Source organism: Streptomyces sp. HUAS TT7 (assembly GCF_051550175.1).
Classification (GTDB): domain Bacteria; phylum Actinomycetota; class Actinomycetes; order Streptomycetales; family Streptomycetaceae; genus Streptomyces.
In genome coordinates, this window is record NZ_CP196175.1 from 6970348 (window position 1) to 7024696 (window position 54349).

General features: G+C 70.9%; 57 protein-coding genes, 7 tRNA genes and 1 pseudogene (2 of these 65 running past the window's edge). 43 read left to right on the forward strand and 22 right to left on the reverse strand.

Features of this window, described 5'->3' with window-relative positions; translation table 11 throughout:
• The 3 genes from ACSHXC_RS31375 to ACSHXC_RS31385 form a co-directional block, all read right to left on the reverse strand.
• Positions 1-444: the beginning of an NAD(P)/FAD-dependent oxidoreductase gene (locus tag ACSHXC_RS31375; protein WP_438294771.1), read on the reverse strand. 759 nt of this gene lie to the left of the window's left edge; only the first 444 of its 1203 coding nucleotides appear in the window; it begins with the start codon at positions 442-444; the stop codon falls past the left edge of the window.
• A gap of 94 nt (positions 445-538) precedes the next feature.
• A complete protein-coding gene (locus ACSHXC_RS31380) occupies positions 539-1483 on the reverse strand; it encodes an RNA polymerase sigma-70 factor (RefSeq protein ID WP_438294772.1) in 945 nt (314 codons plus the stop codon).
• Between the two features lie 93 nt (positions 1484-1576).
• Positions 1577-1933, reverse strand: coding sequence for a nuclear transport factor 2 family protein (locus ACSHXC_RS31385; protein ID WP_438294773.1), 357 nt, complete (start codon positions 1931-1933; stop codon positions 1577-1579).
• A gap of 711 nt (positions 1934-2644) precedes the next feature.
• Between ACSHXC_RS31385 and ACSHXC_RS31390 the strand changes: the two genes are divergently transcribed.
• Positions 2645-3775, forward strand: coding sequence for a methyltransferase domain-containing protein (locus ACSHXC_RS31390; RefSeq protein ID WP_438296931.1), 1131 nt, complete (start codon positions 2645-2647; stop codon positions 3773-3775).
• A gap of 105 nt (positions 3776-3880) precedes the next feature.
• Here ACSHXC_RS31390 and ACSHXC_RS31395 read toward each other — a convergent pair whose 3' ends face one another.
• A complete protein-coding gene (locus ACSHXC_RS31395) occupies positions 3881-4093 on the reverse strand; it encodes a GntR family transcriptional regulator (RefSeq protein WP_438294774.1) in 213 nt (70 codons plus the stop codon).
• Between the two features lie 102 nt (positions 4094-4195).
• On the opposite strand from ACSHXC_RS31395, the gene ACSHXC_RS31400 reads away from it, so the two are divergent.
• The 3 genes from ACSHXC_RS31400 to ACSHXC_RS31410 all read left to right on the forward strand — a co-directional run bounded on the left by ACSHXC_RS31400 (position 4196) and on the right by ACSHXC_RS31410 (position 5101).
• A complete protein-coding gene (locus ACSHXC_RS31400; protein ID WP_438294775.1) occupies positions 4196-4390 on the forward strand; it encodes a hypothetical protein in 195 nt (64 codons plus the stop codon).
• A gap of 283 nt (positions 4391-4673) precedes the next feature.
• Entirely contained in the window at positions 4674-4940 is a 267-nt protein-coding gene (locus tag ACSHXC_RS31405; protein WP_438294776.1) for a hypothetical protein, read from the forward strand.
• Complete coding sequence (locus tag ACSHXC_RS31410) at positions 4937-5101, forward strand: hypothetical protein (RefSeq protein WP_438294777.1); 165 nt, start codon at positions 4937-4939, stop codon at positions 5099-5101. Before ACSHXC_RS31405 ends, ACSHXC_RS31410 begins: the two co-directional genes overlap by 4 nt.
• A gap of 103 nt (positions 5102-5204) precedes the next feature.
• Here ACSHXC_RS31410 and ACSHXC_RS31415 read toward each other — a convergent pair.
• Positions 5205-5444: pseudogene (locus ACSHXC_RS31415) on the reverse strand (VOC family protein); the annotation flags it as partial.
• A gap of 166 nt (positions 5445-5610) precedes the next feature.
• On the opposite strand from ACSHXC_RS31415, the gene ACSHXC_RS31420 reads away from it, so the two are divergent.
• The 8 genes from ACSHXC_RS31420 (at position 5611) to ACSHXC_RS31455 (ending at position 13229) form a co-directional block, all read left to right on the forward strand.
• The gene (locus tag ACSHXC_RS31420; protein WP_438294778.1) at positions 5611-6426 is read left to right on the forward strand and encodes a S1 family peptidase; all 816 of its coding nucleotides are present in this window, start codon (positions 5611-5613) and stop codon (positions 6424-6426) included.
• A gap of 141 nt (positions 6427-6567) precedes the next feature.
• A complete protein-coding gene (locus ACSHXC_RS31425; RefSeq protein ID WP_438294779.1) occupies positions 6568-7239 on the forward strand; it encodes a HEAT repeat domain-containing protein in 672 nt (223 codons plus the stop codon).
• Between the two features lie 3 nt (positions 7240-7242).
• Positions 7243-8241, forward strand: coding sequence for a MerR family transcriptional regulator (locus ACSHXC_RS31430; RefSeq protein WP_438294780.1), 999 nt, complete (start codon positions 7243-7245; stop codon positions 8239-8241).
• A 142-nt stretch (positions 8242-8383) separates the two neighbouring features.
• Positions 8384-9415: an N-acetyl-gamma-glutamyl-phosphate reductase gene (gene argC / locus ACSHXC_RS31435; RefSeq protein WP_438294781.1), complete on the forward strand. Its 1032-nt coding sequence runs from the start codon at positions 8384-8386 to the stop codon at positions 9413-9415.
• On the forward strand, positions 9412-10569 hold the full coding sequence (gene argJ / locus ACSHXC_RS31440; RefSeq protein ID WP_438294782.1) for a bifunctional glutamate N-acetyltransferase/amino-acid acetyltransferase ArgJ: 1158 nt from the start codon (positions 9412-9414) through the stop codon (positions 10567-10569). The genes argC and argJ overlap by 4 nt, the downstream gene beginning before the upstream one ends.
• Complete coding sequence (gene argB, locus ACSHXC_RS31445) at positions 10566-11486, forward strand: acetylglutamate kinase (RefSeq protein WP_438294783.1); 921 nt, start codon at positions 10566-10568, stop codon at positions 11484-11486. The genes argJ and argB overlap by 4 nt, the downstream gene beginning before the upstream one ends.
• Before the next feature lie 35 nt (positions 11487-11521).
• Positions 11522-12679 (forward strand): acetylornithine transaminase, encoded by a 1158-nt coding sequence (locus ACSHXC_RS31450; RefSeq protein ID WP_438296932.1) that lies wholly within the window; start codon positions 11522-11524, stop codon positions 12677-12679.
• Positions 12680-12686: 7 nt separating this feature from the next.
• On the forward strand, positions 12687-13229 hold the full coding sequence (locus tag ACSHXC_RS31455; RefSeq protein WP_053723584.1) for an arginine repressor: 543 nt from the start codon (positions 12687-12689) through the stop codon (positions 13227-13229).
• A gap of 48 nt (positions 13230-13277) precedes the next feature.
• Here the strand turns inward: ACSHXC_RS31455 and ACSHXC_RS31460 are convergent, their stop codons facing one another.
• A complete protein-coding gene (locus ACSHXC_RS31460) occupies positions 13278-13970 on the reverse strand; it encodes a L,D-transpeptidase family protein (RefSeq protein ID WP_438294784.1) in 693 nt (230 codons plus the stop codon).
• A gap of 257 nt (positions 13971-14227) precedes the next feature.
• Between ACSHXC_RS31460 and argH the strand changes: the two genes are divergently transcribed.
• The 3 genes from argH to ACSHXC_RS31475 all read left to right on the forward strand — a co-directional run bounded on the left by argH (position 14228) and on the right by ACSHXC_RS31475 (position 17808).
• Entirely contained in the window at positions 14228-15655 is a 1428-nt protein-coding gene (argH, locus tag ACSHXC_RS31465; protein ID WP_438294785.1) for an argininosuccinate lyase, read from the forward strand.
• 69 nt (positions 15656-15724) lie between these two features.
• The gene (locus ACSHXC_RS31470) at positions 15725-16276 is read left to right on the forward strand and encodes a TetR/AcrR family transcriptional regulator (protein WP_438294786.1); all 552 of its coding nucleotides are present in this window, start codon (positions 15725-15727) and stop codon (positions 16274-16276) included.
• 38 nt (positions 16277-16314) lie between these two features.
• The gene (locus ACSHXC_RS31475) at positions 16315-17808 is read left to right on the forward strand and encodes an MFS transporter (RefSeq protein WP_438296933.1); all 1494 of its coding nucleotides are present in this window, start codon (positions 16315-16317) and stop codon (positions 17806-17808) included.
• A gap of 169 nt (positions 17809-17977) precedes the next feature.
• Here the strand turns inward: ACSHXC_RS31475 and ACSHXC_RS31480 are convergent, their stop codons facing one another.
• A complete protein-coding gene (locus ACSHXC_RS31480; protein WP_381226118.1) occupies positions 17978-18598 on the reverse strand; it encodes a lysophospholipid acyltransferase family protein in 621 nt (206 codons plus the stop codon).
• Positions 18599-18915: 317 nt separating this feature from the next.
• Here ACSHXC_RS31480 and ACSHXC_RS31485 point away from each other — a divergent pair, with 317 nt between their 5' ends.
• The 3 genes from ACSHXC_RS31485 (at position 18916) to ACSHXC_RS31495 (ending at position 21191) form a co-directional block, all read left to right on the forward strand.
• Positions 18916-20073: a glycerophosphodiester phosphodiesterase gene (locus ACSHXC_RS31485; protein WP_438294787.1), complete on the forward strand. Its 1158-nt coding sequence runs from the start codon at positions 18916-18918 to the stop codon at positions 20071-20073.
• 83 nt (positions 20074-20156) lie between these two features.
• A complete protein-coding gene (locus ACSHXC_RS31490; protein WP_438294788.1) occupies positions 20157-20651 on the forward strand; it encodes a sigma-70 family RNA polymerase sigma factor in 495 nt (164 codons plus the stop codon).
• A 36-nt stretch (positions 20652-20687) separates the two neighbouring features.
• Positions 20688-21191: a GNAT family N-acetyltransferase gene (locus ACSHXC_RS31495; protein ID WP_438296935.1), complete on the forward strand. Its 504-nt coding sequence runs from the start codon at positions 20688-20690 to the stop codon at positions 21189-21191.
• Here ACSHXC_RS31495 and ACSHXC_RS31500 read toward each other — a convergent pair.
• The 3 genes from ACSHXC_RS31500 to ACSHXC_RS31510 form a co-directional block, all read right to left on the reverse strand.
• Complete coding sequence (locus tag ACSHXC_RS31500; RefSeq protein WP_438294789.1) at positions 21188-22144, reverse strand: IS481 family transposase; 957 nt, start codon at positions 22142-22144, stop codon at positions 21188-21190. The genes ACSHXC_RS31495 and ACSHXC_RS31500 overlap by 4 nt on opposite strands.
• Positions 22145-22248: 104 nt before the next feature.
• Positions 22249-22665, reverse strand: coding sequence for a hypothetical protein (locus ACSHXC_RS31505; RefSeq protein ID WP_438294790.1), 417 nt, complete (start codon positions 22663-22665; stop codon positions 22249-22251).
• 2 nt (positions 22666-22667) lie between these two features.
• Positions 22668-23027, reverse strand: coding sequence for a hypothetical protein (locus ACSHXC_RS31510; protein WP_386104910.1), 360 nt, complete (start codon positions 23025-23027; stop codon positions 22668-22670).
• Between the two features lie 126 nt (positions 23028-23153).
• On the opposite strand from ACSHXC_RS31510, the gene ACSHXC_RS31515 reads away from it, so the two are divergent.
• From ACSHXC_RS31515 to ACSHXC_RS31555, 9 genes are all read left to right on the forward strand, one after another.
• On the forward strand, positions 23154-23801 hold the full coding sequence (locus ACSHXC_RS31515) for an HAD-IA family hydrolase (protein WP_438294791.1): 648 nt from the start codon (positions 23154-23156) through the stop codon (positions 23799-23801).
• A 369-nt stretch (positions 23802-24170) separates the two neighbouring features.
• Positions 24171-25211, forward strand: coding sequence for a methionine ABC transporter ATP-binding protein (locus tag ACSHXC_RS31520; RefSeq protein WP_438294792.1), 1041 nt, complete (start codon positions 24171-24173; stop codon positions 25209-25211).
• Positions 25208-25876 carry a methionine ABC transporter permease gene (locus tag ACSHXC_RS31525; RefSeq protein WP_344376002.1) on the forward strand — a complete coding sequence of 223 codons (669 nt, stop codon included), beginning with the start codon at positions 25208-25210 and terminating at the stop codon, positions 25874-25876. The genes ACSHXC_RS31520 and ACSHXC_RS31525 overlap by 4 nt, the downstream gene beginning before the upstream one ends.
• Before the next feature lie 69 nt (positions 25877-25945).
• Positions 25946-26797, forward strand: coding sequence for a MetQ/NlpA family ABC transporter substrate-binding protein (locus tag ACSHXC_RS31530; RefSeq protein ID WP_438294793.1), 852 nt, complete (start codon positions 25946-25948; stop codon positions 26795-26797).
• 185 nt (positions 26798-26982) lie between these two features.
• The gene (locus tag ACSHXC_RS31535) at positions 26983-27639 is read left to right on the forward strand and encodes a GNAT family N-acetyltransferase (RefSeq protein ID WP_438296937.1); all 657 of its coding nucleotides are present in this window, start codon (positions 26983-26985) and stop codon (positions 27637-27639) included.
• Between the two features lie 102 nt (positions 27640-27741).
• Positions 27742-28956 carry a precorrin-6y C5,15-methyltransferase (decarboxylating) subunit CbiE gene (cbiE, locus tag ACSHXC_RS31540; protein ID WP_438294794.1) on the forward strand — a complete coding sequence of 405 codons (1215 nt, stop codon included), beginning with the start codon at positions 27742-27744 and terminating at the stop codon, positions 28954-28956.
• A 340-nt stretch (positions 28957-29296) separates the two neighbouring features.
• Positions 29297-32689 (forward strand): nicotinate-nucleotide--dimethylbenzimidazole phosphoribosyltransferase, encoded by a 3393-nt coding sequence (gene cobT, locus ACSHXC_RS31545; RefSeq protein WP_438294795.1) that lies wholly within the window; start codon positions 29297-29299, stop codon positions 32687-32689.
• Between the two features lie 166 nt (positions 32690-32855).
• Entirely contained in the window at positions 32856-34076 is a 1221-nt protein-coding gene (gene cobA / locus ACSHXC_RS31550; RefSeq protein ID WP_438294796.1) for a uroporphyrinogen-III C-methyltransferase, read from the forward strand.
• Positions 34077-34186: 110 nt separating this feature from the next.
• Positions 34187-35005 carry a TrmH family RNA methyltransferase gene (locus tag ACSHXC_RS31555; protein ID WP_438294797.1) on the forward strand — a complete coding sequence of 273 codons (819 nt, stop codon included), beginning with the start codon at positions 34187-34189 and terminating at the stop codon, positions 35003-35005.
• Between the two features lie 144 nt (positions 35006-35149).
• Here ACSHXC_RS31555 and ACSHXC_RS31560 read toward each other — a convergent pair whose 3' ends face one another.
• Positions 35150-36343, reverse strand: coding sequence for a serine/threonine-protein kinase (locus ACSHXC_RS31560; RefSeq protein ID WP_438296938.1), 1194 nt, complete (start codon positions 36341-36343; stop codon positions 35150-35152).
• A 200-nt stretch (positions 36344-36543) separates the two neighbouring features.
• Between ACSHXC_RS31560 and ACSHXC_RS31565 the strand changes: the two genes are divergently transcribed.
• From ACSHXC_RS31565 to ACSHXC_RS31575, 3 genes are all read left to right on the forward strand, one after another.
• A complete protein-coding gene (locus ACSHXC_RS31565) occupies positions 36544-36822 on the forward strand; it encodes a hypothetical protein (protein ID WP_438294798.1) in 279 nt (92 codons plus the stop codon).
• 199 nt (positions 36823-37021) lie between these two features.
• Positions 37022-37231: a hypothetical protein gene (locus tag ACSHXC_RS31570; RefSeq protein WP_438294799.1), complete on the forward strand. Its 210-nt coding sequence runs from the start codon at positions 37022-37024 to the stop codon at positions 37229-37231.
• Between the two features lie 188 nt (positions 37232-37419).
• Entirely contained in the window at positions 37420-38016 is a 597-nt protein-coding gene (locus ACSHXC_RS31575; RefSeq protein ID WP_438294800.1) for a hypothetical protein, read from the forward strand.
• Here the strand turns inward: ACSHXC_RS31575 and ACSHXC_RS31580 are convergent.
• The 5 genes from ACSHXC_RS31580 to ACSHXC_RS31600 form a co-directional block, all read right to left on the reverse strand.
• Positions 37995-38069 (reverse strand) — tRNA-Val (locus ACSHXC_RS31580). The two genes, ACSHXC_RS31575 and ACSHXC_RS31580, sit on opposite strands and share 22 nt — an antisense overlap.
• A 46-nt stretch (positions 38070-38115) precedes the next feature.
• Positions 38116-38187, reverse strand: a tRNA-Val gene (locus tag ACSHXC_RS31585).
• Positions 38188-38232: 45 nt separating this feature from the next.
• Positions 38233-38304 (reverse strand) — tRNA-Val (locus ACSHXC_RS31590).
• Position 38305: 1 nt separating this feature from the next.
• Positions 38306-38379 (reverse strand) — tRNA-Cys (locus tag ACSHXC_RS31595).
• A 39-nt stretch (positions 38380-38418) separates the two neighbouring features.
• Positions 38419-38491, reverse strand: a tRNA-Gly gene (locus ACSHXC_RS31600).
• A gap of 191 nt (positions 38492-38682) precedes the next feature.
• Between ACSHXC_RS31600 and ACSHXC_RS31605 the strand changes: the two genes are divergently transcribed.
• Genes ACSHXC_RS31605 through ACSHXC_RS31615 form a run of 3 tightly spaced genes read left to right on the forward strand, consistent with a single transcriptional unit; the run spans position 38683 to position 41435 of the window.
• Entirely contained in the window at positions 38683-39738 is a 1056-nt protein-coding gene (locus ACSHXC_RS31605; RefSeq protein ID WP_438294801.1) for a chorismate-binding protein, read from the forward strand.
• On the forward strand, positions 39739-40560 hold the full coding sequence (locus ACSHXC_RS31610) for an aminotransferase class IV (RefSeq protein WP_438294802.1): 822 nt from the start codon (positions 39739-39741) through the stop codon (positions 40558-40560).
• A 41-nt stretch (positions 40561-40601) separates the two neighbouring features.
• The gene (locus ACSHXC_RS31615) at positions 40602-41435 is read left to right on the forward strand and encodes a GNAT family N-acetyltransferase (RefSeq protein WP_438294803.1); all 834 of its coding nucleotides are present in this window, start codon (positions 40602-40604) and stop codon (positions 41433-41435) included.
• Positions 41436-41444: 9 nt separating this feature from the next.
• Here the strand turns inward: ACSHXC_RS31615 and ACSHXC_RS31620 are convergent, their stop codons facing one another.
• Complete coding sequence (locus ACSHXC_RS31620) at positions 41445-41963, reverse strand: DsbA family protein (RefSeq protein ID WP_344376023.1); 519 nt, start codon at positions 41961-41963, stop codon at positions 41445-41447.
• Positions 41964-42104: 141 nt separating this feature from the next.
• Here ACSHXC_RS31620 and ACSHXC_RS31625 point away from each other — a divergent pair, with 141 nt between their 5' ends.
• Both ACSHXC_RS31625 and ACSHXC_RS31630 read left to right on the forward strand, forming a co-directional pair.
• Positions 42105-42554 (forward strand): hypothetical protein, encoded by a 450-nt coding sequence (locus tag ACSHXC_RS31625; protein ID WP_438294804.1) that lies wholly within the window; start codon positions 42105-42107, stop codon positions 42552-42554.
• Between the two features lie 155 nt (positions 42555-42709).
• Positions 42710-42883, forward strand: a complete 174-nt coding sequence (locus ACSHXC_RS31630) for a hypothetical protein (protein ID WP_438294805.1) — start codon at positions 42710-42712, stop codon at positions 42881-42883.
• A 31-nt stretch (positions 42884-42914) separates the two neighbouring features.
• Here ACSHXC_RS31630 and ACSHXC_RS31635 read toward each other — a convergent pair whose 3' ends face one another.
• Positions 42915-43472 carry a CGNR zinc finger domain-containing protein gene (locus tag ACSHXC_RS31635; protein WP_386009697.1) on the reverse strand — a complete coding sequence of 186 codons (558 nt, stop codon included), beginning with the start codon at positions 43470-43472 and terminating at the stop codon, positions 42915-42917.
• A gap of 195 nt (positions 43473-43667) precedes the next feature.
• A complete protein-coding gene (locus ACSHXC_RS31640; protein WP_053723613.1) occupies positions 43668-44084 on the reverse strand; it encodes an SsgA family sporulation/cell division regulator in 417 nt (138 codons plus the stop codon).
• 199 nt (positions 44085-44283) lie between these two features.
• Between ACSHXC_RS31640 and ACSHXC_RS31645 the strand changes: the two genes are divergently transcribed.
• From ACSHXC_RS31645 to ACSHXC_RS31660, 4 genes are all read left to right on the forward strand, one after another.
• Complete coding sequence (locus tag ACSHXC_RS31645) at positions 44284-44685, forward strand: TIGR02611 family protein (RefSeq protein WP_438294806.1); 402 nt, start codon at positions 44284-44286, stop codon at positions 44683-44685.
• A gap of 52 nt (positions 44686-44737) precedes the next feature.
• A tRNA-Val gene (locus tag ACSHXC_RS31650) sits at positions 44738-44809 on the forward strand.
• 81 nt (positions 44810-44890) lie between these two features.
• Positions 44891-45358 (forward strand): SRPBCC family protein, encoded by a 468-nt coding sequence (locus tag ACSHXC_RS31655; protein WP_438294807.1) that lies wholly within the window; start codon positions 44891-44893, stop codon positions 45356-45358.
• 73 nt (positions 45359-45431) lie between these two features.
• Positions 45432-45503, forward strand: a tRNA-Val gene (locus tag ACSHXC_RS31660).
• A 51-nt stretch (positions 45504-45554) separates the two neighbouring features.
• Here the strand turns inward: ACSHXC_RS31660 and ACSHXC_RS31665 are convergent.
• Positions 45555-46280, reverse strand: a complete 726-nt coding sequence (locus ACSHXC_RS31665) for a 3'-5' exonuclease (protein WP_438294808.1) — start codon at positions 46278-46280, stop codon at positions 45555-45557.
• 191 nt (positions 46281-46471) lie between these two features.
• On the opposite strand from ACSHXC_RS31665, the gene ACSHXC_RS31670 reads away from it, so the two are divergent.
• From ACSHXC_RS31670 to ACSHXC_RS31685, 4 genes are all read left to right on the forward strand, one after another.
• Positions 46472-47050 (forward strand): DUF4365 domain-containing protein, encoded by a 579-nt coding sequence (locus ACSHXC_RS31670; RefSeq protein ID WP_053723617.1) that lies wholly within the window; start codon positions 46472-46474, stop codon positions 47048-47050.
• Entirely contained in the window at positions 47050-48243 is a 1194-nt protein-coding gene (locus ACSHXC_RS31675) for a hypothetical protein (RefSeq protein WP_438294809.1), read from the forward strand. The genes ACSHXC_RS31670 and ACSHXC_RS31675 overlap by 1 nt, the downstream gene beginning before the upstream one ends.
• 96 nt (positions 48244-48339) lie before the next feature.
• Positions 48340-50322 carry a threonine--tRNA ligase gene (gene thrS / locus ACSHXC_RS31680; RefSeq protein ID WP_438294810.1) on the forward strand — a complete coding sequence of 661 codons (1983 nt, stop codon included), beginning with the start codon at positions 48340-48342 and terminating at the stop codon, positions 50320-50322.
• Positions 50323-50404: 82 nt separating this feature from the next.
• On the forward strand, positions 50405-50962 hold the full coding sequence (locus tag ACSHXC_RS31685; protein ID WP_438294811.1) for an HIT family protein: 558 nt from the start codon (positions 50405-50407) through the stop codon (positions 50960-50962).
• 3 nt (positions 50963-50965) lie between these two features.
• Here ACSHXC_RS31685 and ACSHXC_RS31690 read toward each other — a convergent pair whose 3' ends face one another.
• Both ACSHXC_RS31690 and ACSHXC_RS31695 read right to left on the reverse strand, forming a co-directional pair.
• Complete coding sequence (locus tag ACSHXC_RS31690; protein ID WP_438294812.1) at positions 50966-52639, reverse strand: hypothetical protein; 1674 nt, start codon at positions 52637-52639, stop codon at positions 50966-50968.
• 164 nt (positions 52640-52803) lie between these two features.
• On the reverse strand, positions 52804-54349 hold the 3' portion of the coding sequence (locus ACSHXC_RS31695; protein WP_438294813.1) for an elongation factor G-like protein EF-G2. Its footprint extends 653 nt past the window's final position; only the last 1546 of its 2199 coding nucleotides appear in the window; its start codon lies beyond the right edge, outside the window — the gene reads right to left on this strand; it ends in the stop codon at positions 52804-52806.

Consider the following 54349-nt stretch of genomic DNA (forward strand, 5'->3'; position numbering starts at 1 on the left):
GGACTCCCCGCCTGCCAGACGGGCGAGGCGCTCGCGCAGCCGCAGCGCGCCGGGGCGGCTCGCGATCTGGTGGGCGTGCTCGGCGGCGCCTGGAACGCCCTGGTCGTTCCAGGCACTTCCGAGGGCGTACACGAGGGTGTCGTACGACAGTTGCTGCTCGGCGCCGTCGGCATCGGCGACGGCGACGGTCCTCCGATCGACATCGACCACGGTGACCTGCGCGAACTTCAGCTCGACGCCGGTGCCCGCGAACATCTCGGCGAAGGGCCGGGGCCTGAGGTGCCGGCCGACCGCGAGCTGGTGCATCCGGACGCGCTCGACGAAGTCGGGCTCGGCGTTGACGAGGGTGATGGCGACGTCTTCGCGCCGTAGCCGCTTGGCGAGCCGCCCGGCGGCGATGGCTCCGCTGTATCCGGCTCCGAGGACGATGATGCGGTGCTGCATATCCCTGCTCCTGTCTCGCACGGTTTCGCCCCTTGAACCGGGCAGCCCGCCGTTTCCTGACAGGAGAGCGATGTGAACCAGATCACACCCTGGGCTAGAAGGCTGTGAACAGGGGTTCCCCGTGTTCGGCGGCCGCCCACCGCTCGGTGGCGCGGTTGAGCTTGTCGGGGTTGACCTGGCTGCGGACGGCGGCGATGCCCTCGGCGGTGACCTCCAGGCACATGACGCCGTAGACCCGGCCGTCGACGATCACCACGACGGCGGGGCCACCGTTGGCGGTCGCGGCGTAGACCTCGGCCGTGCCGCCGATCAGGTCGCGCTTGGCCTTGCTGGGCTTGAACAGGCCCCGCAGGAACTTCGCGACCGCGACAGCACCCTCGAACGCCTTCGCGCGAGCCGGGACCCTTCCGCCGCCGTCGCCGACCGCGATGGCCTCCTGGGTGAGCAGCCGAACGAGCGGCTCGGTCCGGCCGCTGGTGGCGGCCGCGAGGAACTCGTCCACGATCCGCCGTGCGGCCGCCTCGTCGATCTCGGTACGGGCCTTGCCCTCGGCGATGTGCTTCTTGGCGCGGTGGAAGATCTGCTGGGCGGCGGCCTCGCTGATGTCGAGGATCTCGGCGATCTCCCGGTGCGAGTACGCGAACGCCTCCCGCAGCACGTACACCGCCCGCTCGTTGGGGGAGAGGCGCTCAAGAAGGGCGAGCACCGCGAACGAGACCGACTCACGCTGCTCGACGGTGTCGGCGGGCCCGAGCATCCGGTCCCCTTCGAGCAACGGCTCGGGAAGCCACTGCCCCACATAGGTCTCGCGCCGCGCGCGGGCCGAAGAGAGCTGGTTGAGGCACAGATTGGTGAGCACCTTCGTCAACCAGGCCTCGGGCACCTCGATCCGCTCGACGTCACCGGCCTGCCACCGCAGAAACGTCTCCTGCACAGCATCCTCGGCCTCGCAGGCGGAGCCGAGCATCCGATAGGCAATGGCCTCCAGGCGCGGCCGGGCCGCCTCGAACCGGTCGACGTCATCCATGGTCAGGGCCATGGGGTGGAGCTTAGCCCGGGTGGGGCGTGCTGGGTTGTCGCGCTCCGCGCAGTGTGCGTCACGTGCGGGTGTGCGGCGATGACCCGGAAGTCCTCAGTCCATCAACTCCGGCGCGAAGTAGTCCCGCAGCCGAGCGATCTTCCCGTCGCGGATGCGGAAGATCTGCACGAGCGAGACCGACACGTCGCCCTCGTCTCCGTCGAAGACCGTGTCGATTTCGGCGATGAACACGTCGGGGTCGGCAGTGGTGTGCAGGACGTATCCGGACTTCTCCAGGTTCGGGGTGCGGCCGTCCTTGCCCTGTTGCTCGTAGTACGCGGCCATCACACCGCGGATCTCCTCGCGACCCACCAACCGCCTGGGGAAGGCGGCGCCGTCGGGCATGAGCGGCGCCTCGAAGACGCCGTCCACGGTGAAGAGCTCGGCGAAGGCATCGGCGTTCCGGGTCATGGCACCGGCGTAGACGCAACTCTGGAAGATCTCTTGAGCTGTTCGGGGCACGACGGACTCCCTGGACTCGGGCAGGCGCGGAAGGCCACATCATCACAATGCTGCGTCCGGGGGGACGGTTTTCGGGAACGGTTACTTTCTGTTGGGTCAACTGCCTTGCACACTGGCCCAGTTGGGGCACTCGTGGGGCGACCCGTTGATTTCGATGACGTGGATGGTTCACGTAGAGGGCGCGGAATTCTCCGAGCCGTCCCGCGGCGGAGCCAGGCAGGATTCCTTCCATGCATCATGTCCTCTGAGGGCTTGCTGCCCATGCCGCCTTGCCTTCCGAGCTGGTCGATCGGCTGGTCGGGGTCGCCGACGCCGAGCTTGCTTCCGCCCTGGCGGGGCGCGCGGACCTCAGCTGGGGGCAGGCGGTCGTGTTGGCCTCACGATTCGGGGAGAGTGCCCAACATCTCGCGCAGGTAGGGAAGTTGAGTGCCGCGGATATTGATCCCACGGCGCAGCCGGAGCCAGGCGAAGGAGAGCACCTTGAGCGCCACACTGGCCAACGGCGGCGACAAACTCCCCGGTGAGCCCTACCCCGGACCGCACCAGCCGCCCACCCCTGATGGGGGCCCCGGAGTTCCCAACCCGCCGAAGGCTGCCTAACCAGTGGCCACCAACGCACACCAGGAACGCCCCAGCCGCACACAGCTGGGGCGTGTCCTCATGTCCCGGGGCGTGCTCTCCTCGGACTGGGCGCCTTCATTCGCTGCCGTTCCACGCGCCGGCTTCCTCCCTGACCTCATCTGGCCATGGGACATGAAGACGGGACAGAGTGTTCCCGTGTCACGCGCGGACGACCCGGAAGCGTGGTACGGATACGCAGACTCAGACGTTCCCGTTGTGACGCAATGGGACGATGGCAAGCACACCGGCAACGACCCCGGAAGCGTGTCCACGTCATCAGCGTCCATGCCGTCCGTCGTGTTCCGGATGCTCGCCGATCTAGACGTGAAGCCCGGTAATCGGGTCTTGGAAATCGGCACCGGGACAGGGTGGAACGCCGCACTACTTGCTCACCGGTTGGGGGCCGAGAACGTCGTCAGCGTCGAGCTTGATTCCAGCGTTGCGGCAGAGGCCCGTACGGCACTCAACCTGTTCGGACTTCCTGTATGTGTGGTGACCCGCGACGGACTCCAGGGCTACAGAGAGGGGGCGCCGTACGACCGGATCATTGCCACATGTGGCCTGCGGTCCATCCCCCATGCATGGGTTGAGCAGTCCCGAGCCGGCGGAATCATCGTGGCTCCGTGGGGGACCCACTACAGCAACGGGGACGCCGTAGCCCGGTTGGTCGTTGCCGACGGCGGAGAGAGCGCGTCGGGACTGTTCACGGGGCCCGTGGAGTTCATGAAGGCACGCACCCAACGTCAACCACTCGTGCCACACGCCGAGTACGTATCGGGCAGCGTTGCCGATGGGGACGAGTCATCGAGCACCGTCACCGAGGAACAGCTCTTGGGCGGTCGATTCAGTGTTGAAGACTTCGTGGTTGGCCTATGCGTCCGGGACTGCGTTCGCGTCACCGCCGATAGGGATGAAGGTACGCGCGCCGTCTGGTTCTACGGACTGACGGACCGCTCTTGGGCGTGCGCGCAGTTCCGGGACAACGCCGCTACCCGCGTGTGGCAGTCAGGGCGTCGCCGGCTGTGGGATGACGTGCAAACCGGGCTCGAATGGTGGACCGCACAAGGGCGTCCCGCCATCGAGCGTTTCGGCCTGACCGTGGACACCGCCGGTGAACACGTCTGGCTGGGTGAGCCGGACAACCCTGTACCGGGAGGTGCAGCCGCGTAGGGCCGGGAGAGTAGCCCTGCCTGTCCGTCTCTCCCCCGTGGCGGGCAGGCGGGGCTACTTCTCGTCTTGGTTGTTGTCCGCACCGACGACGAACGTTCCCTTGCCCTACTCGGTCTGAACGATTCCGCGCTCCCTGAGCACCCGCACCGCTCGGCGGGCGGTCTCACGCGCCACTTTGAACCGCTCGCACAACTCCGCTTCGGATGGAATGCGGTCGCCCGGCCCATAGGTGCCCGCCTTGATGTCCGTGGTGAGCGCTTCCAGCACCCGCAGATAAGGGGCGTGCGGTGCGTGCGGATCACTCGGGCGCTCAGACATGGGGAGAGCGGAGACAACTTCGCCTTACTGCCCTGGACTCACCGGCCCGGACGCCACACCGCCGCGTTCCTTGCCGAACAGCCCGAGCCCACAAGCCAGTCCGTGCCCGCTTCCGTGTGGTGCACACCGTGGCAAGAGCCGAGCGCCGAAACCGTCCGCGAGATCTTCCGCGAGGGTGCCGGGCTGCCGCATGTACAGCGCGAGCGGCGGTGGGCCGCAGCGTTCGCAGAAAACGGCGTCGACTACGACCACCCCACCACCAACATCACTCCCGTTCGGGCGGGGGTGCACGCATGACCCGCGACGGAATCACTGATCCGTCCCCGCTCGGCAACGTGGCGCTCTGCATCGACTGTCACCAGCTCACCAACGCCCCTGCTCCCATCCGATGGATACAGGGCAACAGCGGCCCCGGAACGACGCTTTGGGCCTGCCCAGAGCACGCCGGGAAGTGCTACCCGGCCCCGCAGTGGGACGACCACCGTCCGCCGCACGCAACATGGCCGAACAGGGCGGGTCACGTGAAGGCAATGTGATAGTCAAGAGCGATCTTGCACGCAGCATCAGGGGAGGGGCCGCTATGCAGCGGAAAACGAAGATTTGGATCATCGCGATCGTGGGACTGCTCGCGTTCGGCGGGTTGTTGTCCCTGTTCGAGGACAAGCCCGACAAGGCCGAAGCGGAGCCCAAGCCCACCACGGCACCCGCCAAGCCCGCCGACAAGCCGAGCGAGGCAGCGTCCAAGCCGTCCGGCGTCCCGTCACCCGACGCGGGGCGGCGTGAGGCGCTGATACGAGCACTGCGCACCATCGACGCGGGGCTAGTCGTGAAGGAAGACGGGCCGTGAGCCGAGCGCGGGACGTGTGCTCGGACATCAAGTACGGCGAGGCTGATGCCATGATCCAGAAGAAGGCCAAAGCCCGCTTTGAGGGCGGCACGGTGCCGAGCCTCACGGACGACCAGGCCGCGAACATCGTGACCGCTGTGAAGTCGTCGTTCTGCAACTGACCAACTCCCAGACAGCAAAACGCCCCGTGCGGCCCAAGTGCCGTGCGGGGCTTCTGCATTCTCTGACGTGCGCGCATCCTCAGAACTGGTGGTCAGGCGTGTTGGGTTCGGCGAGGACCGTCCACGGCACGTCGCCCTGGCCCACGTCGGCGGGCGTCGCACCGAGCGCCTTCAGGCGTCTGACCAGCCCCGCCTGATGGGCCGCGGAGGTGGTGGCGAGATCGATGTGGACACGGTTCTTCGTCGTCGTCCTGGGTTCCGGGACGGTCACGACGTCGATGCATACGGCGGCCGGGTCGGGCCAGACGAAGCCGCCGCCGGGTTCGACGTCGGTCACGCCGGGTGTCCTGTCCGGCCGTGCCGCGGGCCGGTTCTGGGATCGGCTGGTTGATCCGTGGGCGGAGACGGGGGATATCCCCACCGTGTTCGGGCTCGCTACCCGGATGGCCCCGTGAATCTTGGACAAGCAGGGTGGACGCGTCCGGATCCACGAGCGAAGGAAACCCTGGATGTTCAGTTTGAAGTCGGTTCGCCGCCGTGGGGCGCGCACCGCCGCCGTCGGCGTTCTCGCAGTCGCGACGTGCGCCACCCTGATGACCGGCAGCGCCGGAGCGATCGTCAACGGGACCGGTCCCACCGAGCACTACCCGTTCATGGCGACGATCCCGGAGTCGGCCCCGAAGCAAGGTCTTTACGACGGCAGTTGCGGGGCGTCGCTGGTCGATCCGCAGTGGGTGCTGACGGCGGCCCACTGTGTGCGGGGCGACGGCATCGAGCTGGACGGCATCGTCCGGATCGGCAGCGAGGCGCGGAAGTCCGGGGGAACCGTCCGGGCGATCGAGCGGATCGTCGTCCACCCCGGCTATGTGAACGGTGACGGGAAGGCCGCCAACCGCGACGACATCGCGCTGGTACGTCTGGACCGCCCGGTCACCGAGAAGCCGATCCGGATCGCGGAACGGCCCGGACGGCCCGGCACCCCGACCCGCATCCTGGGATTCGGCACCACCAGCGACAGCGAGCTGAAGTTCGCGGAGCGGTTGCGCGAGCTCGACACGCGCAGGGGTGCCGACGCCGAATGCGCCCCCGGCTATGCGGACCGGACGCGGCTGTGCACGATCAGCCGCGTGTCCGGGGCGATGGCGTGCTTCGGGGACTCCGGTGGGCCGCAGCTCCAGAAGGGCAGGCACGGACGGTGGGAGCTCGTCGGAGCCACCTCGGGCCCGGGCGCCCCCGGGGTCGCGTGCTCGGCCGGGCCGGGCCTCTACACGAATGTGCCCGCCTACGCGGACTGGATCCGGCAGACCCTCAAGGGCAGGGCCTGATGAAGGCTTGATGCCGCAGACCCGCCGGGCGGCGCGTCGAGCCCGCCGCCGAGGGCCGATGGACCGGCTCCTCGGCGGCGGGCCCTGTTTGACCTTGACACGGTGACAAGCCCTTCACTGCTTGCCAAGGAGGTGGTCTCGATGACGATCACGAGACAGGACACGGATGCGGCCCGAGCGCTCCAGGGGCTGGAGGACGGCCGTTCGTCCGTGCGGCTGCGGGCCGCTCTGGCGGTCGGCACGACGCCCGACCCGCGCTTCGTCGACAGGCTCGTCGAGCGATGCGCGATCGAGCCCGAGTTCCTCGTCCGCGACATGCTGACCTGGGCCCTCACGCGCCACCCGGTGGACATGACCCTGCCCGTGCTGATCCGCGAGGTCCGCTCGAAGCGGGCGCAGGCTCGGAGCCAGGCGCTGCACACGCTGTCCAAGATCGGGGACCGGCAGGCGTGGCCGGCGATCACGCGGGCGCTGTTGTCCGACGCCGACGACGAGGTCGCGCGCAGTGCCTGGCGGGCTGCGGCCATACTCGTACCGGAGGGCGAGGAGGCAGCGTTGGCCGCGGTGTTGGCGACGCAGCTCGGGCGCGGTGGGCGGGAGACGCAGCTGAGTCTCAGCCGGGCACTGGTCGCGCTGGGGGAAGTGATCGTGCCGGCTCTGCTCGCTGCCGCGACGGTCGCCGACCCGTGCGTGCGCGCGCACGCACGCGCCACACAACGGCTGCTGCGCGACCCGGACGCCGGATTCGAGTTCGCGATCGAGGAGGCGAAGCGGGTCGTGGCTCTCGGCGGGTCCGGCCAGGAGGGACGATAAGGCGTGTTGATCGGTGAGGTGGCCCGACGGTCCGGGGTCAGTGCCCGCATGCTCCGGCATTACGAGTCGCTCGGTCTGGTGCGGCCCTCGGGCCGTACCGGCTCCGGCTACCGGGAGTACTCCGAGCAGGACATCCGGCGGATCTTCCACGTCGAGAGCCTGCGGTCGCTGGGTCTTTCGCTGCGCGAGATCGGTCGCGCGCTCGACGACCCCCACTTCACGCCCTCGGCGCTCGTCGACGACCTCATCCGCCGGACCCGCGAACGCATCGCCGCCGAGACCGAGCTGCTCACGCGGCTGCGCCGGATCGATGCCGCCGGCCCCGCCGGGTGGGAGGACGTCCTCCAAGTGGTCGTACTCCTCCAGGCCCTGGGGTCGAAGAACGCCGACGCGCGCCAGCGCGCGGCTCTTGCCTCGGCCGACGAAGTGCCGGTGGAAGCCCTCGTCGAGGCGGCACTGAACGAGACGGACCCTAACGTCTCCGGCGCCCTTCGCTGGGCGCTGGCGCGATCGGGCGACGACGGCCCGGCCCTGCTGGCGCACGGCCTCGGCTCACCGGTGCCCGCGGTGCGCAAACGTGCCGTTCAGTCCCTCGCCGAGATGGCTGAAGGCGAGGCCGACAACCACCTGCGGGATGCCCTCGCGCATCCCGATGCCGTGGTCCGCGGGTACGCGGCTCTGGCGCTCGGAACGCGTGGGGTGATCGACGCGGTCCCGACGCTCATCGACATGATCGCGGAAGGCAGGAACGACACCGACGCCGCCGACGCACTGAGCGTTCTGGCGAGCGACACCGCAACGGCGGACCGGATCGCGACCGGGCTCGTCGACCGCCTCGCCCACGCCACCACGCAAGCGCCCGCACGCGGACGGCTGACCCAGGCGCTCGCGGGCATCCCGGGCACCCGGGCGTCCCACGCCCTCGTGGAGCTGTCGCACGACACGGACCGTGTCGTGGCACTGACCGCGACGTACCTCCTTCAGCTGCGCGACGCCCGGTGACGGATCACCCCCGAGGCCCTATGCGCAGGTCAGACAGGGCTCGCTCAGCCGCTCCGACCACACTGGGACGCCGGGCGCCCCCGAGTCTCATTGCATAAAACTGCAACGCTGCGTATAGTCATGCCATCACCGAGGAGGAACGATGGCGGCGGTACGTGCGGCAGTGGCAGGGGCCAGTGGGTATGCGGGCGGGGAGCTTCTGCGCCTGCTGCTTGGGCATCCTGGGGTCGAGATCGGGGCGCTGACCGCGAACTCCAACGCCGGGCAGCTGCTCGGTTCGCTTCAGCCGCATCTCGTCCCGCTGGCCGGGCGGACGCTCGAACCGACCACCGCCGAGGTGCTCTCCGGGCACGATGTCGTCTTTCTGGCGCTGCCGCACGGGCAGTCCGCGGCCGTGGCCGATCAGCTCGGGCCGGACGTCCTCGTCGTCGACATGGGGGCCGACTTCCGGCTCCGGAACGCCGCCGACTGGGAGAAGTTCTACGGTTCGGCGCACGCCGGGTCCTGGCCCTACGGGTTGCCCGAACTGCCGGGCGCGCGGGCGGCGTTGGAGTCGACGCGGCGGATCGCCGTGCCCGGCTGCTACCCGACCGCCGTCTCCCTCGCGCTCTTCCCCGCGTACCAGAACGGCCTCGTGGAGAGCGACGCCGTGATCGTCGCCGCCACCGGCACCTCCGGCGCGGGCAAGGCGCTCAAGCCGCATCTGCTCGGCAGCGAGGTGATGGGCTCGATGTCCCCGTACGGGGTCGGCGGCGGGCACCGGCACACCCCCGAGATGATCCAGAACCTGAGCGCCGTGGCGGGCCAGGACGTCACCGTGTCCTTCACGCCCACCCTCGCGCCCATGTCCCGCGGCATCCTCGCCACCTGTTCCGCGAAGGCGAAGGACGGCGTCACCGCCGAGGGCGTACGGGCCGCGTACGAGAAGGCCTTCGCGGACGAGCCGTTCGTGCACCTGCTCCCCGCGGGGCAGTGGCCCGCCACCGCCTCCGTGTACGGATCCAACTCCGTTCAGGTGCAGGTGGCGTACGACGAGAGCGCCGGGCGCGTGATCGCCATCAGCGCCATCGACAACCTCACGAAGGGCACCGCCGGCGGCGCGGTGCAGAGCATGAACATCGCCCTCGGACTCGACGAGTCCACCGGCCTTTCGACGATTGGAGTTGCGCCGTGAGCGTGACCGCAGCGCAGGGATTCACGGCGGCGGGCATCGCCGCCGGGATCAAGCAGAACGGCAACCCGGACCTGGCCCTCGTGGTCAACACCGGGCCCCGCCGCGCCGCCGCGGGCGTCTTCACCTCCAACCGCGTCAAGGCTGCCCCGGTCCTGTGGTCCGAGCAGGTGCTCAAGGGCGGCGAGGTGAGCGCCGTCGTCCTCAACTCCGGTGGTGCCAACGCCTGTACGGGACCCAAGGGCTTCCAGGACACCCACGCCACGGCCGAGAAGGTCGCCGAGGTGCTCGACGGGCACAGTGCGGGCGAGGTCGCCGTCGCGTCCACCGGGCTCATCGGCGTGCTGCTCCCGATGGACAAGCTCCTGCCCGGCATCGAGCAGGCGGCCGCCGAACTCTCCGCGCACGGCGGCGAAAAGGCCGCCATCGCCATCAAGACCACCGACACCGTGCACAAGACCAGCGTGGTCACCAAGGACGGCTGGACCGTCGGCGGCATGGCCAAGGGCGCGGGCATGCTCGCCCCCGGGCTCGCCACCATGCTCGTCGTGCTCACCACCGACGCCGACCTCGACGCCGCCACGCTCGACAGGGCGCTGCGCGACGCGACGCGGCAGACGTTCGACCGGGTCGACTCCGACGGCTGCATGTCCACCAACGACACCGTGCTGCTGCTCGCCTCCGGCGCTTCCCAACTTGTCCCGGAATACGGGGACTTCGCCGAGGCCGTACGGGCCGTCTGCGACGATCTCGCGCGGCAGCTCATCGGGGACGCCGAGGGTGCGTCCAAGGACATCCGCATCGAGGTCATCAACGCCGCGAGCGAGGACGACGCCGTCGAGGTCGGACGGTCCATCGCGCGGAACAACCTGCTCAAGTGCGCGATCCACGGCGAGGACCCCAACTGGGGCCGGGTGCTCTCCGCCATCGGCACCACGAAGGCCGCGTTCGACCCCGATCGGCTCAACGTCGCCATCAACGGCGTCTGGGTCTGCAAGAACGGCTCGGTCGGCGAGGACCGCGACCTCGTCGACATGCGCTACCGGGAGGTAAGGATCACCGCCGACCTCGCCGCCGGCGGCAGCGAGCCCGTCGTCATCTGGGCCAACGACCTCACCGCCGACTACGTCCACGAGAACAGTGCGTACAGCTCATGAGCACTCGCAAACACACGGCACTGCCCAAGGCGCAGACCCTCATCGAGGCGCTGCCCTGGCTGACCCGGCACCACGGCAAGACCGTCGTGATCAAGTTCGGCGGCAACGCCATGGTCGACGAGGAGCTGAAGGCCGCCTTCGCCCAGGACGTCGTGTTCCTGCGGCAGTCCGGCCTCAAGCCCGTCGTCGTGCACGGCGGCGGCCCGCAGATCAGCGCCCAGCTCGACAAGCAGGGCCTGGTCAGCGAGTTCAAGGCGGGCCTCAGGGTCACCACGCCCGAGGCCATGGACGTGGTCCGGATGGTGCTCGCCGGGCAGGTGCAGCGCGAGCTCGTCGGGCTGCTCAACCAGCACGGGCCGCTCGCCGTCGGCATGACCGGCGAGGACGCCCACACCATCACCGCCACCCAGCACCGCCCCGAGATCGACGGCGAACTGGTCGACATCGGCCGGGTCGGCCAGATCACCGCGATCGACCCGGGCGCCATCCAGGCGCTCCTGGACGACGGCCGGATCCCGGTCATCTCCTCGATCGCCCGCTCCCAGGACGACGGACATGTCTACAACGTCAATGCTGATACGGCGGCTGCGGCACTCGCTGCGGCGCTGGGCGCCGAGACCCTGATGGTCCTCACCGACGTCGAGGGCCTGTACGAGGACTGGCCCAACAGCGACGACGTCATCAGTAAACTGACGGCCAGTCAGCTGGAGAAGCTCCTTCCCGAACTCTCCAGCGGCATGGTCCCCAAGATGGAGGGCTGCCTGTTCGCGGTGCGCAACGGGGTCAACACCGCCCGCGTGATCGACGGACGGGTCCAGCACTCGATCCTGCTGGAGATCTTCACCGACGAGGGCATCGGCACGATGGTCGTGCCCGACGGACAAGGCGCAACGGACGCACAAGGGGGAGCGCGGTGACCAACCAGGAGCTCGCACAGCGCTGGCAGCACGTCATGACGGACAACTACGGCACGCCGAAGCTCTCGCTCGTACGCGGCGCGGGTGCGACGGTGTGGGACGCGGACGGCACCGAGTACACCGATTTCGTGGGCGGCATCGCGGTCAACGCGCTCGGCCATGCCCACCCGGCCGTCGTGCAGGCCGTGACCCAGCAGATCGCCTCGCTCGGCCACGTCTCGAACCTGTTCGTCGCGGAGCCGCCGGTGGCACTCGCCGAACGCCTCGTCCAGCTCTTCGGGCGCCCGGGACGCGTTTACTTCTGCAACTCTGGTGCTGAGGCCAACGAAGCCGCGTTCAAGATCGGCCGACTGACCGGGCGCACCCACATGGTCGCCACCGACGGCGGCTTCCACGGCCGGACGATGGGCGCGCTCGCGCTCACCGGCCAGCCCGGCAAGCAGGAGCCGTTCCGGCCGCTGCCCGGCGATGTCACCCACGTACCGTACGGAGACGTCGAGGCGCTGCGGGCGGCCGTCACCGAGGAGACCGCCTTCGTCATCATCGAGCCCATCCAGGGCGAGATGGGCGTGGTCGTCCCGCCGGCCGGCTACCTGTCGGCCGCCCGGGAGATCACCCGCGCCACGGGAACGCTGCTCGTCCTGGACGAGGTGCAGACCGGCATCGGACGGACCGGCACCTGGTTCGAGTACCAGCAGCACGAGGGCGTCGACCCGGACATCGTGACGCTGGCCAAGGGCCTCGGCGGCGGTCTTCCGATCGGCGCGGCGGTCGCCTTCGGCGCCGCGGCCGAGCTGCTCAGGCCCGGGATGCACGGCACCACCTTCGGCGGAAACCCGGTCGCCTGCGCCGCCGGACTCGCCGTCATCGACACGCTGTCCGCCGACGGGGCGCTCGACCGGGTCAAGCGGACCGGCGAGAAGCTGCGCGGCGGAATCGAGGCGCTGGGGCACCCGTTGGTCTCCCATGTCCGCGGTGCGGGGCTGCTGCTGGGTATCGTGCTCAACGAGCCCCTCGCGCCCCAGGTGCAGCAGGCGGCTCAGGATGCCGGCTTCCTGGTCAACGCGCCCGCCCCCGATGTCGTACGGCTCATGCCGCCGCTGATCATCGGTGACGCGGAGGCGGACGCGTTCCTCCAGGCCCTGCCCGGCGTTCTCGACACAGTCAACGGGGACGGACGATCCGGAGAATGAGACGACGATGACCGACGAGGCGCAGGACTTCGAGCCGGGCGGCCCCGCCGTACCGCAGACCCGCACCGCCCGCCACCGCCGGATCGTGGACATCCTCAACCGGCAGCCGGTGCGGTCCCAGAGCCAGCTCGCCAAGCTCCTCGCGGACGACGGGCTGAGCGTCACCCAGGCGACGCTCTCCCGCGACCTCGACGAGCTCGGTGCGGTGAAGATCCGCAACACCGGCGGTGAGCTGATCTACGCGGTGCCCAGCGAGGGCGGCTTCCGCACGCCGAAGGCACCCCTTGGCGAATCGGCGAAGGAGGAGCGGATGCGCAGGCTCTCCGCGGAACTCCTCATCTCCGCCGAGGCCTCCGCCAACCTGGTCGTCCTGCGCACCCCGCCCGGCGCCGCCCAGTTCCTCGCCTCGGCCATCGACCAGGCCGAACTGCACGACATCCTCGGCACGATCGCGGGCGACGACACGCTCATGCTGATCAGCCGCGACCCCTCGGGCGGCCAGGCGCTGGCCGACCATCTGCTGCGGCTCGCCCAGAACGACCACCGCTGACGGGGGCCGGGGGCTGCGGCCCCCAACTGCCGCCTGCGCCAGCTGAGTTCAGTAACGGGTGATCGCGGTCGGCCCGCTCGTCGTGCCGATCGCGATGTGCGGGCGCCGCAGGGGATTCACCCACATCAGCACCCGGTCCATCGCCTCGGCGGACACCGACACGCAACCGGCCGTCGCGCCGCGCCCGTTGACGTGCAGGAAGATCCCGGCGCCCCGGCCGCGCACCGGCCGCCGGTAGTTGAAGCCGATGACCAGAGCCCGGGCGTACTGGCTCGCGTACGCCGTCAGATGCTCCGACTCGCTCGCCCGGCAGTCCCGGGGCAGGCCCTCCACCCAGCGGTTGTACCTGCGGGACTCGTTGTCCTGGCACCACCAGGACCGATCTGTCGCGCGCCGGTAGGGATAGTGGGTGCCGTGCGGCGCGGGCGCGATCCCGAAGGCGTACGGCAGCGTGAACAGGCCGGTCGGCGTGGTGTCGGTGCCCTGGACGCGCGATTCGCCCTCGGCCAGGCCCTTCGTGCCGAACCTGGCGGGCGCCGAGCCGGCCGCCACCCAGCGCCCGCCCCGCCGGTCCCACCAGGTGAGCGTGCCCGTGGTGGCCCCGAGCGAGGGCGCCTCGGCCGTGATCAGCTGACTTCCGCCACCGGCGTACGCCATCCGCTCGGGCAGCGGCCGCCCGGGGTGCGCGGGCACGGCGAGCGGGACGAGCAGGGACGCGAGGAGCAGGGCAGTGATGCGCATGCTCCGGACCGTATGCCCGGCCGCCGCGCCCGGCCGCCCGAACCGGCGCGGGTTGCTCCGTACGCGCGATGAGCGCCGCTCGCCGTCACGACCCCGATGCATTGACAGAACATACAGAGCGCTGCATAGTTATGCCTATCGCCGAGATCGCCGCCAGGCGCGACTTCACGTGAGCGTGACCCGTTATACGGCCGCCTCCCCGTTCCTCCGCGGCGGGGAGGCGGTGGCACATCCATCCCTTCTGAGGAGCTTGAGCTGTGAGCAGCAACAACGGTGACGTCCGGCTCTGGGGCGCCCGGTTCGCCGACGGTCCCGCCGAGGCGCTGGCGAACCTGTCCGCGTCGGTCCACTTCGACTGGCGGCTCGCCCCGTACGACCTGGCGGGCTCCCGTGCGCACGCCCGTGTGCTCCACAAGGCGGGCCTGCTCACCGCCGACGAGCTCCAGCGGATGATCGCCGGCCTGGACCGGCTGGAGAGCGACGTCGCCGACGGCTCCTTCGTCGGCACCATCGCCGACGAGGACTGCCACACCGCCCTGGAGCGCGGCCTCCTGGAGCGCCTCGGCCCCGACCTCGGCGGCAAGCTGCGCGCCGGCCGGTCCCGCAACGACCAGATCGCCACGCTCTTCCGGATGTACCTGCGCGACCACGCCCGGATCATCGGCGGCCTGATCGCCGAGCTCCAGGACGCCCTGGTCGGCCTCGCCGAGGCGCACGCTGACGTCGCCATGCCCGGCCGCACGCACCTCCAGCACGCCCAGCCCGTCCTCTTCGCCCACCACATGCTCGCCCACGTCCAGTCGCTGTCCCGGGACGCCGAGCGGCTGCGCCAGTGGGACACCCGTACGGCCGTGTCGCCCTACGGATCGGGCGCGTTGGCGGGCTCCTCGCTCGGCCTCGACCCGGAGGCCGTCGCCGCCGACCTCGGCTTCGAGCGCGGCTCGGTGGGCAACTCCATCGACGGCACGGCCTCGCGGGACTTCGTCGCCGAGTTCGCCTTCATCACCGCGATGATCGGCGTGAACCTGTCGCGGATCGCGGAGGAGATCATCATCTGGAACACGAAGGAGTTCTCCTTCGTGACCCTGCACGACGCCTTCTCGACCGGCTCGTCGATCATGCCGCAGAAGAAGAACCCGGACATCGCCGAGCTGGCGCGGGGCAAGTCGGGCCGCCTGATTGGCAACCTCACCGGTCTGATGGCCACGCTGAAGGCGCTGCCACTCGCGTACAACCGGGACCTCCAGGAGGACAAGGAGCCGGTCTTCGACTCCTGCGACCAGCTGGAGGTGCTGCTGCCCGCCTTCACCGGGATGATGGCCACGCTCACCGTCAACCGGGAGCGGATGGAGGAGCTCGCCCCGGCCGGCTTCTCGCTCGCCACCGACATCGCCGAGTGGCTGGTCAAGCAGGGTGTGCCGTTCCGGGTCGCGCACGAGGTCGCGGGCGGGTGCGTCAAGGAGTGCGAGGCGCACGGCATCGAGCTCGACCAGCTCACCGACGAGCAGTTCGCGAAGATCTCCGAGCACCTGAAGCCCGAGGTGCGTACGGTCCTCAACGTCAAGGGCGCGCTCGCCTCCCGCAGCGGCCGCGGCGGTACGGCGCCCTCGGCCGTGGCCGCCCAACTTGCCGAGGTCAAGGCCGACTTGACGGTTCAGCACGACTGGGCGACCGCGAAGAAGTAGGTCCGTCGGGGCGGCCGCATCGACAGCCCGAGTGAGACGTTCATGTCTCACTCGGGCTATGGTTGTCTCATGACCGTGGATCGAGACCAGGTACTCCGCACCGCTGCCGCCCTCCTCACCCGTAAAGCCACCGCCACCATGGACGAGGTGGCGCGCGCGGCCGGAATCGGCCGGGCCACCCTTCATCGCCACTTCGCCGGACGGGAGGCCCTGGTCAGAGCCCTCGAAGAACTCGGCATCCGGGAGCTGGAGGGCGCCCTGGACAAGGCCCGGCTCGACGAGGGTGCCGCCTCGGACGCGCTGCGCCGCATGGTCGCCGAGGTCGAGCCCGTCGCGGGCCTCCTCGCTTTCCTCGTCACCGAGAACCAGCTCTTCGAGGGCGGGCAGATGAACGCGGGCTGGGCCCGCCTCGACGCCCGCGTCTCCGTGCTCTTCAAGCGCGGCCAGGAGCAGGGCGAGTTCCGCATCGACCTCACCCCGGCCTGGCTCACCGAGGCCCTGTACGGGCTGATCGGCGCGGGCGCCTGGGCCGTGCAGGACGGCCGGGTCGCCGCCAAGGACTTCCAGTACATGATCGCCGAGTTGCTGCTCGGCGGCGTACGGCGGAGCGTGGAGAAGTGACCGCAACCGAACCGCGGGAGCACCACGCCGTCGGCCGGATGGGCCGCTGGCTCGCGCTCGCGGTACTCGTCCTCGCCGTGCTGCTCGTGGCCGTCGACGCCACCGTGCTCGGCCTCGCCACACCCTTCCTCAGCGAGGACCTCAAGCCGTCCGGCACCCAGCTGCTGTGGATCGGCGACGTCTACTCGTTCATCATCGCCGGACTCCTCGTCTCGATGGGCAGCCTCGGCGACCGCATCGGCCGCAAGAAACTGCTGCTCATGGGAGCCGTGGCGTTCGGCGCGGTGTCCGTGCTCAACGCGTACGCATCGAGCCCGGAGATGATGATCCTGGCGCGGGCGCTGCTCGGCGTCGCGGGCGCGACCCTGATGCCGTCCACGCTCGCCCTGATCCGCAACATCTTCCACGACCCCCGGGAGCGCAGCCTCGCCGTGGGCATCTGGGGAGCCGCCGCCTCCGCGGGCGCGGCGGTCGGCCCGGTCGTCGGCGGGTTCCTCCTGGAGAACTTCTGGTGGGGCTCGGTCTTCCTCATCAACCTGCCGGTGATGGCCGTCCTGGTCCTCGTCGGCATCAAGCTGCTCCCCGAGTCGCGCGACCCGAACCCGGGCCCCTGGGACCTCATCAGCGTCGGGCTCTCGCTGGTCGGCATGGTCGCCGTGGTGTACGCCGTGAAGGAGGCCGCGGTCAACGGGTTCCGCTGGGACATCGCGGTGTCGGCCGTGCTCGGCATCGCGGCCCTCGTCTGGTTCGTACGCCGCCAGCGCACCCTGGATTCGCCGCTCCTGGACATCCGGCTCTTCCACCACCGGGGCTTTTCCGGGGCCGTACTGGCCGACCTGCTGACCATCCTCGGGCTGTCGGGGCTGGTGTTCTTCCTCTCCCAGTTCCTCCAGCTGGTCCAGGGGCGCTCGCCGTTGGAGGCCGGGCTCATCGAACTGCCCGCCGCCGTCGGCGCGGTGGGCGCGGGGCTCGCGGCCGGCACGATCGCCCGGCGAGCCTCCGTACGCAGCGCGGTCTCCGGCGGCCTCACGGCGGTCGCCCTCGCCCTGGCCGCCTGCGTGGCGCTCGGCGCGGACACGAGGGTGGTGTCCCTGGGCATCGCCCTGTTCGTGGGCGGGCTCGGCGCGGGCCTCGCCTTCACGGTGACGGCCGACGTCATCCTCTCCAGCGTCCCCAAGGAGCAGGCGGGCGCGGCCTCGGCGGTCTCCGAGACCGCGTACGAACTCGGTGCGGCCCTCGGGATCGCGCTGCTGGGTTCGGTGGTGACCGGTATCTACCGGGGCTTCGAGACCCCGCCGGGCGTCCCCGCGGACGTCGCCACCCAGGCCCACGACTCGCTCGGCGGCGCGGTGGAGGCGGCGGTACACCTCCCACCCGCGCAGGCATCGGCGATGCTGTCCGCGGCGCGGGACGCGTTCACGTCCGGCTTCCAGACGGCGGCGGCGGTGGGGGCGGGGGTGCTTTTCGCCACGGCGGTCGCAGCGTGGTTCCTTCTGCGCGGCCAGAAACTCGCCGACGGGGTCGAGCACTGAGCCACTCGGTGCCGCCGGGGGTGCGCCAGGGGGCTGGTTGTTCGGGTGCGGACCGTGCGTGGTTGCTCGCGCAGTTCCCCGCGCCCCTAGCGGCGCTGCCCCCAACTCCCCGTGGGGGCAAGGGAGTTCAGAGGGCACCCTGGAGGTCGGGCACCCCCGGAAAGCGCGGCTAGGCCGCCTTGGCCTTGGTGGCGTACATGTCGACGTACTCCTGCCCGGACAGCCGCATGACCTCCGCCATCACCGAGTCGGTAACCGCCCGCAGCACGTACCGGTCCCGGTCCATGCCCTCGTAGCGGGAGAACTCCATCGGCTCGCCGAAGCGGACCGTCACCTTGCCGGGGCGCGGCATGCCCGCACCGCCCGGCTGGAGCTTGTCCGTGCCGACCATCGCGAAGGGCACGACGGGCGCGCCCGTCATCAGGGTGAGCCGGGCGACACCGGTGCGGCCCCGGTACAGGCGGCCGTCGGGGGAGCGGGTGCCCTCCGGGTAGATGCCGAACATCTGCCCGTTCTCCAGGACGCGGCGGCCCGTCATCAGCGCGGCCACACCGCCGTTGGCGCCGTCCCGGTCGACCGGGATCATGCCGACCCCGGTGAAGAACCAGGCCATGAGGCGGCCCTTGAGTCCCTTGCCCGTGACGTACTCGTCCTTGCCGATGAAGGACACCTGCCGGTCGCACACGATGGGCAGCACGATCGAGTCGATGAACGTCACGTGGTTTCCGGCGAGGATCACTGGACCGGTGCCCGGGATGTTCTCGGCGCCTTCCACCTGTGGGCGGAACATCAGGCGCATGATCGGTCCGAGCACTGCCTTGATGAGCGCGAAGCGGGACAACGGGCCCTCCGGGGTCGTGTGGGTGGGGGTGGGATGTCTGTGCAGGTGAGGACGATACTCGCGGGCCGACTCTGATCGCACATCGGGTTCATGAAGTGGATACGCACTGTTGACATGTGTTTGCGCCAGGTTCGGCCCGCCTTCGTCCCCGGGTACCCCTAAAGCATCCCGCTTTTCAGCTCGGTCCGCCTACGCTCGTCTCCCCGCTTCGACAGGTGCGGGAGCCATGTAAAACCCCCGTGGGAACAGACGACCGAGGAGTGTTCATGACTGACGGCGAGCGGATGAGCCCCGGACGGCGCACCGTCCTTGGCGCGGCGGGCGCGGCCGTCCTCGGCACCGCGGCCACCGGGCTTGCGGGAGCGCCGGCTTCGGCCGCCCAGCGCCACCGCGGCCCGGCCGCCTACCGCGACCTGCCCGTTCCGTACGTCATCGGACACCGCGGCACCGCCGGATACCGGCCCGAGCACACGCTCGGCTCGTACCAGCACGCCCTCGACCTCGGTGCCCATGTCATCGAGCAGGACCTGGTGCCCACCAAGGACGGCCACCTGGTGTGCCGCCACGAGAACGACATCTCGGCCACGACGAACGTCTTGGACCACCCCGAGTTCGCGTCCCGCAGGACGACCAAGACCGTCGACGGGACAGCCATCACCGGCTGGTTCACCGAGGACTTCACGCTCGCCGAGCTCAAGACGCTGCGCGCCAAGGAGCGCATACCGGGCAACCGCCAGCACAACACCCTGTACGACGGCCGCTGGGACGTACCCACCTTCGAAGAGGTCCTGCGCTGGGCGCAGGAGCAGGGCCGCCGCCTCGGCCGCCGGATCTGGCTGCACTCCGAGACCAAGCACCCCACCTACTTCCGCGGCATCGGACTGCCCCTGGAGGACCGGGTCGCCGCCCTCCTGCGCCGCTACGGCCGCCACCGCGCGGACTCCCCGCAGTTCCTGGAATCCTTCGAGCCCAGCAGCATCCAGCGGCTGGCGCAGCTGGTCGACACACCTTCGGTGGTACTGCTCTCCAACGCCGGCACCAAGCCCTGGGACTTCGTGGTCAGCGGCGATCCGCGCACCGTCGACGACCTGGTCAAGCCCGCCGGCCTGAAGTGGATCGCCTCGTACGCCCAGGGCATCGGGCCCACCCTGGACCTGATCATCCCCAAGGACGCGTCGGGCAGGCTCACCAGGCCCACCACCCTCGTCCGCGACGCGCACGCGCAGGGGCTGATCCTGCACCCGTACACGATGCGCAACGAGAACACCTTCCTGCCCGCCGACTTCCGGCGCGGCACCGACCCCAACGCCTACGGGGACGCTTTCGGCGCATTCAAGACGTACTTCGCGACCGGTATTGACGCGGTGTTCTCCGACAACGCGGACACCGCGCTGCTCGCCGCGGCCGACTTCCGCAAGCACTGACGCCCCAACCCCTTTCACCCACGTACGAGTGAGAAGTGCCCGCCGCGGAAACCGGCTTCCGCGGCGGGTGCGTCCCGCCCGGCATGGATCTCGTCACAGAGCTCAGCCCGCTCGTCGCCGCCGAGGCCGCGGCCGAGGCACCCGGCACCGGAATGGATGCCGCCGACCTCGAACAGGCCGTCTGGCTAAGGCTGTTGGAGCAGCACCCGGCGGACCCCGTGCACTGGGTCCGCACCGCCGTACGGGCCGAGGCGCGCCGCGCCCGCCGGCTGCGGCGCCAGGAGCGGCCGTACGGCAGCGCCCCGGCCGCCGACCCGGACCCCGGGCCCGAACTCGCCGCCATCACGGCCGAGCGGCGCCGCACCCTGCACGCGGCCATCGGCCGTACTCCGGGCAACTGCCCCCGCCTGCTCGCCGCGCTGCTCTCGCCCAAGGACCCCACCTACCGGGAAATCGCAGGGGAGTTGGATATCTCACAGGGCAGTCTGGGGCCGATGCGTTCCCGTTGCCTGGGATGCCTGCGCAGAATGCTGGCGGCGGAGGTTGCCGCTCCTGAACCCGGGGGAAAGGAGCGGTAGACAATCGGGGACCAGTTGAGCGAGAGGCATGCACACATGGGCATGAGCGTGACCATCTCTGCGGCCGGCGCACAGGATGCCGAGCAGATACTGAAGCTGCAGTACCTCTGCTACCAGAGCGAGGCCGAGCTCTACGGCGACTACTCGATCGAACCCCTCACCCAGACCCTGGATGGCCTTCGGGCCGAACTCTCCACGGGATACGCCCTGGTGGCCCGGCTCGGCGACGAGGTCGTCGCCTCGGTGCGGGGCTGTGTCGATGCGTCCGGCACCGGCCACATCGCCAAGCTGATCGTTCATCCCCGGATGCAGGGGCACGGCCTGGGTGGGCGCCTCCTCGACGCGATCGAGGCCCACTGTGCGGCCGAGCTCGCCGCGAAGCGCTTCCAGCTGTTCACGGGGCATCTCAGCGAGTCGAATCTGCGGCTCTACCTCCGGCACGGATACGCGGCTGTCGGCAGGGAGCCGGTGAGCGCGCGGCTTTCCCTCATCACCCTTGAAAAGGATGCGTCGGCTCAGCAGTTCGCTGCGAGCGCCTAGATGTATTGACTCGCAGGGTTGTTGACGCGGGTGATGGGCGGGTGTCCGTCGAGTGCGGTGTGGCAGCGGTGGTGGTTGTAGGTGTGGAGGAAGTCTGTCAGGGCCGCTGTCCGCTCGTCGTTTGAGGTGTAGGGCCGCAGGTAGGCCCACTCGTCCAGCAGGGTGCGGTTGAAGCGTTCGACCTTGCCGTTGGTCTGCGGCCGGTAAGCGCGCGTGAGTTTGCCGGTCGCGCCGAGGTCGGTAAGGACGGCTTTCCAGGCCAGGCCCTTGCGGTAGGCCCACGCATTGTCCGTCAGGACCCGCTCGATGCGGGGGATGCCCTGGCTGTGGAAGAACGCGGCCGCGCGGGTGAGGAAGCCCGCGCAGGTCGCGACCTTCTCGTCAGGGTGGACCTCGCTGTAGGCCAGGCGGGAGTGGTCGTCGACGGCGGAGTGGATGTAGTCGAAGCCCATGGCGGAGCGGGTTGCCCGGCCGGCCTGACGGCCCAGGGTCTTGTGGCCGCCGCCGTCGGGGATCCGGCCGAGTTTCTTGACGTCGACGTGGATCAGCTCGCCTGGGCGGTCGCGTTCGTAGCGGCGGATCACGGTGCCGGTCGGGCGGTCGAGCCAGGAAAGCCGGTTCAGCCGGTGGCGGGTGAGGATCCGGTGCACAGTGGATGCGGGCAGTCCCACGATCGGGCCGATCCGGGCGGGCCCGAGCTTGCGGGTCCGCCGCAGGCCACAGACCCGCTCTTCCAGTGCGGCCGGTGTCCGGTGCGGGGTCGTGGCCGGTCTGCTGGGCCGGTCGGCCAGGCCCGCGTCGCCTTCGGTCTTCCAGCGTCGGACCCATTTGTGGGCTGTGGGCCGGGATATGCCCATCTCGGCCGCCACATGCGCGACAGGACGGCCGGAACGGACACGTTCGACCAGCAGCCGCCTGCCGTGCATGGTCAGGCGGGCATTACGGTGGGACACGAAGACCTCCGTGCGTGGTGTGGAGCCTAGACACCTCCACCACACCGGAGGTCTTCGCCATGATCAAGACCAACCAGCGTTAACAACGCTCGTGATCAATACACCTAGCGCTTGGCGCGCCTCAGCCACAGCATTCCCAGGATCGGGAGGATCACCGGGATGAAGAGGTAGCCCATTCCGTAGTCCGACCACACCGTCGCGTCCGGGAAGGCCGAGGCGTCCGCCAGGGTCCAGGTGCCGACGACCAGGACGAAGAGGAGCTCCGCCGCGCAGCACACAAGGGCTGCCCGGCGGGCCTTCTCGCCGCCGCGGACCAGCGAGTACGTGATGAAGCCGTACACGCAGGCCGCGATCGCGGACAGTACGTACGCCAGCGGGGCCTTGCCGAAGTCCAGGACCGTCTGGACGATCGAGCGGGACGCGGCGGCCACCGTGAACACCCCGTAGAACCAGACGAGCACCCGGCCGGGCCCGGAGCCGAGCTTGTGGTCGGGCGTGGTGTCAGTGGCGGACTCGGTCACGGTCAGCCTCCCCAGATGTCGTAGAGGCGCACTTCGAGGACCGCGAGGACGACCGCGCCGGCCGAGACCGTCACCGAGCCCCACTTGGTCCGCTCGGAGAGCGAGAGGAATCCGGCGGCCGGAACGGCCGCGAACGCGCCCGCCAGATAGGCGATGAAGATCGCGACGCCCTGCTCGGGCTTCTCGCCGCGGCCGAGCTGCACGAGCCCGACCACCAGCTGCGCCAGCGCGAGGACGGTGACCACGGCCATGCCGATGAAGTGCCAGTCCTTGGTGGGCTGGTCCCGGTATGCGGCGAATCCGCACCAGGCTGCGAGGGCGAGGGCCGCGGCGGCGACCGCGACCGTCAGGGCGTCGAGCATGGGGTCGAGGGTATTACGGGCCGAAGGGCCCGATGCGCTCACCCCCACCCCGGTCAAGGGGTGCGAGCGCGTAGCGCTCTCAGGCAGGGCGGTGGTGGGAGACGGGCGGGCGTAGGGTCGGTCGGCATGAAGATCCATGCCGAAGCCCTCCTGTTCGACAACGACGGAACGCTCGTCTCCTCCATGGAGTCCGTCACCCGCTGCTGGACGAGATGGGCCCAGGAGTACGGGATCACCGCCGAGGACTTCGCACGCGTGGAGCTGCACGGGCGCCCGGCCGTCGAGATCGTGGCCGACCTGCTGCCCGCCGACGTCGTACCGCAGGCGCTCGCCCGCATCGAGGAGCTGGAGGTCGAGGACGTCGCCGGGGGAGTGGTGCTGCTGCCCGGCACCGCCGCGCTCCTCGCCTCGCTCCCCGCGGACCGCTGGGCCGTGGTCACCTCGGCCACCCGCAGGCTGGGCGAGGCCCGGCTCACCGAGGCCGGAATCCGGCCCAAGAACCTGATATCCGCCGACGACATCACCCGGGGCAAGCCCGACCCCGAGCCCTTCCTGCTCGCGGCGGCCCGGCTCGGCGTGGATCCGGCGCGCTGCGTGGTGTTCGAGGACGCCCCGGCGGGGCTCGCGGCCGGCCGCGCGGCGGGCATGACGACCGTGGCCTTGGCCACAACGCACCGCGCCGAGGAGCTCGTCGCCGACGTGGTCGTGAAGGATCTCTCGGCGGTGTCCGCGCAGGCCACGGCCGGTGGCGTGGAGATCACCACGGCGGAGTGAGCCTGTCCGTATGACAGTCCAGGGATGTCCGGTATTCGGACATCCCTGATCTGTTTCTGATCGCTTCTGCTTTACTTGCCCACATGACCACGACGAGCAGCCGCACCCTTGCGACCGAGGCGAAGATGACGCCCGGTGCTCGCTGTATGTGTCGAATGTGCGCCTTCTGAGGGCCCCCGCCTGAGCCTCGCGCCCCGAAGCGAGACCATGTCGGCTGCGCCCGGATCCGTACCCACACCCACGGATTCGGCCTGCCCCGCGCACACCGTGCCCCCGGTATCCACCGATGAGGCCGAGCCGCGCCCCGAACACGTTTGCCCCGTGCCCGGCATACCCCGCGCCGCGCACTCGACAGTGACGGAACTCCCTGTGATCACCACAACGGGCCTGACCAAGGTCTACCAGTCGCGCGGACGAGATATCACCGCGCTCGACGGCGTCGACCTGCACGTCCGCGAGGGCGAGGTGTACGGCGTCATCGGCCAGAGCGGCGCCGGCAAGTCCTCCCTCATCCGCTGCGTCAACCTCCTTGAGCGCCCCACCTCCGGCACGGTGACCGTCGACGGCGTCGACCTCACCGCGCTCGCCGGGCGCGGCCGCCGGGCCGGCAAGGACCTGCGCCGGGCGCGCTCCCGCATCGGCATGGTCTTCCAGCACTTCAACCTGCTGTCCTCGCGCACCGTGCAGGACAACATCGAGCTGCCCCTGGAGATCCTCGGCGTCTCCGGCACGGAGCGCTCCCGCAAGGCCCTCGAACTGCTCGACCTGGTCGGCCTCGCCGACAAGGCCAAGGCCTACCCCGCCCAGCTCTCCGGCGGCCAGAAGCAGCGTGTCGGCATCGCCCGGGCGCTGGCCGGCGACCCCAAGGTGCTGCTCTCCGACGAGGCGACCAGCGCGCTCGACCCGGAGACGACGCGCTCGATCCTGCAGCTGCTTCGCGACCTCAACCAGCAGCTCGGCCTCACCGTCCTGCTCATCACGCACGAGATGGACGTCGTCAAGACGATCTGCGACTCGGCCGCGCTGATGAAGAAGGGACGGATCGTCGAGTCCGGCACCGTCAGCGAACTGCTCGCAACCCCCGGCTCCGAGCTCGCCGCCGAACTGTTCCCGGTGACCGGCGAGGCCACCGGCCCCGAGCGCACCGTCATCGACGTCACCTTCCACGGCGAGGCCGCCACCCAGCCGGTCATCTCCCAGCTGGCGCGGACCTACAACATCGACATCTCGATCCTGGGTGCCGCCATGGACACCGTCGCCGGCAAGCAGATCGGCCGGATGCGGATCGAACTGCCCGGCGGATACGAGGAGAACGTCGTCCCGGTCGGCTTCCTGCGCGAGCAGGGCCTCCAGGTGGACGTGGTGGACGACAGCCAGGTGCTCGACCTGGTCGAGGAAGGTGCCAAGTGAGCTGGTCGGAAATGCAGCCGCTTCTGTCGCAGGGAACGTACGACAGCTTCTACATGGTGCTGTGGGCGACCGTCGTCACCATCGGGCTCGGGCTGCCGCTCGGTGTGCTGCTCGTGCTCACCGACAAGGGCGGGCTGCTGCAGAACCGCCCGGTGAACAAGGTCATCGGCGTGATCGTGAACATCGGCCGCTCGCTGCCCTTCATCATCCTGCTGATCGCCCTGATCCCCTTCACCACCTGGGCCGTCGGCACCTTCATCGGGCCCAGCGCCATGATCGTGCCGCTCTCCATCGGCGCCATCCCGTTCTTCGCGCGGCTGGTCGAGACCTCCGTCCGCGAGGTGGACCACGGGCTCGTCGAGGCCGTCCAGTCCATGGGCGGCGGCATCCCCACCATCGTGTGGAAGGTGCTGCTCCCGCAGGCGCTGCCCTCCCTCGTCTCCGCGATCACCACCACCGTGATCACCCTGGTCAGCTACTCCGCGCTGGCCGGCGCGGTCGGCGGCGGCGGCCTCGGCTCGGTCGCCATCACCTACGGCTACCAGCGCTTCGAGACCAACTTCATGCTCATCACGGTGGCCGTCCTGATCGTCATCGTCACCGTGATCCAGCTGCTCGGCGACGGCGTCGTGCGCCTGCTCGCCCGCCGCGGCCGGACCTCCTGAACTTCTCTCCCCAGGGCCCGAACTCCTTGTCCGGGCGTCACACCGCACCACCGGAAAGAGGCACTTTTCGTGCGTAAGAACACCAAGATCACCGCTGCCGCCCTCGCCACCGCCGCGCTCGCCGTCGGCCTCACCGCCTGCGGCTCCTCCTCCGACCCCAAGCCCGCGGGCGCCAAGGCGGACGAGTCCAAGGCGCTGGTCGTCGCCGCGTCCCCGACGCCGCACGCCGACATCCTCAAGTTCGTCAAGGACAACCTGGCGGCCAAGGCCGGACTCAAGCTGGAGGTGAAGGAGTTCACGGACTACGTCCTGCCCAACACCGCCACCGAGCAGGGCCAGGTCGACGCCAACTTCTTCCAGCACAAGCCCTACCTGGACGACTTCAACAAGAAGAACGGCACCCACATCGTGCCCGTCGTCAACGTGGAGCTGGAGCCGCTCGGCCTCTACTCCCACAAGGTCAAGTCGCTCAAGGACATCGCCTCCGGCCAGACGGTCGCCGTCCCCAACGACACCACCAACGAGGGCCGCGCCCTCCAGCTCCTCGCCTCCAACGGCCTGATCACGCTGAAGGACGGCGTGGGCGCCGGCGCCAAGCTCTCCGACATCAAGGACAGCAAGGGCCTGAAGTTCAAGGAGCTGGAGGCCGCCACGCTGCCCCGCGCCCTCGACCAGGTCGACGCCGCGGTCATCAACGGCAACTACGCCATCGAGGCCGACCTGAAGCCGTCCAAGGACGCCCTCGCCCTGGAGAAGGCGGACGGCAACCCGTACGCCAACTTCCTCGCCGTCAAGCAGGGCGACGAGAACGACCCGCGCATCCAGAAGCTCGCGAAGCTCCTGAACTCCGCCGAGGTCAAGAAGTTCATCGAGGACAAGTACGCGGGCTCCGTCGTCCCCGCGTTCGGCCCCGCCAAGTAGCCCTCCCGGCACGGCAGTACGAAGGTCCCGGACACCCCGTCAGGTGTCCGGGACCTTCGTCGCAAACGCCCACCCGGCCATGCACGCCGACGGCCCGATGCTGCATGCTGTGCCTTTACGGTCCTTATAGGTTGACGGGCCACGAAGGTTCCAGGGTCTTCGCGGCCCCCACGGCGGTCCACGGCATGGAGCGGCACATGACTACCCCCCTTCCGGTGTTCCCGGACATCTCCATCAGCACGGACCGCCTGGTGCTGCGCCCCTTCGAGGATGCCGACGGCCCCGCGCTCATCGAGATGATGAACGACGAGCAGGTCGTCGCCTGGACCGCGGTGCCCCACCCCTACACGGCCCGCGACGCCGAGGACTGGGTCCGCCACCTCGCCCCGCGCGAACGTGCTGAGGGCCGAGGAATCGTTCTGGCGGTCACCGAATTCCTCACCCAGCGCCTCGTCGGCATCGTCCACCTCCAGAACACCAACTGGCGCACCCTGGCCACCGAGGTCGGCTACGTCGTGGCGCCCTGGGCGCGCGGCGAGGGCTACGCCACCGAGGCCGTCCTCGCCGCCGCCCAATGGCTGTTCAGGGACCAGCGGTTCGAGCGCCTCGAACTGCGTACGGCCGCCGACAACACCGCCTCCCAGCAGGTCGCCCAGAAGATCGGCTGCATCAGCGAGGGCGTGCTGCGCAACGCCTGGATAGCGCGGACCCAGACGGAGGACGGCGGCTGGGCGGACATCCGCACCGACCTCATCGTGTGGAGCCTGCTCCCCGAGGACCTCGACGGCGTCGCGGACCAGCTCGCGGACGCCGGCTACGCCTCCTTCACCGACTGGAACTGATCCACGGCCACCGGCCGCATCGGAATTCCGGGGCTACCCTCACTGGTACCGGCATCTGCGCCGGACCGCCCCGAGCTGCGACAACACTGGAGACTGACGAAGATGGCCGACCGCGTCACGGTGATCGGCTGGGACGGCTCGCCCCTCACCCCCGCGGCCACCTCCGCGCTCTCCGCGGCCACCCTGGTGGCCGGCGCCGCCCACCACCTCGCACTCCCCGAAGTACCGGTGGGCGCCGAGCGCATCCGGCTCGGCAGCGTGAGCCTGGCAGCCCGCCGCATCGCCGGACACCGCGGCAGCGCGGTCGTCCTCGCCGACGGCGACCCCGGCTTCTTCGGCGTCGTCCGCACCCTCAGGGCCCCCGAGCACGGCCTGGAGGTCGAAGTCGTGCCCGCCGTCTCCGCCGTCGCGGCCGCCTTCGCGCAGGCCGGGATGCCCTGGGACGACGCCCGGGTCGTCGTCGCCCACCCCCGCACCCTGCGCCGCGCCGTCAACGTCTGCCGCGCCCACCCCAAGGTCGCCGTCCTCACCTCGCCCGGCGCCGGACCCGCCGAACTCGCGCTGCTCCTCGACGGCGTCCACCGCACCTTCGTCATCTGCGAGGAGCTAGGCAGCGACCGCGAGCAGGTCACCGTCCTCACCTCCGAGAACGCCGCCGACCACGCCTGGCGCGACCCCAACGTCGTCATCGTCCTCGGCGGCGGCCCCGCGAGCGAGGGCGACGGCTGGCTCGCCGGACCCCCGCCCGGCTACCCGTCCGCGCCGCGCGGCTGGGCGCTGCCCGCCCGGGAGTACGGCGCGGGCCTCGGCCCCGGCGAGTCCACCGAGCTGCGCGCCGCCCAACTCGCCCGGCTCGGCCCGCGCATCGGCGACCTCGTCTGGGACATCGGCTGCGGCAGCGGCGCCCTTTCCGCGGAGGCGGCCCGGTTCGGCGCCGCCGTGATCGCCGTCGACGCCGACGCGGACGCCTGCTCGCGTACGGAAGCCACCGCCCGCCGCTTCGGAGTCCAGGTCCAGGTCGTCCGCGGCCGGGCCCCGCACGTCCTGGAGTCGCTGCCCGAACCCGATGTCGTACGCGTCGGAGGCGGCGGCGCGGGCGTCGTCGAGGCATGCGCCGATCGCAGGCCGGAGCGCATCGTGGCGCACGCGGCCACCCGGGACGAGGCGGAGGCCGTGGGCGCCGCGTTGAGCGCCGGCGGTTACGAGGTCGAGTGCGCGCTCATCCAATCGGTCGACCTCGACACGAGCGCCTGGTCGGAGCGCGAACGCTCGGTCGCCTTCCTGCTCTCCGGAAGGCGGAAAGAGAGATCCCTGTGACCCTTCCGGCGCGCCGCGGGGGGTAGGCTGGCCGATCGTTGTACCGCTCCCGGCCGTTCGGCGTTCCGCTCGCCAAGGGCCGGAAAAGGGGACCGTTTTGGGATCCGATCGCGGTACGGCAGATCCGGGGGACGCGCAACGTGGCGCAGCCCACACGGTCCGTGGCCGAGACTGACCGCCACGGCGGCGAAGGCCCGCGACAATGCATGGTGTCGTTGATGCCTGCGGGCCGTTCGCAACCGCGCGGCGCACACGTTCTGAGCGACGGTGCCTCACGCGTCCAGCGTGTGCGGCCCCGGGCGCAGGCCGAAGGAGCACTACAGATGGGCGAGGGGTACGCATGACTGACACCGGCCAGGTCCCGGGCGAGGGACTGCCGGAGAACGCAGGCATGGTGGAACAGCCGGGCGTCCCCGCTCCCGGTGCCTACACCTTCCTCGATCCCTCCGAGAACGGTGCGGACGACGACGATCTGCTGCTGATGCCGGGCGCCCAGGGCGCCTGGATCGACCCGCAGTCCGCGCCCGCGCCCGCCCCCGTCGTGGCCCAGGCGCCGTCCGTGCCCGGCCAGGCCGAGCCCGGCGCGCACGAGACCGGCGGCCGCGACTCCGGCTCCGTCGACCTCGGCGCCGTACGTGCCGCGGCGGCGCCCCCGCCGCCCCGCCGCCCGCTCCACCTCGGCCCGCAGGTGCCGGACGCCTCCGCCGGAGTCGTACGCTCCCTCGCCGACCGGGGACCGGCCGGCACCCCGGTGAACCCGGCGCCGGTGCGCACCCAGGGGCCGCCGACCACCGGGCCCGAGTATCTGGACATCCCGCGCGAGGAGCCCGCGGCGCAGGTCGCGGGGCCGCAGTACGGGGAGTTCCCGCCGCAGTCCGGTATGGCATGGACGCCTCACCAGCGAACGGCGCCCCACGAGTCACTCAACACACCGATGCCCCCTGCAGAAACGGTCGTGCCGGAGCCGGTCGCCCCGGAGGAGTTCGCGGTCCAGGCGTCGGTTCCGGCCGTTCAGCCGCAGGCCGCCGAGCACGCGGCCCAGCCCGTGGCACAGCCGGTCGCCCAGCCCGCGCTGCTCGTGGACCAGCTCGTCGCCCAGCAGGCCGTTCCGCAGGCGGCCCAGCAGGCGCAGCAGCAGCCCGGACTGCCGCAGCCGGTGGGCCAGTTCGTGCCCGTCGAGGGCTCGGTCCCGACCGGCCCCCACCTCGCGCCCGCGCCGGTGCAGGCCCAGCCCGTACAGGAAGCGTCCGTTCCGCAGGCGCCCCGTGCGCAGGAGGTGCCGCAGCCGGCCCCGGAGCCCGTCGCTCCGGTCGCGCAGCCCGTGGCCCCGGTCGCCGCCCAGCCGGAGCCGGCCGCGCCCGCCGAACCCGCTGCCCCGATCGCCGTCGAGCCTGTGGCCGCCGCGGCCCTGGCAGCCGAGCCGGTCGTCGCGGTGCAGGCCCCGGCCGCGCCGGTCGCCGCCGAACCGGTCGCCGTCGAGTCCGTGGCGGCCGAGCCCGTCGTGGCCGAGCCCGTTCCCGCCGAGCCGGTGGCCGTGGCCGAGCCCGCCGCCGAGGCCCCGCAGCCTGTCGCCGAGCCCGCGCAGCCGGTGGCCGTCGAGCCCGCCGTGCCCGCTCCGGCAGCCGCGCCCGAGGCCCGGCCGGCCGTCGTGGCGCAGGGCCAGGCGACCACGCACGTCGCCGTCCCCGTGCCGCAGGCCGCTCCCGAGGAGCAGGCGGTGACCGTTCCCGAGCCCGTCGCCGAGCCGGTCCAGGCACCCGAGCCCGTGCTCGTACCGCAGCAGGAGCAGCCCCCGGCGGCCGAACCGGCCGAAGCAGCGGCTGTGACGGCTGCCCCGGCCGAGGCTCCCGAAGCCGCCGACGAAGAGCCGCTCGAAGTGATCAGCGCGCCGCAGCCCGCCGCCGTACCGGAAGCCGCCGCGGAGCCGGAAGCCGCCGCCGGGCCGGAGGCGCCCGCCGAGGCCGAGGAGCTCACCGAGGTCTACGAGGACCCGGAGCAGGCGCCCGCCGCCCCTGGCTACGACGACGCCGAGCGCGAGGCCGTGCTCCGCGTCATGCGCGAGCGCCGCGACATCCGCAACGGCTTCCGCGGCGACCCGATCCCGCACGAGGTGCTGCTCCGCGTCCTGGAGGCGGCCCACACCGCGCCCTCCGTCGGGCACTCGCAGCCCTGGGACTTCGTGGTCATCCGGTCCGCCGAGACCCGCCGCACCATGCACGAACTCGCCCAGCGCCAGCGCGAGGCGTACGCCAAGTCGCTGCCCAAGGGCCGGGCCAAGCAGTTCAAGGAACTGAAGATCGAGGCCATCCTCGAAACCCCGGTGAACATCGTCGTCACCGCGGACCCGACCCGCGGCGGCCGCCACACGCTCGGCCGCTACACGCAGCCGCAGATGGCCCCGTACTCCTCGGCGCTCGCCGTCGAGAACCTGTGGCTCGCCGCGCGCGCCGAAGGCCTCGGCGTCGGCTGGGTCTCCTTCTTCGACGAGCGCGAGATGGTCCGCGCCCTCGGCCTGCCCGAGCACCTCGAAGTCGTCGCCTACCTCTGTGTCGGCTACGTCGACGAGTTCCCGGAGGAGCCCGAGCTGATGCAGGCGGGCTGGTCCAAGCGCCGCCCGCTGTCCTGGGTCGTCCACGAGGAGACGTACGGCCGCCGCGCGCTGCCCGGCGAGGACCCGCACGACCTCCTGGAGGAGACCGTCTCCAACATCCGCCCCCTTGACGCGAAGGCGCTCGGCGAGGCCTGGGAGCGGCAGAAGCGGATGACCAAGCCCGCGGGCGCGCTCGGCATGCTGGAGATCATCTCCGCGCAGCTGGCCGGCCTCTCGCGCAAGTGCCCGCCGCCGATCCCGGAGCCGGCCGCCGTCGCGATCTTCGCCGGCGACCACGGCGTGCACGCCCAGGGCGTCACCCCCTGGCCCCAGGAAGTCACCGGCCAGATGGTCGCCAACTTCCTCGGCGGCGGCGCGGTCTGCAACGCCTTCGCCAACCAGGTCGGGGCCGAGGTCTGCGTCATCGACGTGGGCGTCGCCTCCGAACTCCCGGCCACGCCGGGCCTGCTGCCCCGCAAGGTGCGCGCCGGCACGGCCGACATGACGGCCGGCCCCGCGATGACCCGCGAGGAGGCGGTCGCCGCCATCGAGGTCGGCATCGAGACCGCCCGCGACCTGGTGGCGGCCGGCAATAAGGCGCTCCTGACGGGCGAGATGGGCATTGCCAACACCACCGTGTCGGCCGCCCTGATCTCCCTCTACACGGGCGTCGACCCGGCCGAGGTCACCGGCCGCGGCACCGGAATCAACGACGAGACGCACGCCCGCAAGGTCGACGTCGTACGCCGGGCCCTCGAACTGCACCAGCCGGACCCGGCCGACCCCATCGGCGTCCTCGCCGCGGTCGGCGGCCTGGAGCACGCGGCCCTCGTCGGCTTCCTGCTCGGCGGCGCCTCGCTGCGTACGCCGGTGATCCTCGACGGCGTCAGCACCGGAGCCGCCGCCCTGGTCGCTCGGGCGATCGCCCCCGAGGTGCTCTCCGCCTGCATCGCGGGCCACCGCAGCGCCGAGCCCGGCCACGTGGCCGCCCTCAACAAGCTGGGCCTGCGCCCCCTGGTCGACCTGGACCTCCGCCTCGGCGAAGGCACCGGAGCCCTGCTCGCCCTCCCGGTGGTGCAGAGCGCGGCCCGCGCGATGCACGAGGTCGCGACGTTCGACTCGGCGGGCGTCACCGAGAAGTAGCCCGTACGCACGAGCGGGGGCCGGGGTCACTGACCCCGGCCCCCGCTCGTGCCGCACCACCCGCTCGCCCTTAGGCTGTCCGCGGGACCGCGAACCCCCTCCCACCAGCCGCTTCACCGCAGCAGCGGCACACCGCACGTCACTCCGCCCGAGGAGCACCGCCGCCATGGTCGAACACCCCGCGTACCCCGTAGGCCTCCGCCTCACCGGCCGCCGCGTCGTCGTCGTCGGCGGCGGCCAGGTCGCCCAGCGCCGCCTGCCGGCCCTCATCGCCGCCGGGGCCGACGTCACCCTGGTCTCCCCGAGCGCCACCCCCTCCGTCGAGGCCATGGCGGACGCGGGCGAGATCCGCTGGGAGCGGCGCCGCTTCCAGGACGGCGACCTGGCCGACGCCTGGTACGCGCTTGTCGCGACCGCCGACACCGAGGCCAACGACCGCATCTCCGCCGAGGCCGAGCGCTCCCGCGTCTGGTGCGTACGCTCCGACGACGCGAGCGCCGCCACCGCCTGGACCCCGGCCACCGGCCGCTCCGAGGGCGTCACCGTCGCCGTCCTCACCACCGACACCCCGGACCCGCGCCGCTCGGCCGCGATCCGGGACGCCGTCGTCGAGGGCCTGCGCGACGGCACTCTCGTCGCCCCCCAGCAGCGCACCCGGACTCCCGGCGTCGCGCTGGTCGGCGGCGGCCCCGGCGACCCGGACCTGATCACCGTGCGCGGCCGCAGGCTGCTCGCCGAGGCGGACGTGGTCATCGCCGACCGGCTCGGCCCCCGCGACCTCCTCGACGAGCTCCCGCCGCACGTCGAGGTGATCGACGCCGCGAAGATCCCGTACGGCCGCTTCATGGCACAGGAGGCCATCAACAACGCGCTGATCGAGCACGCCAAGGCCGGCAAGGCCGTCGTGCGGCTCAAGGGCGGCGACCCGTACGTCTTCGGGCGCGGCATGGAGGAGCTCCAGGCGCTCGCCGAGGCCGGCATCACCTGCACGGTGGTGCCCGGCATCTCCAGCTCCATCTCGGTGCCGGGCGCGGCCGGGATCCCGGTCACGCACCGGGGCGTGGCGCACGAGTTCACGGTGGTCAGCGGGCATGTGGCGCCGGACGACCCGCGCTCGCTCGTCGATTGGAAGTCGCTGGCGCAGCTGCGCGGCACCCTGGTGATCCTGATGGGCGTCGACAAGATCGGCGCGATCGCGCAGGCACTCGTCACGCACGGCAAGAACCCCGAGACCCCGGTCGCCCTCGTCCAGGAAGGCACCACCGCGGCCCAGCGTCGCGTGGATGCCACCCTGGGAAGCGTCGGCGAGGTGGCCAGGGCCGAGGAAGTGAAGCCCCCCGCCGTGATCGTGATCGGCGACGTGGTGACGGTGAACTCCCGCGCGTGAGCCCACGCCCGTAACCGGCGCCTGAATCTTTCCCCCTCGCCCGTAACCACCGGTAACGGATCTCCGTCCCAGCCGTTGGCACCTCACCCAGGACAAGGCAGTATCACCCTGTGGCCGATCTCATCACCGTCGAAGACCCCGACGACCCCCGCCTGCGCGACTACACGGGCCTGACCGACGTGGAGCTGCGGCGCCGCCGCGAGCCCGCCGAAGGCCTCTTCATCGCCGAGGGCGAGAAGGTCATCAGACGGGCCAAGGACGCCGGCTACGAGATGCGCTCGATGCTGCTCTCGGCCAAGTGGGTCGACGTCATGCGGGACGTCATCGACGAGCTTCCGGCGCCCGTGTACGCGGTCAGCCCGGACCTCGCCGAACGCGTCACCGGCTACCACGTGCACCGGGGGGCGCTCGCCTCGATGCAGCGCAAGCCGCTCCCGTCCGCCGGTGAACTCCTCACCACCGCCCGCCGGGTGGTGGTCATGGAGGCGGTCAACGACCACACCAACATCGGCGCGATCTTCCGCAGCGCCGCCGCACTGGGCATGGACGCGGTCCTGCTCTCGCCGGACTGCGCGGACCCGCTGTACCGGCGCTCGGTGAAGGTGTCGATGGGCGCGGTCTTCTCGGTCCCGTACGCCCGTCTGGAGTCGTGGCCCAAGGGCCTGGAATCGGTCCGCGAGGCGGGCTACAGACTGCTGGCCCTGACCCCCGACGAAAAGGCCTCCAACATCGAGGACGCCGCCCCGCACAGGCTCGACAAGGTGGCCCTGATGCTGGGCGCGGAGGGCGACGGCCTCTCGACCCAGGCCCTGGTGGCCGCGGACGAGTGGGTACGCATCCCGATGGCCCACGGAGTCGACTCCCTGAACGTGGGCGCGGCAGCGGCGGTGGCGTTCTATGCGGTGGCTACGGGGCGGCCGACTGCCTGAGCATGCCTGACTTGGCGTGTGGCCCGCCTGGCGGCCGGTGGCCTGAGCCCGGCCGAGCGGGCGCGTGCAGTTCTGCTGCGGCCCAGCACTCCAAGGGGGCGGGGAACTGTGCGATCAGCCACCGACGGCCCGCAGCGGAAGCGCTCAGAACTGCTTAACCGCAGCAATCCCCAGCAGCACAATCAACGTAACCAGCACAAACACAGTGAGCCGCTGCCGCAGCAGCCGGGGGTTGGCGGGCCGCAGCCCGCCGGAGGTGCGGGCCGCGGGCCGAGTACCCGGCCGCACCCCGGGACGGGAGGCGGCGTTGCTGCGCGGCCCACCGGGACGCGAGCCCCCCGTGCGCGGCGAAGAGCCCGTACGCGGCCCGGGCCGAGCCGCGGAGGACCCTGTGCCACGCCCGGCCTCGGTATAGCGCTGGGTCCGGTCGTCGAGCCGCCCCGTGGGCCGGTCCAGCTCGACCCGCTCGCGCTGAGCCGGCGGCCGGGCCTCCGCGGCCTGCCCGTGCAGCCCGCCCTGGGCCTCCCGCGCGGCGATCTCCTTGAGCCGCATGGAGAGCTGGAGCGTGCTGGGCCGCTCCTCGGGGTCCTTCGCCAGGCAGGCCCGGACCAGCGGGGCCAGTGCGTCCGGCACGCCGCGCAGCTGCGCCTCCTCGTGCACCACGCGGTAGAGCATCACCTCGGAACTGCCGTGTCCGAAGGGCGAGTCGCCCATGGCGGCGTACGCCAGCGTCGCGCCGAGCGAGAAGACGTCGGTGGCCGGAGTGACCGCGGCGCCGCGCACCTGCTCGGGGGCGAGGAAGCCGGGGGAGCCGACGGCCGTGCCGACATGGGTCAGCGTCGAGGCGCCGGTGGCCCACGCGATGCCGAAGTCGATGATCCTGGGCCCCTTCGGGGACAGCAGGATGTTGGACGGCTTGAGGTCCCGGTGGACGACGCCGGCCTCGTGCACCGCGACGAGCCCCTCGGACAGCGCGGCCCCGATCGCGGCGGCCTCGGCGGCCGTCAGCGGACCCTCCTCGGCGACCTTGTCGTGCAGGGAGGGCCCGGGTACGTACTGCGTGGCGAACCAGGGCCGCTCGGCTTCGAGGTCGGCGGCGACGAGCCGGGCGGTGCAACCGCCGCGGATCCGCCGCGCGGCCGAGACCTCACGTGCGAACCGGGACCTGAACTCCTGGTCCTCGGCGAGGTCGGGCCGGATCACCTTCAGCGCCACCCGCTGCCCGCGCCGGTCGGAGCCGAGGTACACGACCCCCATACCGCCCGCGCCGAGACGCCGGTGGAGCCTGAACGAGCCGACGACACGCGGGTCCTCGCGCCGGAGCCGCATCATCGCCATTTTCATCCCCGCTGCCAGTCCTGTTGACGTGGCACAGCTTACGTACCCGCCGCCCGGTGTGCTCATAGGCCGCGCCCTCGCGACCCGGGCGATTGTCAGTGCCGGGTGGGAAACTTGAAGAGTGGTCAGCAACCCGTGGATCCAGGGCCGCTGACCCGTGCGAGATCTCAACGGTCCGTCGCAGAAGGGGGTTTGGATCTATGAAGGGTGACCGCGTGGAGATAGTGGTGGACGCGGGCGACACGACCCGGACGTACGAAGTGGTGGCAAGCCGGGCGGGGCGCAGGGTCGAGACGGCGGTCCGGCGCGGGGTGGTGGAAGTGAGCGAAGTCACGCGCAGCGGCACGGTCGTGCGCACGGCCCGCTTCATGGCGACGCGGGTGCTCGCCCTGGTGGAGCAACCGGTCCCCAGGGAGGACGCGGGGGACGCGGAGGCCCGCGCGCAGAGCCGACCCCTCCGGGAAGACCCCAAGGCGTAGGAGGTCCGTCTCCACCCAGGGGAGTACTCCCGGGGGTGACGGCTCATCCCCTGGGAGGCCAGCAGATAGGTACGAGGGCATGACGTCCGGCGCCGCGCGGATCCCTACTGTTGAAGACAAGCGGCGGGTGGTGCACTCGTCCCCCGAGGTCAGACACCCGCCGCTGTCGACCACATCAATGATCGAACAGGAGAGGACCATGGCGGACACGGCTGCGCGGACGATCATCCGCACGCAGGGACGCAGGGCGTACAGCGCCGCGTTCGGTGCCCGCCGATCCGGCCCGCGCCACCCCTTGGTGGCGACGGTCATGGTCCTTCCCCTGGCGGCCCTGCTCGCAGTCGTCTTCGGCGGCTGGGACGCGGTGGTCACACAGGCGTCGTCCGTGGGCGTGATGCTGGGGCGCTGAGCGGCGCCCCGGACCCGGTAGAGCGGACCGGGTCGGGGACATCCGGCCATTACAGCCCCGTGGGGACGGGGGTGCGGCGGACGGCAGTGAAAGGCGTTGCCCGATCGGCTGGGGAGCCGATCGGACAACGCCTTTTGCATGCCTGGGTGCCGCACCCCGCCCACAGTCGTACGCACCCCGGGGGAGAGGTGACCGCATCCGTCGTCGACGCGCTGGCCGAGGCCGCGAGCCGGGCCCGGCCCTTCCGCGCCTGCGGGGCGGGTCCCGCGCACGAGGCCGTCCTGGCGGACCGGCCCGACGCCCCCGTCGTACGCCACGGGCCGGCGGCGGCCAAGGCGCACGCCGGGCACACCGACCCCGAGGCCTTCGCGGTCCGGCTCGCCGCAGCCGCGCACCCGCTGCTCGACGCCGGTGCCGGCCCTTCGACCCTGATCGACATCGACGACCTCGGACTCGGCGCCCCCACATGGGACTTGGCCCGCCCCGGCGCCTGGTTCGCCGCCGGCCTGCTCGCCCGGGACGCCTGGACACGCTTCCTTGCCGCGTACCACGACGAGGGCGGCCCGGCAGTGCCCCCGGCGGGAGATCTCTGGCCCCAACTGGACATACCCGCACGGGCGTTGACCGTACAGACCGGGGCCATAGGAGTACTACGGGTACCGGCGGCACAAGAGCTTCGGCCACATGCTCTTCTCGTCCTGAACCCCACGAAGAGCGACGGACGACAAAACCCCCGGCCTTCGAGAAGGCCGGGGGTTCCGGGTGGTGCGCGATACTGGGATTGAACCAGTGACCTCTTCCGTGTCAGGGAAGCGCTCTCCCGCTGAGCTAATCGCGCGGGACGGTCCCAAACCCTACGGGACCGGTTACTTCGTGTTACTGCGTGCGCGATACTGGGATTGAACCAGTGACCTCTTCCGTGTCAGGGAAGCGCTCTCCCGCTGAGCTAATCGCGCGGGACGGTCCCAACCTTACAGGACCGGTTACTTCGTGTTACTGCGTGCGCGATACTGGGATTGAACCAGTGACCTCTTCCGTGTCAGGGAAGCGCTCTCCCGCTGAGCTAATCGCGCTTGGAGGTGGAGACGGGATTTGAACCCGTGTAGACGGCTTTGCAGGCCGTTGCCTCGCCTCTCGGCCACTCCACCAGGAGTGCATATGGGGGTTCGGGAAGATCCCCCACATCGAGCGGACGACGAGATTCGAACTCGCGACCCTCACCTTGGCAAGGTGATGCTCTACCAACTGAGCCACGTCCGCTTGTCGTTTCCGTTTCGCTTGCGCGTCCCGGCGACGTGTTGAACTCTAGCGGATTCCGGGGCCAGTACAAAAACGCGTTTGTGCAGCGTGCTGCGTTGCGCCTGGTCCGGACCCCTGTCGGGGTCCGGGCGAGTGTTCGCCTCCGGGTCACTCAGGGGCACCCCACCTGCACCGGCCCTAGACTCGCAACCGTGCACGACCTCGCTCCTCTGGCCCGCTTCGGCCACCTTGTCGCCTCGGACCTGCGTGATGTCACCAGCGACCCCGAGGCCCTCGACTCCTCCGGCTTCTGGGCCGTCTCCGCCGACTTCGAGGGCCGCCTCGTGTGCGCCCGCTTCGCGGACGTCCGCACCCGGCCGGTCCCCGAGCCCGTGCCCGGCGCCTGGCGCGGACCCGCCACCGGTGACTGGACGTCCTCCCTGGACCGCGCCGCGTACACGGCCGGAGTGCGCCGCATCCGCGAGCACATCGCGGCCGGCGAGGTCTACCAGGCGAACCTCTGCCGCGTGCTGACCGCGCCGCTGCCCGACCCGGCGGCGGCCGACGTGGACGCGCTCACCGCACTGCTCGCGCGCGGCAACCCCGCGCCCTATGCAGGAACGATCCGGCTGCCCGCGCACGGGGTGGAGATCGCGACCGCCTCGCCCGAACTGTTCCTGCGCCGTACGGGGCGGGTCGTGGAGTCCGGGCCCATCAAGGGGACCGGGCGGACCGCGGCCGACCTGTTGGAGAAGGACCACGCCGAGAACGTGATGATCGTGGACCTCGTCCGCAACGACATGGGACGGGTCTGCGCCACCGGCTCTGTGACCGTGCCCGCGCTGTGCGCCGTCGAGGAGCACCCCGGCCTCGTCCACCTCGTTTCCACCGTGCGCGGCGAACTGCGCGAGGGCGCGGGGTGGCGCGAGCTGCTCGACGCCACGTTCCCGCCGGGCTCGGTGACCGGGGCGCCCAAGTCCAGCGCGCTGCGGATCATCGACGCGCTGGAGACCGCGCCCCGCGGCCCCTACTGCGGCGGCATCGGCTGGGTCGACGCCGACCGGGGCACCGCCGAGCTCGCCGTCGGCATACGTACCTTCTGGGTCGACCGGCCGCACGGCGTGCTGCGCTTCGGCACCGGGGCGGGCATCACCTGGGGCTCGGACCCCGAGCGGGAGTGGGAGGAGACCGAGCTGAAGGCCTCGCGTCTTCTGACGGTAGCGTCGGGCGCGTATGCCCGCAGCGGGCACAGGGGAAGGACCGCGTAAATGCAGATCTGGGTCAATGGCGCACTGCGGGACGCCGACGCCGCGCAGGTGTCCGTCCTCGACCACGGGCTCACCGTGGGCGACGGCGTCTTCGAGACGGTGAAGGCGACCGGCGGGAGCACCTTCGCGCTCACCCGCCATCTCGACCGGCTGACCCGCTCGGCCCGCGGCCTCGGCCTGCCCGCCCCGGACCTCGACGAGGTGCGGCGCGCCTGCGCGGCCGTCCTGGACGCGAACCCCATGGCGCTCGGCCGGCTGCGGATCACCTACACCGGCGGGCTTTCGCCGCTCGGATCCGACCGGGGCGACGCCGGTCCGACCCTGGTCGTCGCGCTCGGTGAGACCACGCGCAGGCCCGACACCACCGCCGTGATCACCGTCCCGTGGACCCGCAACGAGCACAGCGCGGTGGCGGGCCTGAAGACCACGTCGTACGCCGAGAACGTCGTCGCCCTCGCCAAGGCGCACGGGGCGGGTGCCTCCGAGGCCCTCTTCGCGAACACCGCGGGACAGCTCTGCGAGGGCACCGGCTCCAATGTCTTCGTGGTCGTCGACGGGCGCCTGCACACCCCGCCGCTCGCCTCCGGCTGTCTCGGCGGGATCACCCGCGCGCTGACCGTCGAATGGACCGGCGCGTACGAGACCGAGCTGTCGATGGACGTCCTGGAGAGCGCGGAGGAGATCTTCCTGACCTCCACACTGCGTGACGTGCAGGCCGTACACCGCGTCGACGGACGGCAGTTGGCCGCCGCGCCCGGTCCGGTCACGGCCAAGGCCATGCGGATCTTCGACGAGCGGGCCGGATCGGATCTGGACCCGTAAAGCTGGTGACGGGCGGCGCCGGGGCAGGTACAACGGCCTTGATGACCACCACCATTCGGCCGACCGAGCCGCTCCAGCAGGGCGCCGACGGCGCCAAGTCGCGTACGTACGACGTGTGTGTGAACAGCCGACGCGTCGGACTGATCAAGATCGCCACCGACACCGACTTCGGGCCCCGCATGGGCCGGATCGAAGAACTCCGGATCGACGAGGCGGACCGGGGCCGTGGACGCGGCACCGTTGCGGCCCTCGCCGCCGAGGAGGTGCTGCGCGGCTGGGGCTGCGGCCAGGTCCGCCTCTCCGTCGCGGCCGACGCCGATGCCGCGCTGCAGATGGCCGGCGCCCTCGGCTACGTGGAGCGCAGCCGCAACATGGCCAAGCAACTCCCGCCCACGGAACCGGAGTTGCCCGCCGGGGTGGGCGGCCGGCCGATGAGTGCGGAGGAGTTCGAGGACTGGCAGCGCGACGAAGTCGAGAACTACGCCCGCAGCTGGATCGAGCGGGGCGTGCCCGCGGCGGAGGCCCGGGCCAGGTCCGCGGCGGAGCACCGCACCCTGCTGCCGGACGGCGTCGCCACCGCCGGGGCGCACTTCCTCGTCCTCGAGGACCGGGGGAGCGTGGTCGGGAGCGTGTGGGTGGCCCGGCGCACGGCACCCGAGGAATGCGCGTTCGTCTACGACGTCGGGGTCGCCGAGGAGCACCGCGGCCGTGGCCACGGCCGCTCACTGATGCTGCTCGCGGAGCGGGCGGCGCTGGCCGACGGCCTGGACACCATCGGGTTGCACGTCTTCGCGGACAACACCCCGGCGCTGCGCCTGTACGAGTCCCTTGCCTACCGGGTCACCCATTACAACCTCTGCAAGCAGCTGCTCTGAGCTGCTCGGCTACTCGGCGAGCAGCCGGTCCGCGATCGCCTCGATGCGCTCGCGCAGCCCCTCCTGGCTCTTGCCGCCGTCCAGACGCTCGTCGCCGATGACGTAGGTCGGGGTGCCCGTCACGCCGATCGCCTTGCCCTCGGCCTGGTCGGCGTCGACGATCAGGATGTGCCGACCGTCGATGAGGGCGGTCTCGAACTCGTCGGTGTCCAGGGCGAGTTCACCGGCCGCCTCGATGAGCGCGGGCTCGCCCTGTTCGGCGAGGCGCTCGGTGCGGGCGAGCACGGCCTCCACGTACGGCCAGCCGTGGCCCTGCTCGAAGGCCTCCTCGGCGGCCTGGGCCGCGGCGAAGGCGTGCTTGTGCTTCTCCAGCGGGAAGTGCCGCAGCCTGATGTCGAGGCGGTCGCCGTAGCGGGCGCGCAGCGCGCGGATGTCGTCGAGGGCGCTGCGGCAGTCGGGGCACTGCAGCTCGCACCAGACGTCGAGGACGACGGGGCCTGCGGTGCTCGAGGGGGTGGTGTCGCTCATGAGGTCCAGTCTCCCAGCAACCGGGACCTGGGGAGGATCCCGCCCCGGAGATCTCCCTGAGGTCGCGGCCGACCGTGGCCCCTGGGGCGGGTTCCGGTGCAGGATGGAAGAAGCCATACCCCCCATGCCTGGAGGAACCGGATGCTTGCCGAGACCGTCTGCTCCGCCGTTTCCGCGGCCGGACTGGGCATCGCTGCCGTCACGGCGTACCGCAAGCGCTTCCTCGCGGCTACGCGCATCGCCGGCTACTCGCTCGTCCCGGTCGGCCTCGTCATGACCGGCGTCGTGCAGTGGGTGTCCGGCATCGTCTTCAAGCCGAGCGTGTGGCTGGGCTTCGGGCTGCTCGGGGTCGCCTGGCTGCTGTTCATGACGACCCGGGCCATCGAGCGGCGCGGCGGCGGCACCCGCAAGGAACGCAAGGCCGCCGCGGCCACCGCCCAGCGCGAGGCGGTGGCTCCCGCCGCGTCCGCCCCCTCGCTCGGTGCGGGCCGCACCCCGGCCGCCCAGCCGGCGGCGAAGACGAAGGCCAAGCCCGCCGCGAGCGAGGACTTCAGCGACATCGAGGCCATCCTGAAGAAGCACGGCATCTGACGTTCCCCGGGCGCGCGGGGGCGCGGCGCCCGCGCGCGTCGCTGCCTCCGCGCGTTACAAGATCGGTTCGCGCGTTACAAGATCGGGCGAACTCCCGCTGCTTATGGGCGTGTTGGTATACCCATGCGGTGCGGCTGGGTCATCATCGCCCCGAGATGCTGGACACTTCCCAGGGCCCCACCCCTGCACCGAGCGACAAGCCGAGCGCGCCCGACCCGCAGGCGCGGGGCTGTCTCTTCGCGCTCTCCCAACCACCCCTGATGATCTTCCTGGGGGTGATCGGCTGCCTCCTGCTCATGGCGGCCGTGCACGACCTCTTCCTGCTCTGAGACTGCTCTGAGAGCCGCTTCCCGCAGATGCTCAGCCCGCGGCTTCCTTGCGCCGGGCCCGGTACGCGGCCACGTGCAGCCGGTTTCCGCAGGTGCGGCTGTCGCAGTAGCGGCGGGAGCGGTTGCGGGAGAGGTCCACGAAGGCCCGCCCGCAGTCCGGCGCCTCGCACCTGCGAAGACGTTCCTGCTCGCCGGTCACCACGATGAAGGCGAGCGCCATGCCGCCGTCCGCGGCCAGGTGGTCGGCCACCGAGGCGCCGGGCGCGAAGTAGTGCACGTGCCAGTCGTAGCCGTCGTGGTCGGTCAGCTGAGGGGTGGTGCCGGCCGCCGCGACCAGCTGGTTGACGAGCTCGGCGGCGCTGTGGGCGTCGGGCGCCGCGAAGATCTCGGCGAACCTGCTGCGGACGGCCTGGACGCCGAGGAGGTCACCGTTGGAGAGACGCTCCACACCGCTCACGCTGTGGTCCTGGACGAAGCCGTACAGCGCGTCCACGTCCGCGAGGCGGTCGGTGTCCTCGCTCTCCGGCGCGGTGTTCACCAGATCGACCACCATGTCGAGCGCGATCCGGGTGTCGTGAGGGATCAGCACGATTCGCTCCCTGGCCTGCGGCGGGCGGGCGCCCGTCGATGCTGGCCGACTCTAGCGGCTCGCGCCAGGAGCGCACCGGCGCCGTCCCCCACGACGGCTTTCGTGGGGGACGGCGCCGATCACTGCCGTTATGTGGTTGTCCGCGCGGCGCCGTCGCCCCGAGTCGGACGGCGCCGTGCGGCTCTCTGCCTGGCCTCAGTTGTTCTCGGCCAGGATGTGCGAGAGTTCCGTGTCGAGATCGAAGTGACGGTGCTCGGTGCCGGGCGGCACCGCGGCGTCAGTCCGTTTCAGGAACGACTCCAGGGCCCGCGCCGGGGCTTCGAGCAGGGCTTCTCCTTCCGGCGAGCTCAGGGCGATACAGACGACACCCTGGCCGTGACTGCGTGACGGCCAGACTCTGACGTCGCCGGTTCCGGTGGGCCGGTGCAGGCCCTCGGCGAGGAGGTCGCGAGCGAAGACCCACTCGACGGTTTCCTCGGCTCCGGTGTGGAAGGTGGCGTGCACGGCATAAGGATCGGCCGTGTCATACCGCAGGCCCGCGGGTACAGGCAGTGAGGACTCGCTCGACACAACGAGGCGCAGGTGCAGCTCGCAGCTGACCGTGGTGTTCATAAGCGCCAGGGCCTTTCGCTCAGTGTGCGCTCGGGGATTCGCACGTCGGCGAAATCGACATGCCACCTACGGTGCCGTTGTAAACCCCTCTGACCGTTTTGCAGGCGTTCACGTAGCTCGTACGGCGGACTATTACTTTGCGTTATAGGTCCATTTCGGTGAACCCGTTTCCGGACACCCTTCCGGTAGGTTGGGGTGCATGGATACGGGGAGTGACGAACAGGCCGCCGCGGCCCTCGGCTCGCGGGCGCCGGCGTTCATCAAGGCGTCCAGGCCGCTGCATCTGAGCTGGCAGGTGGGCGTTTTCGTGGTGGGCCTGGCGGTCGTGGCCGCGGGCATCGTGATGCTGCCGCTGCCGGGCCCCGGCTGGCTGGTGATCTTCGGCGGCATGGCGATCTGGGCGACCGAATTCGTATGGGCCCAGCTGGTGCTCCGCTGGACGAGGCGGAAGGTCACGGAGGCCGCGCAGAGGGCGCTCGACCCCAAGGTGCGGCGCCGCAACATCATCCTGACCGCGGTCGGCCTGGTGATCGTCGCCGCCCTCGTCGGCGTCTACGTGTGGAAGTTCGGCATCGTGATGCCGTGGAAGATCAACGAGTGACCGCGCATGGTCAAACGCCCCGCTGACATGCGGTAATGTTTGCGGTGCGCCCGGGCGATTAGCTCAGTGGGAGAGCGCTTCGTTCACACCGAAGAGGTCACTGGTTCGAACCCAGTATCGCCCACCCGGACCGAAGGCCCCGGAGATCATCTCGATCTCCGGGGCCTTCGGCGTTTCCTGCCGGGCCGTCCCGCAGACTGGGGGCATGGACTGGTGCCGCTACCGCTTCCGCAGCGTCTGGGACCTCCCCGTGGCGCCCGCCGCCGTGTACGCGGTCCTGGAGCGCGCCGAGGACTACCCGCGCTGGTGGCCCGAGGTCCGCGAGGTCACCCCCGTCGACGAACGCACCGCCACCGCCCGGCTCCGCTCGCTCGTCCCGTACGACCTGCTGGTCACCGCCCGCGAGAGTCGGCGCGATCCGGAGGGAGGGGTCCTGGAGGTCGCGCTCGGCGGAGACCTCGAAGGGTGGGCGCGCTGGACGCTGTTCGCCCACGACGGCGGAACGCGGGCCGTGTACGAGCAGGAGGTCGAGGTGCGCAAGCCCCTCATGCGGCGGCTCGCGGTGCCGGGCCGCCCGGTGTTCCGGGCCAATCACGCGCTGATGATGAGGTCCGGGAGGCGGGGGCTTCGGCGCCGGCTCGAAATCGGGAAGTCGCGCGGAGCGCGTCCTTGAGGGGCGGCGGCCGGGTGACGGGTGGGCAGTTTGAAAGCTGGGCCCGGGGGACTGTATTGTTCAGTGCGTTCCCGGGCGATTAGCTCAGTGGGAGAGCGCTTCGTTCACACCGAAGAGGTCACTGGTTCGAACCCAGTATCGCCCACCGGGAAAGGCCGGTCCGTCATTGACGGGTCGGCCTTTTTGCTGCCAACGCTCAGGCTGCCGCCGGGAGTTCGGGCCGCAGCGGCCACGCCGTGTCCACCAGCTCCGGGGTGCCCTGCCGGGTGAACCAGGCCTGCAGGCCGCGCGCCTGGGCCGCGTGCCAGGTCGCCTGGAGCGTGTGCAACTCGGTCGGCGTCAGCCGTTCAAGGCGGGCCGCGAACCTGCGCCCCACGGCCCGTACGACCTCCAGGGCGGCCAGCGCGTCGGCGGCCGCGTCGTGCGCGCCCTCCAGTGTCACGCCGTAGTGCTCGCACAGGTCGGTCAGTGTGCGGCGGCCCTTGCGGTAGCGGTCCAGGTGCTTGTCCAGGACCCGGGGATCGAGCACGCGCAGCGGGTTCTGGCCCAGGTAGTGGGACAGAGAGGCCGCGCGATGGCGCTTCAACTCCCGGTCGAGCAGCGTCAGATCGAACGGCGCGTTCATGATGACCAGCGGCCGGCCCGCCGCGCACTGCTCGGCCAGCGACCTCGCGACCTCCTCCATCACGGGGGCCGGCCAGCGCCCGTTCAGCTGGAGGTGCTCATCGGTCAGACCGTGGACCGCGGTGGCGCCCGCCGGGACCGGTACGCCCGGGTTGACCAGCCAGCGGGTCGACCGCGGCCGGGCGTCCGGGCCGTCCTGGATCACCAGCGCGGCCGAAACTATCCGGTCCCCCTCGACGTCCACCCCGGTGGTCTCGGTGTCGAACGCCGCCAGGGGACCCTCGTACCAGCACGTCATGTCTACTCAACTCCTCGCACACTCCCGGCAGATGGCGTGCATCCCCTGCCCGATTCCGTGATACCCGGGCCGTTTGCGACATACGCCGTTTGCGGGGACCCGAGTACGGAGACAACACTGGTGACGGGACTGGAGTCTGACGGGCCGTCACGGGGAAAGTTCGGCACAGTTCCGGAAGGCATACGACAGCCATGGCGCTCGCGCAGCCCGATCCGGCCGCGCCCGGGCACGGTCTGCTGCCCGAGCGGATCGCACCGCTGCGCGGCTCGCTCGCCACCACCGCCTGCATGGAGACCCTCCAGGTGGGCTACCTGCACGCGGTGGCGGCGGCAGCGGGGTGTTCGCTGTCGCAGCCCTTTCCGGACAACGGGATCGACTGGCACGTGAGCCACAGCGCTCCCGGGCACACGGTCGACGACGAAGTGACGATCAAGGTTCAGCTCAAGTGCACGTACCAGATACCGCCGCATCCGCCGGGCGGGGCCTTCTCCTTCACGCTGGACAACGCGCACCTGGTGAAGCTGGCCCGCACGCCCGTGTCGGTGCACAAGATCCTGGTCGTGATGCTGGTGCCGAGGAGTCAGGACGAGTGGCTGCGCGCCGGCCACGACCGCCTGGCGCTGCGGCACTGCTGCTACTGGACCAATCTGGCCGGACACCCGGTGACCGGCCGGCGCAGGACCACGGTGCGAATACCGACCTCGCGGATCTTCGACGACCGCGCGCTCTGCGAGATCATGACGCGGGTCGGGGTGGGAGGGAGGCCCTGATGCGCTGGTCCGACGATGAGCTCGGCGGGAATCTGCCGGGTCCCGGCCAGGTCGATCCGGCAGTGCTCGGGGTGCTGCTGCACCGGCACGGTTGGCAGCGGCGCGGGGGAGCGGCGGGGCGCTACGCGCGCTGGACGCCGCCCGGGGCGAGCGGCTCCGGCATGAGCCTCCTCGTCCCGGAGAGCCGGGCCTACCCCGACAGCGAGGACCTGCTCGGCGAGGCCCTCACCGCGCTCGCCCGCAGCGCCGCGCCCTCCGCACGCGAGGTGCTCGTCTCGCTCGCGGTGCCCAGTGACGAGGTGCGGTGGTGGCGCGAGGTGCCCGAGGGGCCGGCCGGCGCCGCCTCCTGGAGCGAGCAGGAACAACTGCGCGGCGCCGCCCACCGGATGCTGCTCGCGGGCGCGCTCGCCGTGCGCGGACCGGCCGGGTACTACGGGGCCCGCCACCGCAGGCAGGCCCTCGCCTCCCTGGAAGGCGTCCTCGTCGAGCCCGTCCCGGGCGGCGGGCTCACCGCGTTCGTACCGGCGGCATCGGGGCGGCCCGCGGTGGTGTGCCTCTACGCGGCGCTCAACGCGGTGCGGGACGCGGTCGACTACCAGCGCACCACCGGCGGCATGGAGGCCTTCGACGCGGCCGTGCGCGCGGGCGTCAGCAGAGAGCTGACCGAGTCCGTGGTCGCCCTGGTGCGCGGCACCGAAGGGGTGCGCGTCGCCCTCGAATGGGCGCCGGCGGCCGGGGTGCCCGCCGGGTGCGCGGCCCGGCCCGAGCCCGTGGACTTCTCGCCTGGCGACCTGCCCGCCCTGCGCGAGGCCGGCGCCCGCTACCTCAGCGACGAGCCGTCCCTGCCGGTGCGGATCACCGGCGCCGTGGTGCGGCTGCGCCGCTCGGGACCGCGCGGGTCCGGCATCGTACGGCTGCGGGTCCTTGCCGGAGCGGAGGTCCCGCACGTACGGATGGAGCTGGACGAGGAGGCGTACCGCATCGCCGGGCACGCGCATCTGGTCGGGCTGCCGATCCGGGTCGTGGGGCGCCTGGAGAGCCGGGGCGGATTCCGGCGCCTTTCCGGTGCCCGGGAGGTGACCCCCGTACAGGTGGACGACGCCGAGCGGGACCGCCTCATGAAGTCCCTCCAGGAGAACCTCGACTTCTTCGAGGAGGCGTGCGGGGCGGATGCCGACCCGGCGGCCGACTGAGCCGCCGTATCCGTTTCGCGGCGTACCCCACCGGCTCGGTAGGATCGTCTCGCGTACGCGACACGCTGCGCGCCCCCCTACGGCAGGAGAAGTCCGGTGTCAGACGTCCGTGTGATCATCCAACGCGATTCCGAGCGGGAAGAGCGCGTGGTGGCGACGGGCACTACGGCCGCCGAGCTCTTCGCCGGTGAGCGCACCATCGTCGCGGCCCGCGTGGCCGGCGAGCTCAAGGACCTCGCGTACGAGGTGAAGGACGGCGAGGAGGTCGAGCCCGTCGAGATCTCCTCCGAGGACGGCCTCAACATCCTGCGCCACTCCACCGCGCACGTCATGGCCCAGGCCGTCCAGGAGCTCCACCCCGAGGCCAAGCTGGGCATCGGCCCGCCGGTCCGGGACGGCTTCTACTACGACTTCGACGTCGAGAAGCCGTTCACGCCCGAGGACCTCAAGGCCATCGAGAAGAAGATGCAGGAGATCCAGAAGCGCGGCCAGCGCTTCTCCCGCCGCGTCACCACCGATGAGGCCGCCCGCGAGGAGCTCGCCGACGAGCCGTACAAGCTGGAGCTCATCGGCCTGAAGGGCAATGCCGCGCAGGCCGCCGACGGAGCGGACGCGGAGGTCGGCTCCGGCGAGCTGACCATCTACGACAACCTCGACGCCAAGACCGGCGAGCTGTGCTGGAAGGACCTGTGCCGCGGTCCGCACCTGCCGACCACCCGCAACATCCCGGCGTTCAAGCTGATGCGCTCGGGCGGCGCGTACTGGCGCGGCAGCGAGAAGAACCCGATGCTGCAGCGCATCTACGGCACCGCCTGGCCGACCAAGGACGAGCTGAAGGCGCACCTCGACTTCCTCGCCGAGGCCGAGAAGCGCGACCACCGCAAGCTCGGTGCCGAGCTCGACCTGTTCTCCATCCCGGAGGAGCTGGGCTCCGGCCTCGCGGTCTTCCACCCCAAGGGCGGCATCGTCCGGCGGGAGATGGAGGCGTACTCGCGCAAGAAGCACGAGGACGCGGACTACGAGTTCGTGAACACCCCGCACATCTCCAAGGAAGAGCTCTTCGTCACCTCGGGGCACCTGCCGCACTACGGCGACGGCATGTTCCCGCCGGTGGAGTTCGACGGGCAGAACTACCGCCTCAAGGCGATGAACTGCCCCATGCACAACCTGATCTTCAAGGCGCGCGGCCGCTCCTACCGTGAACTCCCGCTGCGGCTCTTCGAGTTCGGCACGGTGTACCGCTACGAGAAGTCCGGTGTGGTGCACGGTCTGACCCGCGCGCGCGGCTTCACCCAGGACGACTCGCACATCTACTGCACCAAGGAGCAGATGCCTCAGGAGCTCGACTCGCTCCTGACCTTCGTGCTCGACCTGCTGCGCGACTACGGCCTGGACGACTTCGAGCTGGAGCTGTCCACCCGCGACCCCGAGTCGGACAAGTTCATCGGCTCCGACGAGGCCTGGGAGGAGGCCACCGACGCCCTGCGCCTGGCGGCCGAGAAGCAGGGCCTCCCGCTGGTCCCCGACCCGGGCGGCGCGGCGTTCTACGGGCCGAAGATCTCGGTGCAGGCCAAGGACGCGATCGGGCGGTCCTGGCAGATGTCGACCATCCAGGTCGACTTCAACCAGCCCGAGCGGTTCGGCCTGGAGTACACCTCGACCGACGGCTCGAAGCAGCAGCCGGTCATGATCCACCGCGCCCTGTTCGGCTCCATCGAGCGCTTCTTCGCCGTGCTCCTGGAGCACTACGCGGGCGCGTTCCCGGCGTGGCTGGCGCCCGTCCAGGCGGTCGGCATCCCGATCGGCGACGCCCACATCCCGTACCTCCAGGAGTTCGCCGCCGAGGCGAAGAAGAAGGGGCTGCGGGTCGAGGTGGACGCGTCCTCGGACCGGATGCAGAAGAAGATCCGCAACCAGCAGAAGCAGAAGGTCCCGTTCATGATCATCGTCGGTGACGAGGACATGGCTGCGGGCACGGTCTCCTTCCGCTACCGCGACGGCTCGCAGGAGAACGGCATTCCGCGCGACGAGGCGATCGCGAAGCTCGTCGACGTGGTGGAGCGTCGCGTGCAGGTGTGAGTGCTCCCCGCGCATGCGGGGGTCGGCCCCCGGGAAGTGATCACTTCCCGGGGGCCTTTCTTGTCCCCGCACGTGAAGTCATATGCTGCATGGCATGACGACTGAGCCGGAACAGCAGATCGGGGTCGGTGTCCAGGACGCGTTCCAGCGTCTGTGGACGCCTCACCGGATGGCATATATCCAGGGTGAGAACAAGCCGACAGGCCCGGACGCAGGCGACGGCTGTCCCTTCTGCTCGATTCCGGCCAAGTCCGACGAGGACGGGCTGATCGTGGCCCGTGGCGAGCATGTGTACGCGGTGCTCAACCTGTACCCGTACAACGGTGGCCACACCATGATCGTCCCGTATCGGCACGTCGCTGACTACACCGAGTTGGACGACCCCGAGACGGCCGAGCTGGCGGACCTCACCAAGCGGGCGATGACCGCACTGCGCACCGCGTCGGGGGCGCACGGGTTCAACATCGGCATGAACCAGGGCACTGTCGCCGGTGCCGGGATCGCCGCCCATCTGCATCAGCACATCGTGCCGCGCTGGGGCGGCGACACCAACTTCATGCCGGTCGTCGGCCACACCAAGGTGCTGCCCCAACTCCTCGCGGACACCCGCAAGATGCTGGCCGACGCCTGGCCGGTGTGACGCCTACGCGTCGTACAGGTCCGCCTTCCTCGGCGCCGGGTCCTGGACCAGGCCACTGAGGATCATCGAGCGGTTGGTGAAGCGGTCGGTGTTCACTCCGTGCTCGTCGAGCACCTTCATGGCGGCGGAGTGCACCACCCGCAGCACGGGGGTGGCGGCCCGCATCGCGTCGTCGGCCATGAAGCGGTGGCGCCAGGGCTTGTCGGCCCAGGCGTGCCGGAGGCCGAACGGCTCGGGCAGCGCTATCTTGCCGCCCAGATAGTCGAGCAGCGGCGGATACCAGGTCAGCGGGGCCCGCGCGGCCAGGCGCACCACTTCGGTGGCGTCGACCAGAGGGAGCGCGATCGTCTTCTTCTCCCAGAACTTGAAGGTCTTGTCGACCTCCTTGGTCTTGGGCGCCGGCTTGGTGGTGAACAGGGCGTGCACCGGGCCGAGCGCGTGCCCGGTCACCTCGATCCGCAGCGTCTCGTGCAGCACGGTGACGGTGACCATCATGGTGATGACCAACTGGCCGTCCCAGAGCGTGAACTGGACGCCCAGATAGTGCCGGTTGCCGCTGGAGAACTGCTGCTCGTTGCAGATGCGCTGTATCTCGTGGGCGCGCACCTGGAAGTTGTCGATGTCCTGGCCGCTGGGCCGGGACACCTCCTTGGCGCCCTCGCCGATGGGTGAGACCACCCAGTTCTTGATGGACGGAGTGGGGAAGCCGCCGGTGTGCAGGGGGCCGCGCTCCAGGAGCTGGAGGCGGTCCTGGATGGCCCGTATGACGTCCCAGCTGCGGAAGCCGTGGATCTCCTTGCCGGCTTCCTTGGGCTCCAGTTCCTCGGCGAGCTGCCAGCTGCCCCAGCGGGTGCCCATGCCCAGTATTCCCTTGGGCCCCGCGTAGAAGACGATGTTGCTCTGGTCCTCGGCGGCCAGCTTGACCAGGGACTGGCGCAGCTGCTCCGCCGAGCCCGCCGCCGAGCTCTTGGGCACCGCCTCGGGGATCTTGGCGCCGATGCCGCCGCCGCCCAGCAGGCTGTCCCAGCGCGAGCGCAGGTCCCGCGCGGTCTTCTCGCAGATCAGCTTCGCCCAGTACCAGCCGACGACCGGGGCCACGATCATCGCGCGCAGGTAGAGGGCGAGGAAACCGTGGAAGGGCAGTTTGATCAGGAAGATCACGGCGAGGATGCCGGCCGCCGCGAGCAGGATGGTGCCGAGCGCGCCGGCCCGCCGGTCCTTGGCCCCGGCCAGCGTGCGGCGCAGCTGGAAGAGGCCGAGCCAGAGCAGCAGGCCGGGCAGGAAGAGCAGCCCGAACACGACCATGACCAGGGTGAGTTTGGTGTCCCGCTCCTTGCGGATGCGGATCGAGGCCAGGCAGTGCTCGACGATGGTTCCGGGCTCGGTGCCGAAGGACTGGATGATGCCCTTGCGGGTGGCGCCGAGCATCCGGGACTGCACGGCGCGCGAGAAGGCCTCGCCGAGGTTGGGTTCGAAGAGCGACAGCTTGCCCTTCTTCACCTCGGACTCGTGCCACTCGCTGTTGGCCTTGAGTATGTCCTCGATCGGGCTGTCCCGGTACGCGGCCGAGGCGAGCGCCTGGGTCGCGGCCGTCTGGCCCGCGGAGCCCTGGAGCGGCACCTGTGGCCTGGGCAAGAAGTCGAAGAATGGCTCTTCCGTCGTCACTGCCGCCCCCATCGCCGCACACCGTCGCTCTGCGACACGTTCCCGACTGCCGTACCCCGCACACCTGCTGAGCTGGGACCACAGCGTATCGGGGTCACAGGCTGCCCGTCAGGGGACGTCGGAATGCCGCCCACCGCAAGGAGATTGCGGTGGGCGGCATTCTGATGCTCTGTCAACTATCGCCCTTCTTCTGCCTGTTCGCGAATTTTGTCGGCGAGCTGGGGCGGCATCGGCTCGTGCCGGGCGTAGCTGCGGCTGAACCGTCCGGTGCCGTGGGACAGGGACCTGAGGTCGAGCGCGTACCGGCCGATCTCGATCTCCGGGATCTCGGCGCGCACCAGCGTGCGGCCCGGGCCCGCCTGTTCGGTGCCGACCACCCGGCCGCGCCGCCCGGACAGGTCGCTCATCACCGGGCCCACGTAGTCGTCGGAGACCAGGACCTGGACCTCGGCGACCGGTTCGAGCAGATGGATACGGGTCTCGGCGGCCGCCTCCCGCAGGGCGAGCGCGCCGGCGGTCTGGAACGCCGCGTCGGAGGAGTCCACCGAGTGCGCCTTGCCGTCCAGGAGCGTGATCCGCACGTCGACCAGCGGATACCCCGCGGCCACGCCCTTGGCTGCCTGGGCTCGTACGCCCTTCTCGACGGACGGGATGAACTGGCGCGGGACCGAGCCGCCGACCACCTTGTCCACGAACTCGATGCCGCTGCCCGGGGGCAGCGGCTCCACGTCGATCTCGCAGATCGCGAACTGGCCGTGGCCGCCGGACTGCTTGACGTGCCGGCCGCGCCCCGCCGCCTTCGCGCCGAAGGTCTCGCGCAGCGACACCTTGTGGGGTACGACGTCGACCTGGACGCCGTACCTGCTGCGCAGCCGCTCCAGGGCGACCTCCTTGTGGGCCTCGCCCAGGCACCACAGGACCAGCTGGTGGGTGTGCGGGTTCTGTTCGAGGCGCATCGTCGGGTCCTCGGCGACAAGGCGCGAGAGGCCCTGCGAGAGCTTGTCCTCGTCGGCCTTGCTGTGCGCCTCGATGGCCAGCGGGAGCAGCGGGTCGGGCATGTCCCACGGGGCCATCAGGAGCGGGTCGTCCTTGCCGGACAGGGTGTCGCCGGTCTCGGCCCGGGACAGCTTGGCCACACACGCGAGGTCGCCCGCGACGCACTTGGTGAGCGTGCGCTGCTGCTTGCCGAAGGGCGAGGACAGCGCGCCGATCCGCTCGTCGACGTCGTGGTCCTCGTGGCCGCGGTCCTCCATGCCGTGGCCGGACACGTGCACCGTCTCGTCGGGGTGCAGGGTGCCGGAGAAGACCCGCACCAGGCTGATCCGGCCCACGTACGGGTCGGACGAGGTCTTGATCACCTCGGCGACCAGCGGGCCCTCGACCGTGCACGGGGGCGTCGGGCGCGGCTTGCCCTGCGGGGTCGTGATCTCGGGGGCCGCCCGCTCCAGGGGGGAGGGGAAGCCGCCGGTGACGAGTTCGAGGAGTTCGATCGTGCCGAGGCCCTGCTTGGCACCCTCGGCGGCGGGCGCGGCGGCCAGGACCGGGTGGAAGGTGCCGCGCGCCACCGCCCGTTCCAGGTCCGCGACCAACGTCTTGAAATCGATGTCCTCGCCGCCGAGGTAGCGGTCCATGAGGGTCTCGTCCTCGCTCTCCGCGATGATCCCCTCGATGAGCCGGTTGCGGGCCGCCTCGATCAGCGGGAGCTGAGCGGCGTCCGGCTGG

Bases quoted from the DNA above. Each gene is read 5' to 3' on its own strand.
- ACSHXC_RS31380 (WP_438294772.1), bottom strand. From the start codon at position 1,483: ATGGCCCTGACCATGGATGACGTCGACCGGTTCGAGGCGGCCCGGCCG.
- ACSHXC_RS31385 (WP_438294773.1), bottom strand. From the start codon at position 1,933: ATGACCCGGAACGCCGATGCCTTCGCCGAGCTCTTCACCGTGGACGGC.
- ACSHXC_RS31390 (WP_438296931.1), top strand. From the start codon at position 2,645: ATGTCCCGGGGCGTGCTCTCCTCGGACTGGGCGCCTTCATTCGCTGCC.
- ACSHXC_RS31395 (WP_438294774.1), bottom strand. From the start codon at position 4,093: ATGTCTGAGCGCCCGAGTGATCCGCACGCACCGCACGCCCCTTATCTG.
- ACSHXC_RS31405 (WP_438294776.1), top strand. From the start codon at position 4,674: ATGCAGCGGAAAACGAAGATTTGGATCATCGCGATCGTGGGACTGCTC.
- ACSHXC_RS31420 (WP_438294778.1), top strand. From the start codon at position 5,611: ATGTTCAGTTTGAAGTCGGTTCGCCGCCGTGGGGCGCGCACCGCCGCC.
- ACSHXC_RS31425 (WP_438294779.1), top strand. From the start codon at position 6,568: ATGACGATCACGAGACAGGACACGGATGCGGCCCGAGCGCTCCAGGGG.
- argC (WP_438294781.1), top strand. From the start codon at position 8,384: ATGGCGGCGGTACGTGCGGCAGTGGCAGGGGCCAGTGGGTATGCGGGC.
- argB (WP_438294783.1), top strand. From the start codon at position 10,566: ATGAGCACTCGCAAACACACGGCACTGCCCAAGGCGCAGACCCTCATC.
- ACSHXC_RS31450 (WP_438296932.1), top strand. From the start codon at position 11,522: ATGACGGACAACTACGGCACGCCGAAGCTCTCGCTCGTACGCGGCGCG.
- ACSHXC_RS31455 (WP_053723584.1), top strand. From the start codon at position 12,687: ATGACCGACGAGGCGCAGGACTTCGAGCCGGGCGGCCCCGCCGTACCG.
- ACSHXC_RS31460 (WP_438294784.1), bottom strand. From the start codon at position 13,970: ATGCGCATCACTGCCCTGCTCCTCGCGTCCCTGCTCGTCCCGCTCGCC.
- ACSHXC_RS31470 (WP_438294786.1), top strand. From the start codon at position 15,725: ATGACCGTGGATCGAGACCAGGTACTCCGCACCGCTGCCGCCCTCCTC.
- ACSHXC_RS31475 (WP_438296933.1), top strand. From the start codon at position 16,315: ATGGGCCGCTGGCTCGCGCTCGCGGTACTCGTCCTCGCCGTGCTGCTC.
- ACSHXC_RS31480 (WP_381226118.1), bottom strand. From the start codon at position 18,598: ATGTTCCGCCCACAGGTGGAAGGCGCCGAGAACATCCCGGGCACCGGT.
- ACSHXC_RS31485 (WP_438294787.1), top strand. From the start codon at position 18,916: ATGACTGACGGCGAGCGGATGAGCCCCGGACGGCGCACCGTCCTTGGC.
- ACSHXC_RS31490 (WP_438294788.1), top strand. From the start codon at position 20,157: ATGGATCTCGTCACAGAGCTCAGCCCGCTCGTCGCCGCCGAGGCCGCG.
- ACSHXC_RS31495 (WP_438296935.1), top strand. From the start codon at position 20,688: ATGGGCATGAGCGTGACCATCTCTGCGGCCGGCGCACAGGATGCCGAG.
- ACSHXC_RS31510 (WP_386104910.1), bottom strand. From the start codon at position 23,027: ATGCTCGACGCCCTGACGGTCGCGGTCGCCGCCGCGGCCCTCGCCCTC.
- ACSHXC_RS31515 (WP_438294791.1), top strand. From the start codon at position 23,154: ATGAAGATCCATGCCGAAGCCCTCCTGTTCGACAACGACGGAACGCTC.
- ACSHXC_RS31535 (WP_438296937.1), top strand. From the start codon at position 26,983: ATGGAGCGGCACATGACTACCCCCCTTCCGGTGTTCCCGGACATCTCC.
- cbiE (WP_438294794.1), top strand. From the start codon at position 27,742: ATGGCCGACCGCGTCACGGTGATCGGCTGGGACGGCTCGCCCCTCACC.
- cobT (WP_438294795.1), top strand. From the start codon at position 29,297: ATGACTGACACCGGCCAGGTCCCGGGCGAGGGACTGCCGGAGAACGCA.
- cobA (WP_438294796.1), top strand. From the start codon at position 32,856: ATGGTCGAACACCCCGCGTACCCCGTAGGCCTCCGCCTCACCGGCCGC.
- ACSHXC_RS31560 (WP_438296938.1), bottom strand. From the start codon at position 36,343: ATGGCGATGATGCGGCTCCGGCGCGAGGACCCGCGTGTCGTCGGCTCG.
- ACSHXC_RS31565 (WP_438294798.1), top strand. From the start codon at position 36,544: ATGAAGGGTGACCGCGTGGAGATAGTGGTGGACGCGGGCGACACGACC.
- ACSHXC_RS31570 (WP_438294799.1), top strand. From the start codon at position 37,022: ATGGCGGACACGGCTGCGCGGACGATCATCCGCACGCAGGGACGCAGG.
- ACSHXC_RS31610 (WP_438294802.1), top strand. From the start codon at position 39,739: ATGCAGATCTGGGTCAATGGCGCACTGCGGGACGCCGACGCCGCGCAG.
- ACSHXC_RS31615 (WP_438294803.1), top strand. From the start codon at position 40,602: ATGACCACCACCATTCGGCCGACCGAGCCGCTCCAGCAGGGCGCCGAC.
- ACSHXC_RS31620 (WP_344376023.1), bottom strand. From the start codon at position 41,963: ATGAGCGACACCACCCCCTCGAGCACCGCAGGCCCCGTCGTCCTCGAC.
- ACSHXC_RS31625 (WP_438294804.1), top strand. From the start codon at position 42,105: ATGCTTGCCGAGACCGTCTGCTCCGCCGTTTCCGCGGCCGGACTGGGC.
- ACSHXC_RS31630 (WP_438294805.1), top strand. From the start codon at position 42,710: ATGCTGGACACTTCCCAGGGCCCCACCCCTGCACCGAGCGACAAGCCG.
- ACSHXC_RS31640 (WP_053723613.1), bottom strand. From the start codon at position 44,084: ATGAACACCACGGTCAGCTGCGAGCTGCACCTGCGCCTCGTTGTGTCG.
- ACSHXC_RS31645 (WP_438294806.1), top strand. From the start codon at position 44,284: ATGGATACGGGGAGTGACGAACAGGCCGCCGCGGCCCTCGGCTCGCGG.
- ACSHXC_RS31655 (WP_438294807.1), top strand. From the start codon at position 44,891: ATGGACTGGTGCCGCTACCGCTTCCGCAGCGTCTGGGACCTCCCCGTG.
- ACSHXC_RS31665 (WP_438294808.1), bottom strand. From the start codon at position 46,280: ATGACGTGCTGGTACGAGGGTCCCCTGGCGGCGTTCGACACCGAGACC.
- ACSHXC_RS31670 (WP_053723617.1), top strand. From the start codon at position 46,472: ATGGCGCTCGCGCAGCCCGATCCGGCCGCGCCCGGGCACGGTCTGCTG.
- ACSHXC_RS31675 (WP_438294809.1), top strand. From the start codon at position 47,050: ATGCGCTGGTCCGACGATGAGCTCGGCGGGAATCTGCCGGGTCCCGGC.
- ACSHXC_RS31685 (WP_438294811.1), top strand. From the start codon at position 50,405: ATGCTGCATGGCATGACGACTGAGCCGGAACAGCAGATCGGGGTCGGT.
- ACSHXC_RS31690 (WP_438294812.1), bottom strand. From the start codon at position 52,639: ATGGGGGCGGCAGTGACGACGGAAGAGCCATTCTTCGACTTCTTGCCC.